Annotated in this window: 51 protein-coding genes (1 of these 51 cut by a window edge); 23 read left to right on the top strand and 28 right to left on the bottom strand. The window is 64.8% G+C overall.

The features are described from left to right. The 7 genes from sucB to WDB66_RS10345 all read right to left on the bottom strand — a co-directional run. Nucleotides 1-411 carry the 5' portion of a dihydrolipoyllysine-residue succinyltransferase gene (gene sucB, locus WDB66_RS10375; protein ID WP_339398505.1) on the bottom strand. 780 nt of this gene lie to the left of the window's left edge, so the window shows 411 of its 1191 coding nt (coding positions 1-411); its start codon is at nt 409-411; the stop codon falls past the left edge of the window. 60 nt (nt 412-471) lie between these two features. Next, nucleotides 472-3318, bottom strand: coding sequence for a 2-oxoglutarate dehydrogenase E1 component (locus WDB66_RS10370; RefSeq protein ID WP_339398504.1), 2847 nt, complete (start codon nt 3316-3318; stop codon nt 472-474). A gap of 491 nt (nt 3319-3809) precedes the next feature. Next, a complete protein-coding gene (locus WDB66_RS10365; protein WP_339398503.1) occupies nt 3810-5384 on the bottom strand; it encodes a hypothetical protein in 1575 nt (524 codons plus the stop codon). Nucleotides 5385-5490: 106 nt separating this feature from the next. Further along, a complete protein-coding gene (locus tag WDB66_RS10360; RefSeq protein ID WP_339398502.1) occupies nt 5491-6807 on the bottom strand; it encodes a lipoprotein N-acyltransferase Lnb domain-containing protein in 1317 nt (438 codons plus the stop codon). After that, nucleotides 6800-7651, bottom strand: coding sequence for a CorC family transporter (locus WDB66_RS10355; protein ID WP_339398501.1), 852 nt, complete (start codon nt 7649-7651; stop codon nt 6800-6802). The genes WDB66_RS10360 and WDB66_RS10355 overlap by 8 nt, the downstream gene beginning before the upstream one ends. A gap of 115 nt (nt 7652-7766) precedes the next feature. After that, nucleotides 7767-8240 (bottom strand): rRNA maturation RNase YbeY, encoded by a 474-nt coding sequence (gene ybeY, locus WDB66_RS10350; RefSeq protein ID WP_339398500.1) that lies wholly within the window; start codon nt 8238-8240, stop codon nt 7767-7769. Next, entirely contained in the window at nt 8237-9226 is a 990-nt protein-coding gene (locus WDB66_RS10345) for a PhoH family protein (protein WP_339398499.1), read from the bottom strand. Before WDB66_RS10345 ends, ybeY begins: the two co-directional genes overlap by 4 nt. A 161-nt stretch (nt 9227-9387) precedes the next feature. On the opposite strand from WDB66_RS10345, the gene WDB66_RS10340 reads away from it, so the two are divergent. The 4 genes from WDB66_RS10340 to WDB66_RS10325 all read left to right on the top strand — a co-directional run bounded on the left by WDB66_RS10340 (nt 9388) and on the right by WDB66_RS10325 (nt 13022). Further along, entirely contained in the window at nt 9388-9870 is a 483-nt protein-coding gene (locus WDB66_RS10340; RefSeq protein WP_339398498.1) for an ATP-dependent zinc protease family protein, read from the top strand. Beyond that, the gene (gene rimK / locus WDB66_RS10335; protein ID WP_339398497.1) at nt 9867-10751 is read left to right on the top strand and encodes a 30S ribosomal protein S6--L-glutamate ligase; all 885 of its coding nucleotides are present in this window, start codon (nt 9867-9869) and stop codon (nt 10749-10751) included. The genes WDB66_RS10340 and rimK overlap by 4 nt, the downstream gene beginning before the upstream one ends. A 261-nt stretch (nt 10752-11012) precedes the next feature. After that, nucleotides 11013-11696: a response regulator transcription factor gene (locus WDB66_RS10330; protein WP_339398496.1), complete on the top strand. Its 684-nt coding sequence runs from the start codon at nt 11013-11015 to the stop codon at nt 11694-11696. 18 nt (nt 11697-11714) lie between these two features. Then, nucleotides 11715-13022: a sensor histidine kinase gene (locus WDB66_RS10325; RefSeq protein ID WP_339398494.1), complete on the top strand. Its 1308-nt coding sequence runs from the start codon at nt 11715-11717 to the stop codon at nt 13020-13022. A 200-nt stretch (nt 13023-13222) separates the two neighbouring features. Here the strand turns inward: WDB66_RS10325 and WDB66_RS10320 are convergent, their stop codons facing one another. The 6 genes from WDB66_RS10320 to cysD form a co-directional block, all read right to left on the bottom strand. Continuing rightward, nucleotides 13223-13816, bottom strand: coding sequence for a hypothetical protein (locus tag WDB66_RS10320; RefSeq protein WP_339398493.1), 594 nt, complete (start codon nt 13814-13816; stop codon nt 13223-13225). A 31-nt stretch (nt 13817-13847) separates the two neighbouring features. After that, nucleotides 13848-14672, bottom strand: a complete 825-nt coding sequence (gene metF, locus WDB66_RS10315; RefSeq protein ID WP_339398492.1) for a methylenetetrahydrofolate reductase [NAD(P)H] — start codon at nt 14670-14672, stop codon at nt 13848-13850. Between the two features lie 262 nt (nt 14673-14934). Further along, nucleotides 14935-15879, bottom strand: a complete 945-nt coding sequence (locus tag WDB66_RS10310) for an electron transfer flavoprotein subunit alpha/FixB family protein (protein ID WP_339398491.1) — start codon at nt 15877-15879, stop codon at nt 14935-14937. A gap of 21 nt (nt 15880-15900) precedes the next feature. Further along, nucleotides 15901-16647, bottom strand: coding sequence for an electron transfer flavoprotein subunit beta/FixA family protein (locus WDB66_RS10305; RefSeq protein WP_339398490.1), 747 nt, complete (start codon nt 16645-16647; stop codon nt 15901-15903). A gap of 90 nt (nt 16648-16737) precedes the next feature. Next, nucleotides 16738-18609: an adenylyl-sulfate kinase gene (gene cysC / locus WDB66_RS10300; protein WP_339398489.1), complete on the bottom strand. Its 1872-nt coding sequence runs from the start codon at nt 18607-18609 to the stop codon at nt 16738-16740. Beyond that, nucleotides 18609-19520, bottom strand: a complete 912-nt coding sequence (gene cysD / locus WDB66_RS10295; RefSeq protein WP_339398488.1) for a sulfate adenylyltransferase subunit CysD — start codon at nt 19518-19520, stop codon at nt 18609-18611. The genes cysC and cysD overlap by 1 nt, the downstream gene beginning before the upstream one ends. On the opposite strand from cysD, the gene WDB66_RS10290 reads away from it, so the two are divergent. Beyond that, nucleotides 19468-21261 carry a choice-of-anchor J domain-containing protein gene (locus WDB66_RS10290; protein WP_339398487.1) on the top strand — a complete coding sequence of 598 codons (1794 nt, stop codon included), beginning with the start codon at nt 19468-19470 and terminating at the stop codon, nt 21259-21261. The two genes, cysD and WDB66_RS10290, sit on opposite strands and share 53 nt — an antisense overlap. Before the next feature lie 64 nt (nt 21262-21325). Here WDB66_RS10290 and WDB66_RS10285 read toward each other — a convergent pair whose 3' ends face one another. Beyond that, the gene (locus WDB66_RS10285; RefSeq protein WP_339398486.1) at nt 21326-22192 is read right to left on the bottom strand and encodes an ATP-grasp domain-containing protein; all 867 of its coding nucleotides are present in this window, start codon (nt 22190-22192) and stop codon (nt 21326-21328) included. A 136-nt stretch (nt 22193-22328) separates the two neighbouring features. Then, complete coding sequence (locus WDB66_RS10280; RefSeq protein WP_339398485.1) at nt 22329-23984, bottom strand: electron transfer flavoprotein-ubiquinone oxidoreductase; 1656 nt, start codon at nt 23982-23984, stop codon at nt 22329-22331. A gap of 111 nt (nt 23985-24095) precedes the next feature. Between WDB66_RS10280 and WDB66_RS10275 the strand changes: the two genes are divergently transcribed. Continuing rightward, the gene (locus WDB66_RS10275) at nt 24096-25454 is read left to right on the top strand and encodes an amidase (protein WP_339398484.1); all 1359 of its coding nucleotides are present in this window, start codon (nt 24096-24098) and stop codon (nt 25452-25454) included. A 6-nt stretch (nt 25455-25460) separates the two neighbouring features. Here WDB66_RS10275 and WDB66_RS10270 read toward each other — a convergent pair whose 3' ends face one another. Further along, entirely contained in the window at nt 25461-26423 is a 963-nt protein-coding gene (locus tag WDB66_RS10270; protein ID WP_339398483.1) for a DMT family transporter, read from the bottom strand. 99 nt (nt 26424-26522) lie between these two features. Here WDB66_RS10270 and WDB66_RS10265 point away from each other — a divergent pair, with 99 nt between their 5' ends. After that, nucleotides 26523-27755: a threonine/serine exporter family protein gene (locus WDB66_RS10265; RefSeq protein WP_339398482.1), complete on the top strand. Its 1233-nt coding sequence runs from the start codon at nt 26523-26525 to the stop codon at nt 27753-27755. A gap of 119 nt (nt 27756-27874) precedes the next feature. On the opposite strand, the gene WDB66_RS10260 is transcribed toward WDB66_RS10265, so the two are convergent. Beyond that, nucleotides 27875-28255 carry an H-NS histone family protein gene (locus WDB66_RS10260; protein ID WP_339398481.1) on the bottom strand — a complete coding sequence of 127 codons (381 nt, stop codon included), beginning with the start codon at nt 28253-28255 and terminating at the stop codon, nt 27875-27877. Between the two features lie 324 nt (nt 28256-28579). On the opposite strand from WDB66_RS10260, the gene WDB66_RS10255 reads away from it, so the two are divergent. Further along, nucleotides 28580-29425: a hypothetical protein gene (locus tag WDB66_RS10255; protein WP_339398480.1), complete on the top strand. Its 846-nt coding sequence runs from the start codon at nt 28580-28582 to the stop codon at nt 29423-29425. A 260-nt stretch (nt 29426-29685) separates the two neighbouring features. Here the strand turns inward: WDB66_RS10255 and WDB66_RS10250 are convergent, their stop codons facing one another. The 3 genes from WDB66_RS10250 to WDB66_RS10240 all read right to left on the bottom strand — a co-directional run bounded on the left by WDB66_RS10250 (nt 29686) and on the right by WDB66_RS10240 (nt 32313). Beyond that, a complete protein-coding gene (locus tag WDB66_RS10250) occupies nt 29686-31398 on the bottom strand; it encodes a proline--tRNA ligase (protein WP_339398479.1) in 1713 nt (570 codons plus the stop codon). Nucleotides 31399-31598: 200 nt separating this feature from the next. Continuing rightward, on the bottom strand, nt 31599-31883 hold the full coding sequence (locus WDB66_RS10245) for a hypothetical protein (RefSeq protein WP_339398478.1): 285 nt from the start codon (nt 31881-31883) through the stop codon (nt 31599-31601). 7 nt (nt 31884-31890) lie between these two features. Beyond that, nucleotides 31891-32313 carry a DUF4124 domain-containing protein gene (locus WDB66_RS10240; protein ID WP_339398477.1) on the bottom strand — a complete coding sequence of 141 codons (423 nt, stop codon included), beginning with the start codon at nt 32311-32313 and terminating at the stop codon, nt 31891-31893. Nucleotides 32314-32495: 182 nt separating this feature from the next. Here WDB66_RS10240 and pssA point away from each other — a divergent pair, with 182 nt between their 5' ends. From pssA to rimI, 10 genes are all read left to right on the top strand, one after another. Continuing rightward, on the top strand, nt 32496-33278 hold the full coding sequence (pssA, locus tag WDB66_RS10235) for a CDP-diacylglycerol--serine O-phosphatidyltransferase (RefSeq protein WP_339398475.1): 783 nt from the start codon (nt 32496-32498) through the stop codon (nt 33276-33278). After that, on the top strand, nt 33275-35011 hold the full coding sequence (locus tag WDB66_RS10230) for an ATP-binding SpoIIE family protein phosphatase (RefSeq protein WP_339398474.1): 1737 nt from the start codon (nt 33275-33277) through the stop codon (nt 35009-35011). Before pssA ends, WDB66_RS10230 begins: the two co-directional genes overlap by 4 nt. Next, entirely contained in the window at nt 35011-35331 is a 321-nt protein-coding gene (locus WDB66_RS10225) for an STAS domain-containing protein (protein WP_339398473.1), read from the top strand. The genes WDB66_RS10230 and WDB66_RS10225 overlap by 1 nt, the downstream gene beginning before the upstream one ends. Nucleotides 35332-35335: 4 nt before the next feature. Beyond that, entirely contained in the window at nt 35336-36133 is a 798-nt protein-coding gene (locus tag WDB66_RS10220) for an MlaE family ABC transporter permease (protein ID WP_339398472.1), read from the top strand. A gap of 112 nt (nt 36134-36245) precedes the next feature. After that, nucleotides 36246-37097 (top strand): ABC transporter ATP-binding protein, encoded by an 852-nt coding sequence (locus tag WDB66_RS10215; RefSeq protein ID WP_339398471.1) that lies wholly within the window; start codon nt 36246-36248, stop codon nt 37095-37097. Nucleotides 37098-37214: 117 nt separating this feature from the next. Continuing rightward, nucleotides 37215-40379, top strand: a complete 3165-nt coding sequence (locus WDB66_RS10210) for a M36 family metallopeptidase (protein WP_339398470.1) — start codon at nt 37215-37217, stop codon at nt 40377-40379. A 152-nt stretch (nt 40380-40531) separates the two neighbouring features. Continuing rightward, nucleotides 40532-41449 carry an MlaD family protein gene (locus WDB66_RS10205; RefSeq protein WP_339398469.1) on the top strand — a complete coding sequence of 306 codons (918 nt, stop codon included), beginning with the start codon at nt 40532-40534 and terminating at the stop codon, nt 41447-41449. Continuing rightward, complete coding sequence (locus WDB66_RS10200) at nt 41446-42111, top strand: ABC-type transport auxiliary lipoprotein family protein (RefSeq protein WP_339398468.1); 666 nt, start codon at nt 41446-41448, stop codon at nt 42109-42111. The genes WDB66_RS10205 and WDB66_RS10200 overlap by 4 nt, the downstream gene beginning before the upstream one ends. Then, nucleotides 42111-42824, top strand: coding sequence for a hypothetical protein (locus WDB66_RS10195; RefSeq protein ID WP_339398467.1), 714 nt, complete (start codon nt 42111-42113; stop codon nt 42822-42824). Before WDB66_RS10200 ends, WDB66_RS10195 begins: the two co-directional genes overlap by 1 nt. Then, on the top strand, nt 42824-43321 hold the full coding sequence (gene rimI / locus WDB66_RS10190) for a ribosomal protein S18-alanine N-acetyltransferase (RefSeq protein ID WP_339398466.1): 498 nt from the start codon (nt 42824-42826) through the stop codon (nt 43319-43321). Before WDB66_RS10195 ends, rimI begins: the two co-directional genes overlap by 1 nt. 143 nt (nt 43322-43464) lie before the next feature. Here the strand turns inward: rimI and WDB66_RS10185 are convergent, their stop codons facing one another. From WDB66_RS10185 to WDB66_RS10165, 5 genes are all read right to left on the bottom strand, one after another. Then, a complete protein-coding gene (locus WDB66_RS10185; RefSeq protein WP_339398568.1) occupies nt 43465-44364 on the bottom strand; it encodes a prepilin peptidase in 900 nt (299 codons plus the stop codon). Nucleotides 44365-44380: 16 nt separating this feature from the next. Further along, the gene (locus WDB66_RS10180) at nt 44381-45634 is read right to left on the bottom strand and encodes a type II secretion system F family protein (protein WP_339398465.1); all 1254 of its coding nucleotides are present in this window, start codon (nt 45632-45634) and stop codon (nt 44381-44383) included. Between the two features lie 1236 nt (nt 45635-46870). Beyond that, nucleotides 46871-48601, bottom strand: a complete 1731-nt coding sequence (gene pilB / locus WDB66_RS10175; RefSeq protein WP_339398464.1) for a type IV-A pilus assembly ATPase PilB — start codon at nt 48599-48601, stop codon at nt 46871-46873. Nucleotides 48602-49006: 405 nt separating this feature from the next. Continuing rightward, nucleotides 49007-49417, bottom strand: a complete 411-nt coding sequence (locus tag WDB66_RS10170) for a type II toxin-antitoxin system VapC family toxin (protein ID WP_339398463.1) — start codon at nt 49415-49417, stop codon at nt 49007-49009. Continuing rightward, on the bottom strand, nt 49414-49677 hold the full coding sequence (locus tag WDB66_RS10165) for an antitoxin (RefSeq protein ID WP_339398462.1): 264 nt from the start codon (nt 49675-49677) through the stop codon (nt 49414-49416). The genes WDB66_RS10170 and WDB66_RS10165 overlap by 4 nt, the downstream gene beginning before the upstream one ends. 479 nt (nt 49678-50156) lie before the next feature. Between WDB66_RS10165 and WDB66_RS10160 the strand changes: the two genes are divergently transcribed. Then, a complete protein-coding gene (locus tag WDB66_RS10160; RefSeq protein ID WP_339398461.1) occupies nt 50157-50432 on the top strand; it encodes a hypothetical protein in 276 nt (91 codons plus the stop codon). 156 nt (nt 50433-50588) lie between these two features. On the opposite strand, the gene WDB66_RS10150 is transcribed toward WDB66_RS10160, so the two are convergent. From WDB66_RS10150 to WDB66_RS10140, 3 genes are all read right to left on the bottom strand, one after another. Then, nucleotides 50589-51005, bottom strand: coding sequence for a type II toxin-antitoxin system RelE/ParE family toxin (locus WDB66_RS10150; RefSeq protein WP_489670854.1), 417 nt, complete (start codon nt 51003-51005; stop codon nt 50589-50591). Nucleotides 51006-51013: 8 nt separating this feature from the next. Further along, the gene (locus WDB66_RS10145; RefSeq protein WP_339398460.1) at nt 51014-51262 is read right to left on the bottom strand and encodes an antitoxin; all 249 of its coding nucleotides are present in this window, start codon (nt 51260-51262) and stop codon (nt 51014-51016) included. A gap of 164 nt (nt 51263-51426) precedes the next feature. After that, on the bottom strand, nt 51427-52389 hold the full coding sequence (locus WDB66_RS10140; protein WP_339398459.1) for an IS1595 family transposase: 963 nt from the start codon (nt 52387-52389) through the stop codon (nt 51427-51429). Between the two features lie 348 nt (nt 52390-52737). Here WDB66_RS10140 and WDB66_RS10135 point away from each other — a divergent pair, with 348 nt between their 5' ends. The 4 genes from WDB66_RS10135 to WDB66_RS10120 all read left to right on the top strand — a co-directional run bounded on the left by WDB66_RS10135 (nt 52738) and on the right by WDB66_RS10120 (nt 56707). Next, complete coding sequence (locus tag WDB66_RS10135; protein WP_339398458.1) at nt 52738-53058, top strand: helix-turn-helix domain-containing protein; 321 nt, start codon at nt 52738-52740, stop codon at nt 53056-53058. Nucleotides 53059-53701: 643 nt separating this feature from the next. Then, entirely contained in the window at nt 53702-54127 is a 426-nt protein-coding gene (locus WDB66_RS10130) for a pilin (protein WP_339398457.1), read from the top strand. A gap of 153 nt (nt 54128-54280) precedes the next feature. Continuing rightward, on the top strand, nt 54281-54685 hold the full coding sequence (locus WDB66_RS10125; protein WP_339398456.1) for a pilin: 405 nt from the start codon (nt 54281-54283) through the stop codon (nt 54683-54685). Nucleotides 54686-54751: 66 nt separating this feature from the next. Beyond that, nucleotides 54752-56707, top strand: a complete 1956-nt coding sequence (locus WDB66_RS10120; RefSeq protein WP_339398455.1) for a hypothetical protein — start codon at nt 54752-54754, stop codon at nt 56705-56707. Nucleotides 56708-56785: the final 78 nt, after the last annotated feature.

Raw genomic sequence — 56785 nt, 5'->3', positions numbered from 1 at the left:
CACCTCGGCCGGATCGACCTGATTCACGGCCGCAGTGAAGCGGGCGCCCGGCGGCAGCGAAGAAGCGCTGGCGGCGACTGCCGGGGCAGCGGCGCCAGCGGCGGCCGGAGCGGCAGGCTTGGCGGCTTCGCTGGCCTGCGGGGCATCGGTCTTTGCCGGTGCAGCGGCGGCCGCACCTTCCTCGATCACCGCCAGAACCTGCTCGGAGGTGACGGTGGCGCCGGAATCGAAACGGATTTCCTTCAGCACGCCATCAACCGGCGAGGGAACTTCCAGCACGACCTTGTCGGTTTCCAGATCGACGAGGTTCTCGTCGCGCGAGACCGCATCGCCGGGCTTCTTGTGCCAGCTGGCGATGGTGGCGTCGGAGACGGATTCCGGCAGCACCGGGACTTTGACTTCGATGGACATGGTGTGTCGTCCTTTGCGCGTGGCGTGGGTTGCGATATCAGTGGAAGGGCAAGGATACGGTCATTCGGCGACGTGGTCGCCAGTGAGCGGGGCGACCAGCGCATCTTCGACCAGACGCGCCTGTTCGGCGACGTGGGTGGCGAAATGGCCGGCAGCCGGCGCCGGCGAACGCGAGCGGCCGGTGTAGCTGAGTTTCTGCTTGCCCTGCAGGCAGAAGCGCAGATGGTGCTGGATCTGGTACCAGGCGCCCTGGTTCATCGGTTCTTCCTGACACCAGACCAGATCGGCTGCGTTCGGGAAGCGCTTGATTTCCTCGATCAGAGCCTCGCGCGGGAACGGGTAAAGCTGTTCCACACGCACCAGCGCGACATTGTCCACGCCGCGCTTCTGGGCTTCCTCCAGCAGGTCGTAATAGACCTTGCCGGAGCAGGCGATCACGCGCTGCACCTTGGTCGGATCCTGCGCGAAGCTGTCCGGAATCAGGCGCTGGAAGTGGCCGTTGGCCAGTTCGTCCAGCGTCGATACCGCGAGTTTGTGGCGCAGCAGCGACTTGGGCGTCATCACGATCAGCGGCTTGCGCGTGGCGCGCTTCATCTGGCGGCGGATCATGTGGAAGGCCTGCGCTGGTGTGGTCGGCACGCAGACCTGCATATTGTCCAGTGCGCACAACTGCAGGAAGCGCTCCAGGCGTGCCGAGCTGTGTTCCGGACCCTGGCCTTCGTAGCCGTGCGGCAGGAACAGGCCCAGACCGCACAGACGGCCCCACTTGGCCTCGCCGGAGCTGATGAACTGGTCGATCACGACCTGGGCACCGTTGGCGAAGTCGCCGAACTGGGCTTCCCAGATCGCCAGCGTATTCGGATCGGAGGTGGCGTAGCCGTATTCGAACGCCATCACCGCCTCCTCGCTGAGCAGCGAGTCGATCACGGTGACGTGTTCGGGGTTGTCGGCCAGCTGGCCCAGCGGCAGGAAGGTCTTGCCGCTGTTCTGGTCGTGCAGCACCGCGTGGCGGTGGAAGAAGGTGCCGCGGCCGGCGTCCTGGCCCACCAAGCGCAGGCGGTAGCCTTCCTTCAGCAAGGTGGCGTAGGCCAGGTTTTCGGCAAAGCCCCAGTCGCCGGGCAGTTCGCCGCTGGCCATCTTCTGGCGGTCTTCGTAGATCTTGGCCACACGCGAGTGCAGCTTCAGTTCGGTTGGCAGTGTAGTGATGGTGCGGGCCAGCTCTTCCAGCTCGCGGCGCAGCACGCCGGTCTTGCCGTCTTCGGTCAGCGTGCCCTTCAGGAACGGCGACCAGTCGATGGTTTCAACGCTTGCATCCGGAGCGGCCAGGCGCGCGGTGACTTCGCCCTTGTCGAGCTTGTCGCGGTAGCTGGCAACCATCGCGGCAGCCTCGTCGGCGCTGATCACGCCCTTGGCCTGAATGCTTTCGGCGTACAGCTCGCGCGTGGTCTTGCGGGCACGGATGTTCTGGTACATCAACGGCTGGGTCGCGGCCGGTTCGTCGGCCTCGTTGTGGCCGTGGCGGCGGTAGCAGACCAGGTCGATTACCACGTCGCGCTTGAATTCGCGGCGGTAGTCGAAGGCCAGCTGCGCGACGAAAGCAACCGCTTCCGGGTCGTCGCCGTTGACGTGGAACACCGGCGCGCCGACGAACTTGGCCACGTCGGTGCAATACAGCGTGGAGCGGGCGTCGTCCGGGCGGCTGGTGGTGAAGCCGACCTGGTTGTTGATCACCACGTGCAGCGTGCCGCCGACCGTGAAACCGCGCGCCTGCGACATCTGCAGCAGTTCCATCACCACGCCCTGGCCGGCGAAGGCGGCGTCGCCGTGGATCAGCAGCGAGATGGCCTGGTCGCGCGCGGTGTCCTCGCGCCGCACCTGGCGGGCGCGCACCGAGCCGGCGACGACAGGATCGACGATCTCTAGATGCGAAGGGTTGAACGCCAGCGCCAGATGCACTGCGCCACCGACGGTCTGCACGTCGGAGGAGAAGCCCATGTGGTACTTCACATCACCGGAGTGGTCCGGCAGGTCGGGCTGGTCGAACTTGCCCTGGAACTCGTCGAACAGCTTGTGCGGCGGCTTGCCCAGGGTGTTGACCAGCACATTGAGGCGGCCACGATGGGCCATGCCGATGGCGATTTCCTTGACCCCGGTTTCACCGGCACGTTCGATCATCGTGTCCAGCAGCGGAATCAGGCTGTCGCCGCCTTCCAGCGAGAAGCGCTTCTGGCCCACATACTTGGTGTGGAGGTAGCGTTCCAGTCCTTCGGCGGCGGTCAGGCGCTCGAGGATGCGCTTCTTCTGCGAGGCATCGAAGCCGAACTTGCCGCCGGCCGCTTCCAGGCGCTTGTAGATCCACTGGCGCTGGGTGGCATCGGAGATGTGCATGAACTCGGCGCCGATCGAGCTGCTGTAGGTGGCGCGCAGCGCCGACAGCAGGTTGCGCAGGGTCATGCGCTCGGGGCCGAAGAAGGCGCCGGTGGAGAACTCGACATCCAGGTCGGCATCGGACAGGCCATGGAACGGCAGGTCCAGATCCGGTGCGCCGGGCTTGGCGGTCATCGCCAGCGGATCGAGTGCCGCGCCCAGGTGGCCACGCGAGCGGTAGGCGGTGACCAGTTTGCGGACGCCGCCCTGGCTTTCCGAATAACCGTCGCTGACGACCGAGCTCGGGCCCAGGCGTGGCGCGAGTTGTGCGGCCACCGCGATGCGTTCCAGCACTACCGAGTGCGGTACGTCACCGGCCTCGCGGCCCTTGAAGGTTTCAAAATAGGTGCGCCATTCGGGCGACACCGACTCCGGGTCTGCGAGCCATGCTTCGTAGCGGTTCTCGACGTAATCGGCGTTGCCGCCGGCCAGAGGGGAAGACTGCTGGAATTGCTTTATCAGGCTGCTTGCGTTGGCCATGTCAGAGCCGGTGTTTGCCGGCACCTTTTCTTAGGGGATCGGGAGGGGGAAGGTCGCGCTCAGCACCCACGGGCGACAGCTGGCAATTATAGCCCGGAGCCGATCGGCGCGAGTATTCGACGGAAGGCTTAGTTCAGCTTGGCTGTGTGAGGGGATGCTGCGTGGTGCAGATGGCAACATTCACGCCGATCAGGCTGACGGGGCCGGTACGGCCGTGCCCGGATGTGCGGCGTCGGCAGTCGCCCTGTGCGTGCCGATGGCAGTGGGGCCGGCATTGGCGGGGGTGACCGGGCGACGTCGCCGCCGCGCAGGATGTGCGGGGCAGGTCCCGATCGCGGGCCGGGGCTGCGCGGGTCGCCTCTGCCGGTGGGCACAGTGGGCTTTGAACAGGTCTTGGCATGCCGCGTGGAGAACGGGGCTGCGCAAGGTCGCTCCCGCCAGGACCCCATCGGTGCTGGCGGGAGCGTGTGCAAGGCGGTCCGAAGCCGCGCTTACGGGCGCTGGCCGCCGTTCATCGTGGCTTCCAGCAGTTCCTGCGCGGAGGTCAGCTCGGTGGTGGTGTTGTATCCGAACGCATTGACGGTGTTGGTGCCCTGGAACTGCTGCCTGACCGGGCCGAACTCCGCATCATTCCAGATGTGGCCGCTGAGCAGGGTGCGCGTGCTGACACCGGCCACGCTGCTGCTTTCCTCGATCGTGACCTCGAACTTGCAGGCGTTGAAGCTGCCCGCGGGCACCGAGACCTGTTCGCGCCCCAGCAGCCGATAGGTGGTCTTGACCTCGGTGCGACCCGCTCCGGCGGCGCTGCTGGAATCCACGCCGTACTCCACCGACACCGTCTCACCCACCTGGAAGCGTCGTGGCGCTTCAACCCTGGAAGGATCGTTGCGGCTGGTGCTGACGATCTGTCCGCTGGACGGGTCGAGTGCTTCGGCACCAAACGACAGCAGGGTGCCGTCGCCATTGCCCAAGTAATTGCGGGCGTAAACGCCGTTGCCGCTGCTGGTCTGTCCGGAGAACTCCTGCACCAGCGCGGAGTGGCCATTGAAGATGGCGCTGCCGGTGATGGTTTCGGTGAAAGTGTGCGGGTCCTGGGGCGAGCCGTTGCTGGTGCCGGTGGCGCGCAGCTTCCGGCTGTCGCCGACATGGTACGGCGGATGGCACAGCTCGCCGTCGCTCTCGTCGTCGCCCTCGCTGTCGCCTTCGGAGTCATAGGGTTGCACGCTGCACTGTTCGATCACGTTGCCGAACTGGAAGCGCTGCAGCACGTGATGGCCCGTGTCTTCGCCGACCACATAGTCGAACTCGGCCTGCGCGCCATCCAGGAAGATCAGGGATGCGCTGCCCACTTCGCCGCTGCCGGGCTGTGAGGGCTGGTTGGAGATGGACGACTTGAATGAGCGCCCTCCGTCCTTCTGCCGCCAGACGGTGCCGGCGTAGCTGCCATCGCCCTGGCGGGTGAGATCGAGCGTCATGAACACCGGACGGTCGGGTGCCTCATAGGTGTACCACTGGCCGAAGATCTGCTCGTCCAGGTGCATCACGTTGATGCCCCAGCCGCTGGTTGCCGGCTCCCACCACATCCCGCTGTAGTTGGTGAGATCGGCGGGCGGCACCGACGTTGCCCTGCAGACCAGATCCTTTCCGCTGAAGTTGAATCGAGTGAGGTTACGCGCGACGGTTTCGCCGTCGATCCGCGTGGTGAAGCTCATCTTTCTGGGATCAGAATCGAATGCCAGGCTGATCGTGCCGACAATGCTGCCTGGCTGGTTGGCACGGGTGTCGCCGATCTGAGCGAACGGCGTCCCCGTGAAACGGTAAAGATCGCCGGCGTAGCTGCCGTCCGGTTGGGGCAGGCCTATTCCCATGAACCAGGCCGGCTTGCCTTCTTCGTCATAGGTGAACCAGTACGGCCCAAGCACATTGCCCTGGTCCAGCGTGGCCAGGCCCCAGCCACTGTCGGCCGGATCCCACCAGCTGGCGCTGTGGGTCTGCTCCGCTTGCGCCAGAGGTGTCAGTGCCAGTGCCAATGCAATGGCCAGGCTGTGGCGGGTCATGATGGACATGTTGGATTCCCCTGCGAGATAGGTTGCGTCAGGGGGAATGGTGCGCCTGGGCCGATGTCGATACAGCCCCCCATTCGTGGGGGGGCGGGCGCAGGTGAGCTGCCTGTTATTCGTTGCCGGCGTGCGTATCGTCGCGGCGCGTCAGGCGCCAGGCCAGCACCGCGTGGATCGGTCCGAGCAGCACGATGAAGTCGGCATTGTTCTGAATGCGGAACGGCAGGAAGCGCAGGAACAACGCCAGTGCAGCGGCCGCGACCACCAGCTGCGCGGTTGCCACCAGCCAGCGCGGCGGCTGGCGGCCGCGCGCCAATGACGGGATCGCCGCCAGCAGAGCCAGACACAGCGGGTTGAACAGCAACAGGTTCTCGTTGCCCCATGCGGCGACATGCGCGGTCAGCGTCCATAGGCCGACCAGTACCAGACCGCCCAGCCCGCAAGCCAGCCAGATGCCTGCCGCCAGTGCGGTGCCGGCAAGGCGTGCGGCGCGGCCGGCACGTGGGCGCAGCAGCAGGCCCAGCAGCAGTGCCAGCCCGCCGCCGGCAATGGCGAAGTGCGCACGCAGTGACGGTGCCGTATCGCGTTCCAGGGCGAGGCGGTCCGGCAGCAGCTCAAGCTGCTCGCGCACCAGTGGCCGGCCGTCTTCCAGTTCCACGCTCTGCAGCGCATCGGCCAGGCGTTGCGGCACGAAGGCCTCGTCCCACAGCGAAAGCGGTCGGTCGGCGAACGGGCCGAGCCCGGCATGCATGCCCAGCAGCATCCATGGCAGCCCGGCACCCAGGCGCAGCGCTTCGTTGCGGTAGGTCAGGCCGTGCGAGCGGGTGCGCAGTTGCCGGGCCAGTGCGCCGTCCAGTGCGCGATCCAGCGCATCGCGCACGCGGGTGGAACAGTTGTCGGTGAAATAGTCGTAGCGGTAGTCGGCGTTTTCCGGCAGTGCGTTCAACTTGAGGAAATCCGCCAGCGCGATCGCCTGCGCCGCTGGCAGGTCCAGCCATTGCAGCGTCGCGCCGCGGCCTTCGGCGGCATAGGTGTGGAGGTCCACTTCCAGCGGCAGCGCCACCAGCTGGTAAAGCATCTGGCCGCGCATGAAGCGGCGCATGAAGCCGGGCTGTTCGAAATCGAAATAGCCGTAGTTGTAGGAAATACGCTCGCCACTGGCCGCATCTTCGACCAGGATCGCGTTGTGGCCGAAGCGGGCCCAGTAGTCCTCGCCCGGTGTCATCGTGATCACGCCGATGCGCGGCGCCGGCGGCTGTTGCGCTGCCGGGTCGGCGATGCCCTGCACGTGGTCCTGCGTCTGCGCCAGTGCCGGCGTGAGCCAGCCGAGCATCAGCACCAGCAGGCCGGCAAGCAGATGCCGGCCGGCCGTGTGCACAGAGGAAATGCCGCGCCCGCGCATGGCGGACGTGTCCAGCCGCTCAGGCATCGCCACGCACGATCATGTGCAAGGCGTGCACCCGGCGCGCGTCGGCACGCGCGATGCGGAAGTCGAAACGGCCGATGCTGATTTCCTCGCCGGTTTCGGGCAGGTGGCCGATGGCCGCCGCCAGCATGCCGCCGAGGGTGTCGTATTCGCTGTCGTCGAAATCGGCGCCGAAGCGTTCGTTGAACTCGTCGATCGGGGTCAGCGCGTCGACCACGTAGCGGCCGTCGGCCTGGGCCTGGATCAGGCTTTCGCCGGGTGCGTCATCGTATTCGTCGTCAATCTCGCCGACGATTTCTTCCAGCACGTCCTCGATCGTGACCAGCCCGGCAACACCGCCGTACTCGTCCACGACGATCGCCATGTGGTTGCGCGAGAGGCGGAATTCCTTGAGCAGCACGTTCAGGCGCTTGGATTCGGGTATCAGCACCGCAGGACGCAGCAGTTCGCGGATCGAATCGGGCTGGCGGCCTTCGACCATCGGCCGCAGCAGGTCCTTGGCCAGCAGCACGCCAAGGATTTCGTCGCGGTCTTCGCCGTGTACCGGGAAACGCGAATGGCCCGATTCCACCGCGGTGCGGACCACGTCCAGATAGGGGGATTCCACGTCGATCGAAACCAGCTGCGCGCGCGGCACCATGACATCGCCCACGCTCTGTTCGGAAACGGTGATGGCGCCTTCCATCATCGCCAGCGTGTCGCTGGCAAGCAGGCCGTTGGCCTGAGCTGCGCGCAACCCGTCAAGCAGTTCTTCACGGTTGCGTGGCTCGCTCGACAGAGCCTGGCCGATACGTTCAAGCCAAGATCTGTGGGACGAGCCGGTGGTACTTCCAGGGTCGTCGGACATCGGTATGGGTCAGGTCTTTGCCGGAAACTTGGGGGCGAGCGAGTTTATCAGGCCGCCGGCAAATGCACATCATCGCGCCGGCCGCCGTGCGGCGGTGCCGGGCAGGGCGTGGCGCTCAGTCCAGATAGGGGTCGTCGATGCCCAATCCGGCCAGGATGTCGCGCTCCAGCTGCTCCATCGCCTCGGCTTCGAGCGGGTCCTCGTGATCGAAGCCGAGCAGGTGCAGTACGCCGTGCACGGTGAGGTGGGCGTAGTGGTGGCGCAGGATCTTGCCCTGTTCGGCGGCCTCGCGCGCCACCACCGGGGCGCACAGCACGATGTCGCCCAGGATCGGCAGTTGCACGCCTTCAGGCAGTTCGGCCGGGAAGCTCAGCACGTTGGTGGCGTAGTCCTTGCCACGGTAGTGCCGGTTGAGCGCGCAGCCTTCGCGCTCATCGACCAGGCGCAGCGCCAGGTCGGCGTGCTTGACCCGGTCCTGCAGTACTGCGGTGACCCAGGTGCGGAACGACACCGCCGAGGGCAATCCGGCGCGCGGCAAGGCGTAGCTGACGCCCAGCTCCAGTTCCAGTGGTCGGCTGCGGGGTTTCACGATGATGCTCCGGCGGCCTCGCGCGATTCATAGGCGCGCACGATGCGCGCCACCAGCGGATGGCGCACCACGTCGTTGGCGGTGAAGAAGGTGAAGCTGATGCCATCGACGGCGCGCAGCACCTCGATCGCATCGCGCAGCCCGGATTTCTGGTGCTTGGGCAGATCGGTCTGGGTCAGGTCGCCGGTCACCACGGCAGTGGAGCCGAAGCCGATGCGGGTCAGGAACATCTTCATCTGTTCGATCGTGGTGTTCTGCGCTTCGTCCAGGATCACATACGCATCGTTGAGCGTGCGCCCGCGCATGTAGGCCAGTGGCGCGACCTCGATCACGTTGCGCTCCATCAATCGCGCGACTTTTTCCACGCCGAGCATTTCATACAGCGCGTCGTACAGCGGGCGCAGGTAGGGATCGACCTTCTGGGTCAGGTCGCCGGGCAGGAAGCCGAGCTTCTCGCCGGCCTCGACCGCCGGGCGGACCAGGATCAGGCGCTGCACGCGCGACTGGTTCAGCGCTTCGACCGCGCTGGCCACGGCGAGGAAGGTCTTGCCGGTGCCGGCCGGGCCGATGCCGAAATTGATGTCGTGCGTGGTGATGGCGTGCAGGTAGCGGATCTGGTTCGGGCCGCGTCCGCGGATGCTGCCGCGCTTGACCCGGATGACGACTTCCTGCGCGCCTTCGGCGGCGGATTCGGCGCTGTCGCGGGCCAGCCGTTCAGCGCCGGACTCCTGCAAGGCCAGATGCACGGCATGCTGGTCCAAGGGGTTGTCCGCGGCGTGTTCGTAGAGTCGCCTGATCACGCGTTCCGCGGCGCGTGCAGCATCGGCATCGCCGATCACGCGGAACACGAAACCGCGGTTGCCGATCTCGACCCCCAGGCGCAGTTCGATCTGGCGCAGGTGCTGGTCGAACGGGCCGGTGGTGGCGGCGAGGCGTTCATTGTCCTCGGGGCTGAGCGAGAAATCGCGCTGGGCTGGAGTGCTCATGATCCTGCGAAGGGTAGCGCGGCGCGCGGGTGGCGGCCACTGGCTGCGTGTCGCGCTGCGGCATGGCATGGTCGATGGCCGGTGCTTGCCGCTGTCATGGGGCGCACTGATAATCGCGCCGCTTTTCCGCAGCGTGGCGGAAAACTTTCCGGACCTTCGCCTTGCCCACACCGATTGAAGCACGTTCCACCCCGGCGCCCACTGCGCCGCCTGCCGGCGTCCTGGGCTGGCGCGAATGGGCCTGTCTGCCTGATCTGGGCCTGGCTTGGGTGCTGGCCAAGATCGATACCGGCGCGCGCAGTTGCGCGCTGCACGTGGACAGCCAGCGCTGCTTTCACGAAAACGGTGTCGAGCGGGTCGAATTCAGCCTGCACCCGACCACCGGCAGCGAGGAAATCCGCGCCGTGGCCGATGTGCTGACCCGGCGTGCGGTGACCGATTCGGGCGGGCGCGTGGCCGAACGCGTCTTCATCCGCTCGCGCCTGCGCCTGGGCGGGTATGAGCATGAAGTCGAGATCAATCTGGTCGACCGGCGCCGGCTGCGTCATCCGATGCTGATCGGTCGCGCCGCGATCGCCGGGCACTGGTGGGTGGACCCGGCCACCAGCTTCCTGCATGGCCACGGCCCGGAGGACGGCGCATGAAGCTGGCGATCCTGTCGCGCAATGGCGCGCTGTATTCAACCCGGCGCCTGGTGGAGGCGGCGCGCATGCAGGGCCACACCGTGCGCGTGCTGGACCCGCTGCGCTGCTATCTGAAGATCGGCCCGGGCCAATTCGAGATGCACTACAAGGGGCGTGCGCTGGCCGCATTCGACGCGGTGATTCCCCGCATCGGCGCCTCGATCACGCGTTACGGGACGGCGGTGGTGCGCCAGCTCGAGCTGATGGGGGTGTATTCGCCGAACAGTTCGGACGCGATCGCCCGTTCGCGCGACAAGCTGCGCTGCCAGCAGCTGATCGCCGCGCGCGGCCTGGGCCTGCCGTTGACCGTCGTGGCAGACAACCCGGACGATACCCGCGATCTGCTGACGATGCTCGGTCCACCGCCGCATGTGGTGAAACTCAACGAGGGCACCCAGGGCAACGGCGTGGTGCTGGCCGAAAGCCTGCAGGCCTCGCGCAGCGTGGTCGAGGCGTTCCGCACCCTGCATGCCAACTTCCTGGTGCAGGAGTTCGTCGCCGAAGCCAAGGGTGCGGACCTGCGCTGCCTGGTGGTGGGCAAGCGCGTGGTCGCGGCGATGCAGCGTCAGGCGATGGTCGACGAGTTCCGCTCCAATCTGCACCGTGGAGGCCAAGCCTTCGCGGTGGAACTGGATGAGGCCGAACGCAACACCGCACTGCAGGCAGCCGCCGCGGTCGGACTGCGCGTGGCCGGGGTGGACCTGTTGCGCACCCGGCGCGGGCCGCTGGTGCTGGAGGTCAATTCATCGCCCGGCCTGGAAGGCATCGAGAAGCTGTCCGGGGTCAATGTGGCGGGGGAGATCATTTCCCATGTGGCACGTGCGGCGGCGCGGCGCGGCTGAACCGCTGTCGCGGCGGCGCCGGGTTAACGATACCGACAAGCGTATTTAACGCCGTCTTAATAGCGCAGCGCGTAGCCTGCATCGCACCAATGCTCTGCCGGACACTCCTCAAGGTCAGATCCTGTGACTTGCAGATATGGTAATCGGGGCAGCAACTTCGGCCCACGTGAACGATGCCCTCGCATCGCTTCCGTGGGCCATTTTATTTGCTAGCATCCCTGCTGGCCCCGCAGGCCGCCGAACCCGAGAGTAGCCTTGCGCATGCGCATCCTGGTCATCGAAGACAACACCGATATCGCCGCCAACCTGGGCGACTTCCTGGAAGACCGTGGCCACACGGTGGATTTTGCCGGCGACGGCGTCACCGGCCTGCACCGTGCCGTGGTCGATGATTTCGACGCCATCATCCTGGATCTGAACCTGCCGGGCATGGACGGCCTGGAGGTCTGCCGCAAGCTGCGCCAGGAGGCGCGCAAGCAGACCCCCGTGCTGATGCTGACCGCGCGCGATGCGCTGGAGCAGAAGCTGGCCGGTTTCGATTCCGGTGCCGACGACTATCTGGTCAAGCCCTTTGCGCTGCAGGAGCTGGAAGCCCGCCTCGCGGTGCTGCTGCGGCGCGGGCGTGGCAACACCGCGCGGGTGCTGAACGTGGCGGATCTGGAATTCAATCTGGACACGCTGGAGGTGTTCCGTGGCGGCACCCTGGTGACGCTGAACCCGACCGCGCTGAAGATCCTCCAGGTGCTGATGGAAGCCTCGCCGGCGGTGGTGACCCGGCAGGAGCTGGAAACTCGGGTCTGGGGTGAAGAACTGCCTGATTCGGACAGCCTGCGGGTGCATATCCATGGCCTGCGTGCGGCGGTGGACAAGCCCTTCGGCAAACCGCTGATCCAGACCCGGCACGGCATCGGCTATCGCCTGGCGGATGTCGAAGCGGCGGCGTGAGCCGGCTGTAATCCCGTCGTGCCTGTGCGCCCACGTCCGCGTCACCGTCAGCGCCTGCGGGCGCGCATCATCTTTTCCTTCCTGTTACTGGGCTTCGGCCTGACCACGCTGTTCGCGATTTCCACGCTGGCGCTGCGCGAGCGGATCGAAAACCAGCTCGTGGTCGATTGGCTCGGGGCTGAAGCGAACAGCTTCCTGGAATTCAAGCGTGAGCATCCGTCCGAGGATGCCGCCTACGAGTTGCAGGAACAGCAGATGGAAATGTTCGCCTACCGGCCGGAAAGCCCGCAGATTCCGTATGCCTGGCGCGAGCTGCCGGCCGGTGTGCATGATTGGCACGATCCGGACGGGCGCGGCCGCGATGCCGATTTCAAGCTCGCGGTGGCGCGCGCGCCGGACATGGTCACCTTCATCAAATACGGCTACGGGCGACAGGCGCTGGGTGCGCAGCAGCTGATGGTGTTGCTGGGCCTGAGCGTGGTGCTGTTCACGCTGCTGGCCTGGCTGATCGGGCTGTGGTCCTCGCGCCGGGTGATGCGGCCGGTGGCGGATCTGGCCAGGCTGGTGTCGTCCTTCGGGGATGCGGCGCGGCGTGAACGGCTGGCGCCGCATTTCGCGCAGGACGAGGTCGGGCAACTGGCCGAAGCGCTGGACGATTACGCCGACCAGCTGACCGAACGCGTCACCCGCGACCGCGAGTTCAATGCCGATGTCAGCCACGAACTGCGCACCCCGCTGGCGGTGATCAGCGGTGCCGCCGAACTGCTGCTGTCGGCGCCGGATCTGCCGGAAAAGACCCGCCAGCGCCTGCTGCGGATCGAGCGTGCCACCCAGCAGTGCACCGATCTGACCACCGCGTTGCTGATGCTGTCGCGCAACGAGCGCGGCAGCGGCGCGACCGATGTGCGCAGGCTGGTGGAAGCGCAGGCCGAGGCCAACCGCGTGCATCTGGCCAACAAACCGGTCGAAATCCGCGTCGATGGACAGCACGGGGTTCTGGTGGATGCGCCCGAAGCGGTGCTGGCGGTGGCGCTCAGCAATCTGATCGGCAACGCCTGCAAATACACTACCGAAGGCGAAGTCGTGGTGATGGTGCTGGCTGATCGCATCGAAATCGTCGATACCGGGCCGGGCATCAGTGAGGAGGATGCGCAGCGGCTGTTCGAACGCGGCTATCGCGGCAAGTCCTCGGAAGGCAGCAAGGGCGGCGGCATCGGTCTGGCGATCGTGCAGCGGTTGTGTGCGCTGTACGGTTGGCGTGTCTCGGTCCGGCCACGGCGTGATCGTGAAGGCGCCATCGCTGCGCTGGAGTTCGAGCCGCGATGAAAATCTCGTGACGTGGGTGGGGTGGATATCTGGCAGGTCCGCGCAGGTCGATCAAGCCGCAAAGCGGCGGGTCCGACGTCCGAATGCCGGATGACCAAGCTTCGGTTGTTGAAAACCATCTCGCGTCTACGGTGCTTGATCCGACCCGCGGTGCTTGATCCAGCCAGCGTGGGTTTGCCCGCGATCTGTGCGCGCGGCCGCTAGAAATGCAGCCACCAGCAGCCAGCATGCCGCACCAGCCCCAGCATGCGCGATTCTTCCGGCTGGCTGTAATCCAGATCAGCTTGAGGTGCGACCAGACGCACGCCGATCGGGTCTTCGGGTGGCAGGTCTGGCCAGTCCTGTGGCGCGTGCACCACGAAAGCGGCATCCGGATAGACCAGATCGACCGAGCCGCTGGACCATTGCAGCAGCGATTCCAGGTGCTGCATCACCGCGGTGGCGTTGTGCCGGCCCATGCCGGACCAGTGGTACAGGCCGGCCAGCGCGTTGATATCGCGGTGTTCGAAAATGCGGCGCAGTGTGAACAACAGGGCGTCGGGGGTACGCGCGCAGTCCGCCCATGCCGGGCCGTAGGCGTGGAGCGGACGTTCGGCGTCGCCTCCGGGCATGGCCGAGGGTGCCGGGCCCGCGTCTGCCGGAGCATCGGCATCGCGCGCCTGGAACTGTTCGCAGGGGCGGTCGGTGTAGATCGTGCCGCCGTCCGGGCCGATGCAGCGGCGCACCACGGCATCGGCGCTGCCGGGGTCCAGCGCAAGGATCAACGCGGCAAACAGAAGGGTCGAGGCTTTCATCGCGGCAGATTAACCCAGCACGCTGCGCGGCTCAGCCGAGGCGATCCAGCACCGCCAGCGTCGGGCGCGCCAGATTCAGGGTGTAGAAGTGCAGCGCCGGCGCGCCGCCTTCAAGCAGACGCTGGCACAGCGCCGCGACCACATCGGCACCGAAGGCGCGAATGCTGTCCACGTCATCGCCCCAGGCCTGCATCCGGCGCTGCATCCAGCGCGGGATTTCCGCGCCGCACAGTTCGGAAAAACGCCGCAGCTGGCTGAAGTTGGAAATCGGCATGATGCCCGGCACGATCGGGATCTCCACGCCCAGCGCGCGCACGTCTTCAACGAAGCGGAAGTAGGCGTCGGCATTGTAGAAATACTGCGTGATCGCCACGTCCGCGCCGGCCTCGACCTTGCGCTTGAAATGCACCAGATCGGCGAATGCGTCCTCGGCCTGGGGATGGGTTTCCGGATAGGCGCCGACCGCGATGCGGAACCAGTCGCCATGCTGTTCGCGCACGAATTCGACCAGATCGCTGGCGTAACGGAAATCGCCGGTGCTGGCCATGCCCGAAGGCAGGTCGCCGCGCAGCGCGACGATCTTGCGGCAGCCCGACTCCCGGTACGCGGCCAGCAGTTCGCCCAGCTCCGCGCGGGTGCCGCCGACGCAGGAAATATGCGGTACCGCCTCCAGTCCGTGTCCGGCTTTCAGTTCGGCCACGGTTTCCGGGGTGTAGCTCAGGGTGGAACCGCCGGCACCGAAGGTGACCGACACGTATTCGGGTGAAAACGGCACGAACTTGCGCGCCGCGCGATGCAGCTGGCGACGCTGGTCATCGGTCTTGGGCGGATAGAACTCGAAACTCAGGGCAGGCATTGCAGATCCGGTGGCGGCGGGAAGTACAGGAGTCTATCTCTTCATCGCGATGAAGGGAATTGTGTTGGGCCGGTTGCATGGTTATGCAGTGGGCAGGCTTGTCCGTGATGGGGTTTTCGTGGAGATGCCATCGGCCTTCGACTCCGCTCAGACAGCCCCGCCTCGCGGGCAAGTTCGTCCACGCAGGCACACAAAAGGCAGCCGAAGCTGCCTTTTGTGCGATGCAAGGTTGTAGCGCCCGGCCCGAATCGGGGCCGGGAGATCAGCCCAGCGCCTTTTCCAGTTCCGGCAGGATCGTGAACAGGTCACCGACCAGGCCGATGTCGGCGATTTCGAAGATCGGCGCGTCGCCGTCCTTGTTGATCGCCACGATGGTGCCGGCGTCCTTGATGCCGGTCAGATGCTGGATGGCGCCGGAAATACCGACCGCCACGTACAGTTCCGGCGCGATGATCTTGCCGGTCTGGCCGACCTGCAGTTCGTTGGGCACGTAGCCGGCATCGACCGCCGCACGCGAGGCGCCGACCGCGGCACCGAGCTTGTCGGCGAAGTCGTAGATGATGCGGAAATTCTCTTCCGAACCCACGCCACGGCCACCGGACACCACGCGCGCCGCGCTCTGCAGGTCCGGGCGGTCGGATTTGCCCGCCGCAAGACCAACGAAACGGGTATGCGTGGGCAGCGCGACATCGACGTTGACGGCGCGCACGCTGGCATTGCCGCCCTCACCGGCCGCCGGCCAGGACGCGACCCGCACCGTGGCGACCACGGCCTGGTCGGCCGGTGCGGTCACTTCGATGATGGCGTTGCCGGCGTAGATTGGGCGCTTGAAGCTGTGCGGGCCGTCGACCGCCATCACATCGCTGACCTGGGCCACGCCCAGCAGCGCGGCAACGCAGGGCATCAGGTCCTTGCCGAAGGTGGTGGAGGGGCCGAAGACGTGGCTGTAGCCGGTGGCCACCTGCGCGATCTGCGGTGCCAGCACCTGCGCGATCGGATGCGCGTTGGCCGGATTGGCCACGCTCAGCACTTCGTTGACGCCGTCGATCTTCGCGGCGGCGGCGGCGATGGCGTCGGGCGCATCGGCCAGCACGATCACGTCGATCTTCTGCGGTGACAGCGCGCGTGCGGCCGAAACCGTCTTGGCGGTGGCCGGGACATTGAGTTGGCCGTTGAGGTGTTCTGCAACGATCAGGACGTTGGACATGGTGTTATCTCCTTGGCGTTGTCAGAGCAGGCCTTTGGCCTTCAGGGCCGCGACCAGTTCGGCCGCGTCGTTGACCATCACGCCACGGCTGCGCTTGGCCGGGGCTTCGTACTTGCCGGTGGTCAGGAAGTCGGCGGGTTCGGCGCCCAGATCGGCCATCGGGATGGTTTCCAGTGGCTTGCTCTTGGCTTTCATGATGTCCGGCAGCTTGATGAAGCGCGGTTCGTTCAGACGCAGGTCGGTGGTGATCACCGCCGGCAGGTCCACTTCGAGGGTTTCAAGGCCGGCGTCGACTTCGCGCACCACGGTGGCCTTGCCGTCAGCCACATCGACCTTGCTGGCGAAGGTGGCCTGCGGGCGGCCCCACAGCGTGGCCAGGATCTGGCCGGTCTGGTTGGCATCGTCATCGATCGCCTGCTTGCCGAGCAGCACGATATCCGGCTGTTCCTTTTCGATCAGCTTTTGCAGCACGCGGGCCGCGGTCAGCGGCTGCACTGGGCTGTCGGAGACCACGTGGATGGCGCGGTTGGCGCCCATTGCCAGGCCGTTGCGCAGGTGCGGCTGGGCATCGGCCGGAGCGATCGTGGCGACCACGACTTCGCTCGCGACGCCTTTTTCGCGCAGCCGCAGCGCTTCTTCCAGCGCGATATCGTCAAAGGGATTGGCGGAAAGTTTCACGCCATCGGTCACCACGCCAGAGCCGTCGGGCTTGACTTGGATGCGCACGTTGGAATCAACGGCGCGCTTGTAGCCGACCAGGATCTTCATCGGTCTTGGATTCCTGAAGGTTGCGGGAGGGGGCCGCTGTGCATTTGCGGGCGGACTGCCGATTGTAACGTGCGGTCCTGGAGTAGACATTCAATCCTGCAGACAGGCGAGGATCCTTTCGACTGCGGCGGGCAGCGGCGTGGCCGGCAGGTGCAGATGCACTTCGGGTGTTTCCGGGCGCTCGTAGGGCGCGCCGATGCCGGTGAAATTGGGGATTTCGCCGGCGCGGGCGCGGCGGTACAGGCCTTTGGGATCGCGCGCTTCACAGATGTCCAATGGCGTGTCGACGAACACTTCGATGAACTGGCCCGGCCCGAACAGCTCGCGCGCCATGCGGCGTTCGCTGCGGTAGGGGCTGATGAAGCTGGCCAGCACGATCAGGCCGGCGTCCACCATCAGCCGCGCCACCTCGGCCGCGCGCCGGATGTTTTCCACCCGGTCTTCCTCGGTGAAACCCAGATCGCGGTTGAGGCCGTGGCGGATGTTGTCGCCGTCCAGCAGATAGGTGTGCAGACCCTGCGCGTGCAGATGCCGTTCGAGCCGGTTGGCCAGGGTCGATTTGCCCGAGCCGGACAGCCCGGTGAACCAGATGCAGACCGGCTGCTGGCCCTTGATCCGCGCGCGCGCCGCGGCATCCACGTCCAGCGGCTGCCACTGGATATTGGACGCGCGCCGCAACGCATGGTCGAGACAGCCGGCCGCGACGGTGGCGCGGGTCTGGCGGTCGATCAGGATGAAGCTGCCCAGTTCCCGGTTGCGCGTGAATGGCTCGAACGCGATGTTGCGGTCCAGGCCCAGATGGCAGGATGCCACTTCGTTCAGCAGCAGGCGCCGCGCTGCCAGCGGCCGCTGCGAGTGGATGTCGATGCGGTGCCGGATCTGCACCTGCGCCACGGCACTGCTGCTGCCCAGCTGGAAATCGTAGGGCCGGCCCGGCAACAGCGGCTGGTCGCCCATCCACAGCAGTCGCGCCGCGAACAGGTCGGAAATCTCCGGCGCCGCATCCGGGCTGGCCAGCACGTCGCCACGGCTGATATCCAGTTCGTCCTGCAGCGCCAGCGTCAGCGCCTGGCCGGGAACGGCCCGCGCCACCGCGCCATTGCCATCGAATACACCGGCGATACGGCTGCGCTGGCCCGAAGGCAGCACCACGACCGGGTCACCGGTTGCGAGCGGCGCCGCCAGCAGGGTGCCGGCATAGCCACGCCCGCCCGCCGGCATCGCACGGTTGACCCACTGCACCGGCAGACGGAATCCGGCATCGGGCGCGGCAGCGGTATTGATTCGTACCGTTTCCAGATGCTCCAGCAGCGTCGGCCCCTGGTACCACGCGGTACGCGACGAGCGCGAAGCAAGGTTGTCGCCGTGCAGTCCGGACAGCGGAATCGCCTGCACCTGTTCGATGCCGAGGTTTTCAGCCAGTTGCTGGTACTGGCCGCAGATCGCTTCAAAGCGGTCGCGATCGAAATCGACCAGATCCATCTTGTTGACCGCCAGCACCACCTGCCGGATGCCGAACATTGCCACGATGCCGCTGTGGCGCCGGGTCTGGTCGAGCAGGCCCTTGGAAGCGTCCACCAGCACGATGGCCAGCTGCGCGGTCGAAGCGCCGGTGGCCATGTTGCGGGTGTACTGCGCGTGGCCGGGGCAGTCGGCGACGATGAAACTGCGCCGGGCCGTGGCGAAGTAGCGGTAGGCGACATCGATGGTGATGCCCTGTTCGCGCTCGGCTTCCAGCCCGTCCAGCAGCAGCGCGTAATCGATTGCGCCATCGGCATGGCCGTGGCGCTGGCTGTCGCGTGCCAATGCATCGAGCTGGTCGTCGCGCAGGCTGCCGGTATCGTGCAGCAGGCGTCCGATCAGCGTGCTCTTGCCGTCATCGACGCTGCCGCAGGTGATCAGCCGCAACGAACCGGTTTCGCCCGCAGCCGCCGGTGCGGCCGTGTCTGGAAGCGTGGCCATCAGAAATACCCTTCCTGTTTCTTGCGCTCCATCGAAGCGCCGGCGTCGCGGTCGATGATGCGGCCCTGGCGTTCGGAGCAGGCCGAACTGCACATCTCCTCGATGATCGCGTCCAGATCCGTGGCCGTGGATGCGATCGCGCCGGTCAGCGGGTAGCAGCCCAGGGTGCGGAAGCGGACCTGGCGCAGCTGCGGGGTTTCACCCGGCGCCAGCGGCAGGCGCGCATCGTCCACCATGATCAGCGCACCATCGCGTTCCACCACCGGGCGCGGTGCGGCGAAGTACAGCGGCACCACGGCGATGGATTCGCGCCGGATGTAGTGCCAGATGTCCAGCTCGGTCCAGTTGGACAGCGGGAACACGCGCAGGCTTTCGCCCGGCCCCAGGCGGGTGTTGTAGAGGTTCCACAGCTCGGGTCGCTGCGCTTTCGGATCCCAGCGCTGCTGCGCGTTGCGGAACGAGAAAACGCGCTCCTTGGCGCGCGATTTCTCCTCGTCGCGCCGGGCCCCGCCAATCGCGGCATCGAACCCGAACTTCGCCAGCGCCTGCTTCAGCCCCTGGGTCTTCATCACATCGGTATGCACCGCCGAGCCGTGACTGAACGGGCCGATGCCGTCGCGCAGGCCATCCGGGTTGATGTGCACATGCAGTTCCAGCCCGGTTTCCAGCATGCGCCGGTCGCGGAAGGCGATCATCTCGCGGAACTTCCAGCCGGTATCCACATGCAGCAGCGGGAGCGGAGGGCGTGCCGGGGCGAAGGCCTTCAGCAACAGATGCAGCAGCACCGAACTGTCCTTGCCGATGGAGTACAGCAGCACCGGCCGCGCACAGGTGGCGGCCACCTCGCGCAGGATGTGGATGCTTTCCGCTTCCAGCTGGTCCAGATGTGTCAGGGGAGAAGATGCGGTCATGGCGGTTGCTCGGGTTCAGCCCGGCAGTATTGGCATTGGTGTGGCAGCGGGCAAATCCGGGTGGGTAGTCATTTCCGTTCGTCGATTGATTGATTCCGCCGGTCTGTTTTGTGAGGGGAGTCCCCACGCTTGTCCGCTTGTTCCCCGGACGGGGTTTGCCGAGCGACACGCGCGCGTGCGGACACGTGGCCGGATCCGTAACAGGAGGGGGAAGCATGGTCGGCCGGCAGGCCAGCCAGAAAGCGGGTGCACAGGTTTGAACGCCGGCAACGGCACGGACATCCAAACATACACAGAGGTTATGCGCTTCATGGATAGAAACACGATTTGGGCAACGGGTCTGATCGCACTGCTGGCGGCATCGCCGGTGATGGCGGTGAATGGGTCAAGAGTGCAGGCACGCGATGGGGGCACACCGGCGGTGGCCTCGAGTGCCGGAGCGAGCACTACGGAAGCAGTCATGGCACCGGCCGTGGCGTCGTTGATCGAAGGTTTCGATAACATCACGCTGCTGGCGGGGCAGGGCTGGGTCCAGCAGAACCTCAGTGCCCCAGCAGGGATCAACCCTGTCTGGTTCCAGGGCAATCCGCCGACAGGCGGTGGGCCATTCACATCACACCAAGGGGCTGAGAATTCCTACATCGCAGCCAACTTCAACAGCACGGCTGGCGGTGTGGGAACCATCAGCAACTGGCTGATGACGCCCGAACTGCATTTCGGCAAGGACGCGACGCTCACGTTCTGGACCCGCAAATACGATGTCGGACAGGACTATCCGGATCGTCTGGAAGTGCGTCTGAGCACCAATGGCGCCAGCACCAACGCGGGTTCGAGTGCCACTTCCACCGGTGATTTCAACACCCTGCTGCTGTCGATCAATCCGTCCCTGATCGTGGGTGGATATCCGCGCCAATGGGCGCAGTACACCATCACCAATGCCGACGGCTTGCCGAGAAATGGCAGCGGGCGCGTCGCGTTCCGCTATTTCGTCACCAATGCAGGCCCGACGGGTACCAATTCGGACTACATCGGCGTGGATACCTTCAGCTACTCGGCAGGTACGCCGCAATATCAGGTTGCAGCGAACGTGACGGGGCTGGTAGGTGATGGTGTGGGTCTGAGCCTCAACGGTGGCCCCGAGCAGTTCATCACTGCGGACGGCAGCTACGTGTTCCCGGAGTTCATTGATGATGGCAGTGCCTTTACCGTAGCGGTGACATCCCAACCCGGCCATCCGAAGCAGACCTGTGAGCCCACGCCGGCCAGCGGAACCATCGCGTCGGGCAATGCCAGCGTTGTGGTCAGCTGCAGCACCGATCCTTTCGTGTTGAACGTGCTGGGCGGGGACGGGCAGGAAGTTCCGATCCACGAATCCTTCCCGCAGGCACTGGAAGTCGAGCTGCTGGATGCGGCGGGTGACCCGGTCGCTGGTGTGCCGGTCACCTTCGATGCGCCGACCGCAGGTGCGAGCGCGTGGCTGCACGATCTTGTTGCAGGCCCGGCCACGACCCTGGTCACGACCACGTCCGCTGCGGGTATCGCCACGGTTCATGCCATCGCCAACGGTGAAGGCGGCTGCTACGGCGTCACGGCGAGCCACCCCAATGCTTCGTCGGTGGGCTGGCAACTGGGCAACATCTGGTACGCCTCGGTCTTCTCGGACGGCTTTGAAACGCCGCCGGCGTTGCGGCACGGCATCAGCGTGTGCGAACCGGAAGCGTTGCGTCCGCCGCTGCGCTGACGGGAAGCCGCTTCCTGCAATCGAAGAAAAGGCCGGGCAGTGATGTCCGGCCTTTCTTGTGGGCTCAGTCGCTCATTAGTCGCGCAGCCAGCACGGTGGCGAGGCGTTGCGCGCTGCCGGGCGTGGTGTCGAGGAACAGCGAGGGCTCGGTCAGTTCCAGTTCCAGCAGTTGCGGGCCATCGCGCGATGGCAGCAGATCGACGCGGGCATACGTCAGCGGGCCGAACGGCAGCGCGGCGATCACCTGTTGCGCCAGCGCCAGTTCGGCAGGATCCGGCTCGCGTGCGCTGATCTGCTCGGGCGCGAACAGCTGCTGCGTGGGGCCTTCATCACGGCGCAGCAGCGCGCCCTTGCGGATCGCGTGTGAGTAGACGCCGTCGAAGAACAGCAGCGCGGTTTCCCCATGGGTATCGACTTCCCTCAGATACGGCTGGATCAGGGCCGAACGCTGGTCGGCGATCAACCTTTGCACATGGGCGATGGCATCGGCGCGTTGCGCCCGCAGGTAGCGCTGCGCATCACGCGAGCCGGCCCCGACCGCCGGTTTCACGACGAATTCGCCGAAGTCCGGGAACGCATCGGGCGCGTCGCCCGGTTCGATGAAGTGGCTTTCAACCGTCGGAATGCCGCGCGCGGCCAGGTCGCCGAGATAGTGCTTGTCGGTGTTCCAGCACACTACTTCGAGCGGATTCAGCAAGGTGCTGGTGGCGGCCACATGGGCGCACCAGTCCAGGAACCTGGGCAGATCGTCGAAGTAGTTCCAGGTGGAACGCAGCAGCACCGCGTCGAAGGCGGACCAGTCGACGGTTGCATCGTCCCAGTCGGCGCGATGCACATCGAAGCCGACATCGCGCAGAGCGGCCTCCAGCGACGGATGGTCGTCGTCCAGCGCACGGGCGGCCGCGACAGTGGCAAGGCAAAGGCTGGTCATAGTCCGGTCCGCTGTGGTGGAGGTTGAGAAGATGCTGGCGCGACCGGCAGCCGCCGCCAGAATGTGGCTGAGGGTACCCGCGCCTATCTGCGTGGACGCACGGCAACCCGGGTTCGAGCCACCGTGCGTACGCACGTCACATACCCGCGTAGTTTGGCCCGCCGCCGCCCTGCGGTGCGACCCACACGATGTTCTGGGTCGGGTCCTTGATGTCGCAGGTCTTGCAGTGGACGCAGTTGGCGAAGTTGATCTGCAGGCGTTCGCTGCCGCTTTCCCCCACGAACTCGTAGACCGCGGCCGGGCAGTAGCGCGCTTCCGGCCCGGCGTATTGCGCCAGATTCACGCTGACCGGAATCTCCGCATTCTTCAGCGTCAAATGCGAGGGCTGGTCTTCGTCGTGATGAGTGCTGCTGAGGAAGACCGAGCTGAGGCGATCGAAGGTCAGCACGCCGTCGGGCTTGGGGTAGACGATCTTCTCGTGCTTGGAGGCCGGTTCCAGGCTGGCGTGGTCGGGCGTGCGGCGGCGGATCGTCCATGGCGGGGTCTTGATGCCGAGTCTGGGCAGCAGCCACTGCTCGATGCCGTTCATGAAGGTCGCGATCCACAGCCCCTTCTTGAACCACTGCTTGAAGTTCTTCGAGGCCGACAGTTCCTCGTGCAGCCAGCTTTGCTCGAACGCGGCCGGGTAGGCGGAAAGCTCGTCATGGGCGCGGCCTTCGGCGATCGCGGCGAAAGCGGCGTCGGCCGCCAGCATGCCGGTCTTGAGCGCGGCATGGCTGCCCTTGATGCGGCTGGCGTTGAGGAAACCGGCCTCGCAGCCGATCAGCGCGCCGCCGGGGAACACGGTTTTCGGCAGCGACAGCAGGCCGCCGGCGGTGATCGCACGCGCGCCGTAGCCCACGCGCTTGCCACCTTCCAGATGCTGGCGGATCGCCGGGTGGGTCTTGAAGCGCTGGAATTCCTCGAACGGGCTGAGCCAGGGGTTCTTGTAATCCAGCCCGAGCACGAAACCGACCGCGACCTTGCCGTCCTCCATGTGATACAGGAACGAGCCGCCGTAGGTGTCGCTGGCCAGCGGCCAGCCGGCGGTGTGCACCACCAGGCCCGGCTGCGCCTTTTCCGCCGGCACCTGCCACAGCTCCTTGATGCCGATGCCGTAGCTCTGCGGATCGCGGCCTTCGTCCAGCTTGAAGCGTTCGATCAGCTGGCGACCGAGCTGGCCGCGCGAGCCTTCCGCGAAGATCGTGTACTTGGCCAGCAGTTCCATGCCGCGCTGGAACTGGTCGGTCGGGTTGCCATGCTTGTCCAGGCCCATGTCGCCGGTAGCCACGCCGCGCACCACGCCGTTGTCGTCGTACAGCACTTCGGCAGCGGCGAAGCCGGGGAAGATTTCCACGCCCAGCGCCTCGGCCTGCTGCGCCAGCCAGCGCACCACATTGCCGAGGCTGACGATGTAGTTGCCCTGGTTGTGCAGGCTGTCGGGGATGAAGAACTGCGGTGTCGCGGTGGCGCTTTTTTCGCTGAGGAACAGGATCTGGTCGCGTGTGACCGGCTGGTTCAGCGGCGCGCCCTTTTCCTTCCAGTCCGGGATCAGTTCGGTCAGCGCGCGCGGGTCCATGATGGCGCCGGACAGGATGTGGGCGCCGGGCTCGGAGCCTTTTTCCAGCACGCAGACGGAAAGTTCGCGGTTCTGCTCGGTAGCCAGCTGCTTGAGCCGGATCGCGGCTGCCAGGCCACCGGGGCCGGCTCCGACGATGACCACGTCGTATTCCATGAACTCGCGCTCGCTCATTGGCTGGCTCCTTCGACACGCATGCGTATTGATGCAACGCGAGATTGTGGCGATTTGCGGCGGGTCGGGCAATCGCGCACCATCACCGGCTCACTGCATACGAGCTCCACGATGACGATCACCGCCGAATCCCTGCGTCACCGCCCGCTGATTTTCGTGCTGCGCGCCCTGGCCACCGGTGAAGTATCGAGTCAGGCGCTGACCACGGCGTTTCTCGAAGCGATCGCGCGCGATGCGGCGCTGAATGCCTGGACCTGGGTGGATCAGGAAGGTGCGCTGGAAGCGGCGCGGCAATCCGATGCGAGGCGCGCGTCCGGCGCCCCGCTCGGGCGGCTGGACGGGGTGCCGTTGGCGATCAAGGACAATATCGATGTGGCTGGCATGCCGACCACCGTCGGATTGCCCGGGCGTCGCGGGCGGCGCGCAGAAAACGATGCGCATATCGTGTCACGCCTGCGTGGTGCCGGTGCGGTGCTGCTGGGCAAGACCAATCTGGACGAGGCCACGCTCGGCACGGTCGGGCGCAATGCGCATTACGGCGATGTCGGCAATCCGTTCCTGCCGGGCCGGGTCAGTGGCGGTTCTTCGGCCGGTTCGGCAGCGGCGGTTGCGGCCGGGCATGCGGTGGCGGCGCTGGGTTCGGACACCCTGGGTTCGGTGCGGATTCCGGCGGCGTTCTGCGGCGTGATCGGTTTCAAGCCGGGCTTCGGAGAGCTTTCCTGTCGCGGCATGGCGCCCTCGCTGCGGCGGCTGGATTGCCCCGGCATCCTCGCGCGCCAGGTGCAGGACATCGCGCCGTTGCTGCAGACCATGGCCGGCTACGATGCCGCCGATCCGCGTTCGCGCCGCCGTCGCGTGGCGCTGGCCTTGCCGGACTGGGATCCGTCCTGCCTGCGTGTCGGCGTGCTGGCCGATGCGGCTGCGGCCGGTGCCGAGCCGGCGGTGGCCAGCGCGTTCCAGAGCGCGGTGCAGCGAGCTTCGGGCCTGTTCGGCCAGGCCGGTGCGATCCACTTTGATCTGAATGAGCTGGAAGTCGTCGCGACCCGGCGCGCGGCATTGCTGATGATGGAAGCCGAGCTGCTGGCCGCGCACGAGCCGGATCTGGGCGGCGCGTCGGAGCAGGTGCTGACGATGCTCGCATTCGCGCAGAAGAAATCGGCCAGCGATTACGCGCGTGCGGATCTGCGGCTGGATCAGCATGTGGTGCGGGTGCGGCAGATGTTCGAACGGTTCGATGTGCTGATCCTGCCGGTGGCGCCGTTGCTGCCGCCGGCAACCGATGCGCCCGAACCTTCGACCTTGGCCGATTTCACCGCGCTGGCCTCGCTCGCCGGTTGCCCGGCGTTGTCATTGCCGCTGGAGCAGGGCACCGGCCTGCAGCTGGTCGGCCTGCCGGGCAGCGACCTGCGGCTGCTGGAACTGGGCACGGTGTTGGCGGCGGTGATCGAGGCCGAAGGCCAGCCCGGCTGAGGCGCCTCAGACCGCCAGCATCAGCACCACGCCGCCCAGCGTCAGCGACACGCCGAGCGCGCCGCGCAGGCCGAGCGGTTCGCGCAGCCACAGCCAGGCCATCAGCACGATGAAGATCGATGCGGTTTCGTTGAGGATCGCCGCGATCGAGGCCAGGGTGTATTTGTAGCCGCCCAGCCATAACAGCATCGACAGGAATTGCCCGATGAAGGCGGCGGCCAGCAGCATCTTCCAGTTCACCCGGCGCCCGGCCGGCGACAGCTGGCGCAGCTGGCCGCGCAGCGCCGCGATCACCACCAGCCCGGCGATCGCGCCGATCAGGCGCAGCAGGGTCACCCAGCCCAGCGGTTGGGCTTCGAGCACCGGCTTGATCATCACGATCGCCACCGCCATCAGCGCGATCGACGCCAGCCCGAGCAGGACGGCGGTCAGGTGGGAGATATGGGTCGGCGCAGCTGCGGTCTCGGCCGGCAACATCGGGCGCGGTGCCAGCGGCAGATCGAGATGGCCGTTGTTTGCGGCACGTGAGGCAGGGCGCCGCGCGATCACCATGACCCCGGCCATCACCAGCACGAAGCCGGCCAGCTGCCACGGCCCCAGCCGTTCGTCCAGAAACAAGACCGACAACAGGATCACCAGCGGGCTGTAGCTGTTGCCGATCACGCCCATGCGGCCGGCGCCCAGACGCGCCAGCGCGGTGAAATACAGGGTGTCGGCCAGCGCGATGCCGAGCAGCCCGCTGCCCAGCGCCAATGCGGCTTCAGGCAGCGACATCGTCGGCAGGCCGCCACCGTGCAGCATTGGCACCAGCGGCAACACCGCCAGCAGCATCAGCAGCACCAGCGAATTCTTCAGCAGGCCCAGCGTCATCGGTGGCAGGTCGCGCACCAGTTGCCGGTACAGGATCACGCCCACGGCCCAGGCCGCCGCGCTCAGGATGGAGAGGGTTTCGCCCAGGCCGATGTGCATGGCTGCATTATCATTGAAGATTCACGAATCGTTGCGATCCACTGCGCATACTGCGCAGCCCGCCGCAGATGGTGCTGCGGGCCATCTGCCGGCTTTCCGATGACCCACTACCCCTACGCCGCCCGCGTCGAGTTCGTTGTCGAACTGGCCCGGCGCCTGCACACCTACGGCACCACCGCGCAACGTCTGGAAGGGGCGATCATGGCCGTGGCCACGCGTCTTGGATTGCGCTGCGAGCCGTGGCTGAGCCCGACCGGGCTGATCCTGTCGTTCTCCGATGCGGCGCGGCCGGAAACCACGGCCAACACCACGCAGGTGGTGCGGCTGGCGCCGGGCGATGTCGATCTGCGCAAGATGTGCGAAGCCGACGACATCGCCGAGCGCGCATTGCGCGGCGAGCTGGAAGTGAATCAGGCGCTGGCGGAGTTGCAGGCGCTGGACCGGCCGCTGCGGCTGCGCGACAAGCTGATGTCGATTTTCGGTTTCGGTCTGGTGTCCAGCTCGATCACGGTGCTGCTGCACAGCACCTGGACCGATGTGGTGGTGGCCGGAGGCATCGGCCTGCTGATCGGTGCGCTGGCGGTGCTGGGCGCAAGCCACGCGCGTCTGGCCGAATCGCTGGAACTGATCGCAGCCTTATTGGCCACGCTGATTGCGGCTGCGATAGCCGCGTTTGTCGTGCCGCTGTCGCTCAATACCGTGATCGTGGCTTCGGTCATCGTGCTGATGCCCGGCATGATGCTGACCAATGCGGTATCGGAATTGACCAGCCAGCATCTGGTTTCGGGCACGGCGCGTTTTTCCGGCGCCATGGCGGTACTGCTGAAACTGGCCTTCGGCAGCCTGATGGCGTCGCAACTGGCGCAGTTGCTGGGCTGGGTGCCGCTGGAGCACGGCACCGTGGTGGCACTGCCGGACTGGATGGAATGGGTCGCCTTGCTGGGCGCGGCCTTGGCGTTCGCGGTGTTGTTCAAGGCCGCGTGGCGCGATTATCCGCTGGTGATGGCCGCTGCGATCCTGGGTTACGTGGTCACGCGCGTGGCCGGGTTGTGGGTGCCAAGCCCGGCGGCGGTGTTCGCGGCCAGCGTTGTGATCACTCTGGCCAGCAACATATACGCGCGTTGCGCCAATCGCCCAGGCGCGCTGATCCGTGTGGCTGGCATCATCCTGATGGTACCCGGCAGCGTCGGCTTCCGGGGCGTCAGTTCGCTGATCGAACGCAATACCACGCTGGGGCTGGATATCGCACTGGACCTGACGATAATCCTGGTGGCGCTGGTCGGCGGCATGCTGATCGGCAATGTGCTGGTGCCGGCGCGGCGCAATCTCTGACCAGCGGATCGCCTACCTTCCGACTGCCGGCTCGCTGGTTCCCATGCCGGATGCAACGACGACACAAATGAATAATCCCCGCGAGCGGGGATTATTCAAGGGTGTTTTGCGAAGCCGGATCAGGCCGAAGGCGGTGGCGTGATCAGCAGATCCTCGCGCGTCTTGCCCGAATCGATCAGCGCCACGAACCACAGCGGCGCCTTGCCGCGACCGGTCCAGGTCTGCTCGTGGTTCTCGGGATTGCGGTACTTCGGCGGCACCTTGCGCACGGTGCCGGTGCGGCGCTTGGCCGGTGCCCGGGTGGTCGTGGTGGCGGCGGCGCCGGCGGCGGCGGGGAAGAGCTCGGCCAGCGTATAGCCTTCGGCACGGATCAGGCGGTTGACCTTGGCCCGCACCTGGGTAATCGAGCCGCGCTTCTTCTTGCGCTTGTGTTCGCGTGTCGCCTCGCTGATCAGTTTCTGCAGGGCCTTTGGCGTCATGGACGACAGGTCGATGCTCATGCGTATTGCTCTCCGGTCTGTGCACTATGCACGGGTAATCTCTTGTGGTGTTTCCCGATCAGGATTATTGCCAACCTGTGGGATAAGCGCGAGGATAATGCGCACCCAGTTTGGCTGCAAGTGCCCGAAAGTCCGGGCCAGGATGTGGCGCAGGTCACGGATAAATCCCTCCAGCCTGGCGCGGCGGTGGTGCGCATCTGCTTCGGCACGGTGTGCAATATGCGGAATCTACCAACCCGGTGCTTGTCGCGGAGCGGCCGCAGGGGTAGCTTTCCCTTTCGTCACGTGCATTTGCGTGGTTGCCATGGTTGGAGGACAGGGGACATGGGACTGTTGGATGAGCTGGAACAGGAAGCCTCGCGCCGGCGCAATGCCGAAAGTGGTGAGGAGGCCGGACGTCAGGCGCGTGAGGTGTACTGGCGCGAGCAGTTGCAACCGGCCGCGATCCGTCTGGGTGAGTACCTGGGCAAGTTCGCCGCCACGCTGACCGCCGCCGAACGCCGCATCCGGCTGGTGTATCCGGTGCCCGGCTATGGCGATGTGGTGGCATTCGGCGAGGCGCCGTTCGAATGCCGGGTGACACCGGGCCAGGTTCAGCATGAAATCGAGTTTTCCTTCGCCGCGCAGGCGTCGCCGGAGGAAAGCACGCTGGTCGTGGCCGAAACCCCGGGCAAGGTGCGGCTGGTCAACAGCCTGCTGCAGCAGCATCACCTTTCCGGGCTGCATGATGTCAACAAGAATGCCAATGGCGAGGTGGTGTCCGGGCGCTTCCAGGCGCGCGGGCGGATTCCGGTGAAAGTGCAGGTGCTGGCCTCGGCCGAGACCGGCAACCTGCGGATGAATTTCACCAATGTCGAAGCGTTCGGCAATGCGCAGCGCCTGTTCACCGCCGATGCGTTGACTGACGAGTTGTTCGACAACCTTGGCCGATATCTGCTGCGCCAGAATGCCGGTTTTTCCCGCGAGAAGGTGGGCGCCGATGTGCGCCGCCAGCTCCAGACCCAGGTGCAGCGCGACCAGGTGCGGCGTGAATGGGAAGCCAAACTGGCGTTGCAATTGCGCGAGGACGAGGCGCGGGTGAAATCGCTGATGGCGGCCAGTGCCTCGCCATCGGCCTTCATCGGACGGGTTGGCGGCAGTTTGCGAAGGTTGTTCCAGAAGGGCGGCTGAGCGCTGGTCCTTTCAATCCGGTGGTTTGCGGCCATGCAGCCGGGCGCATGAAAAATCACGTAGCCCAGGTAAGGCGAAGCCGCACACGGGGTCGGGATCGTGGGAAAAGCCGCATCCGGATCGGGATCAAAAGCCAACCCGGGTGCGGCTTCGGCTTACCCGAGCCACGGGGGCGGGAGATTTGATCAGATCGCCTCTTGAGCAAAAACGAAGGCCGCAGTCTGCGGCCTTCGTTGTTTTTCACCCTGTGCGGAACCGGATCAGCCGTGGCTGCCCAGCCCCAGGCGCTGGTCCAGCGTGGCGCGGTCCACGGCTTCGCTGTCGCTGGCACGGCGGTGGCGGTATTCGAAGGTACCGGCCGCCAGGCCGCGTTCGGATACCACCACGCGGTGCGGGATGCCGATCAATTCGATGTCGGCGAACATCGCGCCGGGGCGCAGGCCGCGATCATCCAGCACCACGTCCAGACCGGCGGCGGTCAACTCGGCCAACAGGGTTTCGGCGGCGGCGGTCACGGCCTGGTCGCGCTTGGGATTGATCATGCAGATCGCGACCTGCCACGGCGCCATCGGATCCGGCCAGATGATGCCGGCCTCGTCGTGGTTCTGTTCGATCGCCGCCGCCACGATGCGCGAAACACCGATGCCGTAGCAGCCCATGTGCATCACCTGCGGCTTGCCGGCCTCGTCGGTGACGGTGGCTTCCAGTGCCCTGGCGTATGTCTGGCCGAGCTGGAATACATGCCCGACCTCGATGCCGCGCGCGATGCCGATGCGACCCTGGCCATCGGGCGAGGGGTCGCCGGCAACCACGTTGCGGATGTCCACCACGTGCTCGGGTTCGGGCAGGTCGCGGCCGAAGTTGACGCCGGCCAGGTGGTAGCCGCGGCGGTTCGCGCCGACAACAAAATCACCCATCGCCGCGACCGTGCGGTCCACGATCAGATGGATCGGCTTTTTAGTGTTCAGCGGGCCGAGGAAGCCGGGTTCGCTGCCCAGGTGTTCGAGGATTTCCGCCTCGGTCGCCATGCGGTAATCGGCCAGACCCGGCACCTTGGCCAGCTTGATCTCGTTGGCGTCGTGGTCGCCGCGCAGCAGCGCCAGGGTGAAACCGTTTTCACCGAACAGCGCCAGTGATTTGACCGTGCGCGACAGCGCGATGCCCATCAGTTCGGCGACCGCTTCGCAGGTGGTCTGGGTTGGGGTCTCGATCTCGCGCAATTCTTCGGACGGAGCCGGGCGCGGCTCGGCCGGCGCCAGCGCTTCGGCCGCTTCCAGGTTGGCGGCGTAGTCGGAGGCGTCGGAAAACGCGATCGCGTCTTCGCCCGAATCGGCCAGCACATGGAATTCCTGCGAGGCATCGCCGCCGATCGCGCCCGAATCGGCCCGCACCGCGCGGAACTTCAGCCCAAGACGGGTGAAGATGCGGGTGTAGGCGGCGTGCATGTTGTCGTATTCGCGCGCCAGACATTCGGGCGAAAGATGGAAGGAATAGGCGTCCTTCATCAGGAATTCGCGCGCCCGCATGACGCCGAAACGTGGCCGGATTTCATCCCGGAACTTCATCTGGATCTGGTAGAAATTGATCGGCAGCTGCTTGTAGGAATGCAGCTCGTTGCGCGCGTAATCGGTGACGACTTCCTCGTGCGTGGGGCCGTAGCAGTAATCGGCGTCCTTGCGGTCGCGGATTTTCAGCAGCTGGCCGCCGAACTTCTCCCAGCGTCCGGTTTCCTCCCACAGCTCGCGCGGCTGGATCGAAGGCATCAGCATTTCGATGGCGCCGGCGCGGTTCATCTCTTCGCGCACGATGGCTTCCACCCGGCGCAGCACGCGCAGACCCAGCGGGCTCCAGGTATAGATGCCGGCGGCGAGCTTGCGGATCATGCCGGTGCGCAGCATCAGCTGGTGGCTGACGATTTCCGCATCGGCCGGGGTTTCGCGGGTGGTGGCAAGGTGGAAGTGCGACAGACGCATGGCAGATTCGCGTGACGGGGAAAGCCGGCGATTGTAGCCGGTTGGCCGGGGCGTGTCGGGCGCAGGTCGCAGCAGGCAGGTGGTGTACTGGCTGATCGGGCCGACGGCCGGATGCATTCCGGTCCGGCATTACATCCGGGGGCAGGATCGCTTCCGGCGGCTGCGTGCCGGGTGCGCCGGTGTGGGCCGGGCGACCGGGATTATTGCCGTGTTTCCGAACCCAGCGGCAGCGTGGTGGGCACGATGTTCTGGTTCGGGTCGATGCGCAGCACCTCGTACGGGCGCCCGTCGGGTGGGCGGTCGGTGATCTGCAATTCGCCCCGGGCGTTGTGCCAGCGGTACAGCACCGGTGCGTAATCGCGCGAGTGCGGATTCTGCCGGCGCCACTCCTCCGGCAGGCGTTCGGGCTGGTAGCGCCAGACCCAGGCTGCGGCGGCGGCCAGCAGCAACAGCACTGCCAGCGCGCCGAGCAGAGCGGACTTCATGGTGGGCTCAGGGGGTGTCGCAGTAGCGATCAACCAGACGCTGATTCCGGTCGATCTGGTCCTGACGTTCTTCCGCCGTCAGCAGGCGGCTTTCGCCCTCGAATTCGCCGGTGACATCCAGCGATGAGTTCAGTGCGATCAGATTGCGTCGGGCCGTATCGCAGTGGCGGGCACGGGTTGCTGCATCTTCAGCGGAAACCTGGGCGATGGAAGCGGTGGTTTCGGCGGTAACTTCGGGTTCGGGTTCCGGGTCGCTCCGTGTTGCACCCGTGCGTACATTCACCCGTTCGAACTTGCTGCTGTCCGGCGGTGTGTCCGAGTAGTGCACCACGCCGCGCTCGTCGGTCCAGCGGTAAACCTCGCTGGCCAGCGCTACGGAGCCGGAAGCCAGCAACATCAGGGCCAGGGGAAGGATGGGAAGGTATCGCATGCGTTGTTCTCCAGCGCGGGTGTAGGGATTCCCCGGCGCAAGTGTGCATCAAAAACGCGATCGAGCGAACGCATGGCCGGCGCGGATGCGGTAATTGCGTTGCCGGCGGCGGGCTGGCGTTCATCCGCATCGCGCGCGATGCATCCGGGCTAAACTGGCCGCAGAACCCGTCAGGATTGCCCATGGACAACCCGGAAATCCCATCCACACCACGCCGTCGCGGTATCTATCTGCTGCCGAACCTGTTCACCTCCGGCGGCCTGTTTGCCGGTTTCTACGCGATCATCGCGGCCTCGCAGGGACGTTTCTCCGAAGCCAGCATCGCGGTGTTCGTGGCCGCCGTGCTGGACGGACTGGACGGGCGCATTGCACGTCTGACCGGCACCCAGAGCGAATTCGGCGTGCAGTACGACTCGCTCGCGGATCTGGTCAGTTTCGGCATGGCGCCGGCGCTGGTGATGTACCACTGGTCGCTGTCGAGCCTGCAGTTCTCCGGGCCTGTGGCCGGCAAGATCGGTTGGGCCGCGGCCTTCCTTTACGCCGCCTGCGCCGCGTTGCGGCTGGCGCGCTTCAATACCCAGGTAGGCGTGGTCGACAAGCGCTGGTTCATCGGTCTGGCCAGTCCAGCCGCTGCGGCGGTGATGATGTCCTTCATCTGGACCCTGGACAGCCGCCTCAATATGAGCGGTGCGCAAGTGCCGTGGCTGGCGCTCGGGGTGACGGTGGTGGCCGGTCTGCTGATGGTCAGCCGGGTGCGCTACACCAGCTTCAAGAGCCTGCCGTTCGGTGGTCGGGTGCCGTTCGTCACGGTGTTGCTGGCACTGGGCCTGCTGTTGCTGCTGGCGATCGACACCGCGCGCGTGCTGCTGGCCGGTTCCACGCTGTACCTGTTGTCCGGTCCGGTGGGCTGGATCTGGGGCCGGATCAAGCGCGGGCGCGCCACGCCGCCTGCAAGCGGTGGATGAACGCGCAGGCCGGCAGCGCGGTGCAGGATCCAGCTGCGGCGCCGCTGCCGCCGGCCGAATTGCTGGCCTTTTTGGCCGAAGTCAGCCAGCAGCTGGCGGTCTCGGTTGATCTTGAGCGCACCCTGCGCGAATCCAGCGCCTATGTCGCGCGCTATCTGGATGCCGAAGCGGTCAGCGTGTTCCTGGTCGATGCCGAACAAGGCGTGCTCGAATGCCGCGCCTGTCAGGGGCCGGTCGATATCCTCGGCCTGCGCGTGCCGATGGGGCAGGGCATCGTCGGGCGCACCGTGGCCGACAATGCCTGCCAGATGGTGCGCGACGCCTATGCCGATCCGGATTTCGCCGGCAAGGTCGATGCCCAGACCGGCTTCGTCACGCGCAGCGTGCTGTGCGCGCCGCTGAATACCGCGCAGGGTGTGATCGGCGCGATCGAGGTCATCAACAAGCGCGGCGGCCAGCTGTTCGGTGATGAAGACCGCACCGCGCTGCTGCTGCTGGCCGCGCCGATGGCGCTGGCGCTCAATATCGCGCGCATGGCCGGCGAGCTGGTCGAACAGAACCGCATCAAGCGAGAACTCGGCATGGCGCGCCGGCTGCAACGCTCGCTGCTGCCACGTCGCCGCCGTGGCAACTATCCATTGCGCGCGCTGAATCTGGCAGCGCAGGAAATCTCCGGCGACTTCTACGACTTCTTCGACCTGCCCGATGGCCGTATCGCCTTCACCGTCGGCGATGTCGCCGGCAAGGGGCTGGACGCCGCGTTCCTGATGGTGCGCTGCGCCAGTCTGCTGCGCTGGGCCGGCAAGGAGGGCCTGCGGCCGTCGGATTGGCTGGCCAGCGTCAACGACGAGCTGGGTGAGGCCATCGCGCCGGGCATGTTCGTCTGCGCCGTGGCCGGGCATTACGACCCGGCCACGCGCCGTGTGGTCTGGGCCAGCGCCGGATTCCCGCCGCTGCTGCGGGTCGATGCCGAAGGCGGGATCGAACAGTTCCCGGCTGAAGGCCCGCCGCTGGGCATCCTGCGCCGCATGGTGTTTCCCGAACAGGAAACCTGCCTGCACCACGCCAGCCTGCTGTTGTTCTCCGACGGCGTCACCGATGTGCGCGATGCCGGCGGCCAGCCGCTGGGCGTGGACGGGGTTGAACAGCTGATCGGCGAACTGGGCGACGGCGTGCCCGAAGCGCGGCTGCGCGCGATGGTGCGGCGCCTGCGCGCGATGGGTGTCACCGACGACATCACCCTGATGCTGATTTCCGGCGATCTGCCGCAGGATGCCGATGGCGAACACCTGCTGCACCGCATCTTCCCGGCGCAACCGGGCGAACTGGCCGCGATGCGCCGCGCGCTGGTGTCGGCGCTGGCACGCGCGGGCGTTGATGCCGAACTGCGATCAGCGCTGGTGCTGGCGGTGGACGAGGCCTGCACCAACATCATCCGCCACGGCTACGATGGCGATCAGGACGGCCACATCGAACTGCTCCTGCGGCGCGACGGCGAGACGCTGGAGTTCGAGCTGCTGGACCAGGCCCCACCCTGCGACCCGGCCGGCATCGGCCCGCGTGATCTGGCCGATTGCCGCCCCGGCGGGCTGGGCATGAATTTCATCGACAGCCTGATGGATGATTGGCAGCTGCGCCCGCGCGAGGACAGCGCCGGCAACCGCTTCCTCATGCGCAAGCGGCTGGCGCATGATCCGGCCGGCTACGACGCACAGACACACGGGGATACGTGATGAGCCAATGCAGTACACGCATCGAAGGGGATACCGCCGTGGTGGCGCTGGGCGGTGAAGTCGATCTGTCCTGGTCGGCGCAGGTGCGGCGCGAAGTGCTCGACGCGCTGACCCGCGCGCCGCGCGTGGCGGTGGATCTTTCCGCCGTCAGCTATATCGATTCCTCCGGTATCGCGGCGCTGGTCGAAGGCTTCCAGAACGCACGCGGCAAAGGCCAGCCGTTCGAACTGGTGTCGGTCAGCGCACCGGTGCTGGCGGTGCTGAAACTGGCGCGGCTGGACCAGGTCTTCCAGATCCGTGATGCGCAGGAGGCGGGCTGAAGCCATGGATCTGGTGCTGGCGCCGCTGGAACGCATCGGGCGACGCGTCAGCGCCGCCATCGCGGGCCTGGGCCACGGCGCGATGCTGCTGCTGGAATCGCTGTGGTTCATGGGCTGGGGCTGGCGCCGCGGCCAGCCGGTACGGCTGAAGATGGTGTTCGAACAGATGCGACAGGTCGGCGTGGACGCGATCCCCATCGTCTGCCTGCTGGCGCTGACCATTGGCGTGATGCTGGGCATCCAGTTCATCGCCGCGCTGTCGGAGTTTGGTGCGCAAAGCCAGGTGATCGTGGCTTCGGCCAAATCGATCACGCGCGAATTCGGCGCGCTGATCACCGGCATCGTCGTGGCCGGGCGCAGCGGCTCCGCGCTGGCGGCCCGTTTGGGTTCGATGGTGGTGTCGCAGGAAGTGGATGCCTTGTCGGCGATCGGCATCGAGCCGGTGCGCTACCTCGTGGCGCCGGCGCTGGTCGCGATGCTGGTGATGCTGCCGGTGCTCACGGTGATGGCCGATGTGGTCGCAATCCTGGGCGCCGGGCTGTATTCGATGGGACCGCTCGACATCAGCCTTTATGGCTATCTGGCACAAACCCTGGACCTGCTGGAACCGCGCGACATCTGGGAAGGCGTGTCCAAGAGCGTGGTGTTCGGCATGCTGATCACGCTGATCGGCTGCAGCGTTGGATTCTCCGTCAGCGGCGGCGCCGAAGGCGTCGGCCGCGCCACCACCCGCGCCGTGGTGCTGTCGATCAGCGCGCTGGTGATCGCGGACATGTTGTTTTCGTTTTTCCTGAATAGGTAGGGCCGGGAATGGGGAGTGGGGAATGGGGAATCGTTGAGGCGGCGGCGATGGCTGATACGGTTTGTGTCGGATGGTTTGCACCGCACCTGTACGACGGAGTGGAAGCCTGAAAATGCCTGATAACGTCCCTCCGACTCCCGATTCCCCACTCCCCATTCCCGCCCCCGCGAACGCGGAGGCCCTGATCGAAGTCTCCGGCCTGGAAGCCTGGTACGGCCGCCGCCGCATCCTGCACGGCATCGACTTCCGCCTGGAGCCTGGCGAGATCCGCGTCATCATGGGCGGCTCCGGTTCCGGCAAGAGCACGTTGCTGCGGCACCTGATCGGCCTGCAGAGGCCGCGGGCCGGCACGGTCAAGCTGCTCGGTGTGGATCTGGCTCGCGCCAGCGCGCAGCAACTGCTGGCCTTGCGCCGCAAGATCGGCGTCAGCTTCCAGGGCGGCGCGCTGTTCACCTCGATGAGCGTGGGCGACAACGTCGCGCTGCCGCTGCGCGAACACACCAATCTGGACGAAAACACCATCCGCATCATGAGCCGGCTCAAGCTGGAAGTGGTCAACCTCGGCGGCTTCCAGGACCTGATGCCGAGCCAGCTTTCCGGCGGCATGGTCAAACGCGCGGCGCTGGCCCGTGCGATTGTCATGGACCCGAAGCTGATGTTCTTCGACGAACCCTCCGCCGGGCTGGATCCGGTGGTCTCGGCTGAACTGGACGAACTGATCCTGCAACTGCGCGACGCCATGCGCATGAGCATCGTCGTGGTCACGCACGAACTGGAATCGGCCTTCAAGATCGCCGACACCATCACCGTGCTCGATCAGGGCCAGGTATTGATGACCGGCACCGCCGCCGCCGTGCGCGCCTCCGACAACGAACGCATCCAGGACCTGCTCAACCGCCGCCCGCGCGAAGTCGAAATCAACGTCGACGACTACCTGCGTCGCTTGACCGAAGAGGAAGCCTGAGCCTGAGCACTCAGTTTGATGATCCGCGTGGCATGGAGCGGGTGATGTTGCCCTGCGTATTGCGTGATGCGGCCACTGTGACAGAATCGACCGATTGCCCATCGTTCAGGAAGCTCCATGTCCGTCTTGTCTCGTCCGCTGCAACGTAGCGCTCTTGCCTTCTGCATTCTCACCCTGCTGGCAACGCCGGCGCTGGCATTCACCGAGCGGGACGACACCAAGCACGCACGCCATTTCGATGCGCGTCCGATGTCTTCCGACGCAGTTCCCCGGGCTGCGGCTGGTGTGCAGGCGGCTGCCATAAGCGAACTGCGCCTCTCGGTGCCGGAGCTGGCGGTGGAGATCGATCCGGTGACCGGTGCCACGCGCTCGCTGTCCAGCCGCGTGGGCTATTTGACTGGTCCGGCGCCGGGCGGTGATGTGAAGGACACCGCGTTGGCCTTCGTGCGGGACAATATCGACGCACTCGGTCTGGGCCTTGCCGACATGACCGAATTCGAGATCACCGACGATGTTCCGAGCGCGGCCAGCGGCATCCGCCATCTGTATCTGCGGCAGATGCATCAGGGCCTGCCGGTCTACAACGGCCAACTGCATATCAACATCGATCGCGACGGCAGCATCCTGTCACTCAACAATCAGTTCGTGCCCGGCCTCGCATTGGCAGTGAACCACACCCGGCCGGCGCTGGATGCGCAGCAGGCCGTGGTGTCCGCAGCCCTGCAACTGCAACGCGTGGTCGGCCCGATCAGCCACACCAGCCGCACCGCCTCGGTCCGACAGATCACCACACTGCACGCGCCGCAGCTGTCGGAAAAGCCGATCGAAGCCGGTTTGATGCTGTTGCCGGTAGCACCCGGCGAGGTCCGCCTGGTATGGAATTTCCCGCTGTGGCTGGCCGATGGCAGTGATGTGGCCGACTTCAACGTCGATGCGCATACCGGCGAGGTCTGGACCCGCATCAGCTGGGCCGCCGATGCCGATTACGACGTGTTCGGGGTGCCGGTTGAAAGTCCGTCGCATGCCAACCCGCCGGCGCCAGCCGATGGCCGCGTGCGGCTCAGCGATCCGCATCTGACCCTGGCCTCGCCCTTCGGTTGGCATGACACCAACGCAGCCGCCGGTGCCGAATACACGATCACGCGCGGCAACAACGTCTACGCCTATACCGATACCAGCGCCAGCGACCAACCCGACCCCAACGGCTCTCCGGACTGTGGCGTTGCACTGAATTGCACGTTTGTGCTGGATCTGACGGCGCAGCCCGGCAGCTACAAAGCGGCGGCGGTGGCCAACCTGTTCTACATGAACAACGTCATCCACGATGTCACCTATGCCTTCGGTTTCGATGAAGTCAGCGGCAACTTCCAGGTCAACAACTATGGTCGCGGTGGCCTGGGTGGCGATGCGGTGAATGCCGAAGCGCAGGACGGGGAGCGCATGAACAACGCCAACTTCTGGACGCCACCGGATGGGCAGCAGCCGCGCATGCAGATGTTCCTGTGGGACCAGACCAGTCCGCAGCGCGATGGTGATTTCGAGAACGGCATCATTACGCATGAATACGGTCACGGCATTTCCAATCGCCTGGTCGGTGGGCCGTCCAATACCAGTTGCCTGGGCAATGATCAGCAGCCCGGTGAAGGTCTTTCGGACTGGTGGGCGCTGTATTTCACCCATCCGCATGACACCAGCGCTGCGGCGCGCGTGCGTGGCATCGGCACCTATGTGCTGGGCCAGCCGCCCAGCGGTCCCGGGATCCGCGCTGAGCGCTACGACGGCAATCCCGAGCCCAATTCCAACAGCTGGACCTACGCCTCGATCGGCGGCGCGGCGGTTCCGCACGGGGTCGGATCGCGCTGGGCGCAGGCGTACTGGTACGCCACCTGGGCGCTGATCGATGCGCACGGCTACGATCCGGGCCTGGCCAGTTTCACCGGCACTGCGGCGGATGCGGGCAACATCCGGGCGATGTACTACTCAATCGAAGGGCTGAAGAACACCGCATGCAGCCCCAGCTTCATCAACGTGCGAGACGGCATCCTGCAGGCGGCGGCCGCCGCCGAACCCTACAACGGTGAGGATGTGTGCCGGCTGTGGCAGGCGTTCGCGGATTTCGGGTTGGGTGTGGATGCATCGACTTCCGGCCCGCACAGTCGGACCGCCACCAACGGCTTCGCGATTCCAGCCTCGTGCAGCCTCCTCGGCACACCGGCGCCGTCGCAGGCGATCTGTGCCGGCGATGTCGCGCAGTACCAGATCAGCCTGGGTGCCGCGTTCGAAGCTCCAGTGTCGCTGAGCGTCGCGGATGCGCCGGCGGGCACCAGCGCCAGCTTCGATCCGAATCCTGTCACCGTGGTGCCCGGAGGCAGCACGCTGAGCCTTGGCGATACCGCCGGTCTTGCAGCGGGAAGCTACGGGTTCGCTGTCAATGCCGCCGGCGCCGAAGCACTGCCATTGACGTTGCAGGTCAGCACGGCGTTGCCCGGGGTGCCGGTGCTGCTGGCGCCGGCTGTCGGTGAACAGGATGTGTCGCTGATGCCCAACCTGAGTTGGATGGACGCCGCCCAGGCCGAGTCTTACAACGTGGAGATCGCCACCGATGAAGTGTTTTCCAACATCGTCTACAGCCGGGTTGTGGAAGGCAACAGCCATACCGTGTCCACGTCATTGGCCAGCAGCACCCGGTATTACTGGCGGGTGCGGCCGCTCAATGCCTGTGGTGCGGGTGATTACGCGGAGGTGGCGCAGTTCACCACGCAGGAGCTGATCTGTCTGTCACCCAACGTGGCCATTCCGGACAACAGCGCCGTCGGCGTCGCTTCCTCGGTCACGCTCGCTGGCGGCCATGTGCTCAGCGATCTGGATGTGGCGTTCCGTTCCAACCACACCTGGACCGGCGATCTTGTCGTGACGTTGACGCATGAGGAGTCGGATACCGCCGTCACCCTGCTGAGCCGGCCCGGTCGTGGTTCCAGCGGTTACGGATGCAGCGGTGACAATCCGGACCTGGTGTTCGATGACGGCGAGCCAGTGCGCAGTGCCCAGAACGATTGTGCGACCGGCAATTCAGCCTATATCCCCGGTGCCAGCTATCAGCCTTTCGAGGCATTGGCCGGCTTCGAGGGTCTGGGTCTGGCCGGCACCTGGACATTGAAGGTTTCGGACAATGCCAGCGGCGATACCGGTCGCCTGTTGGAGTGGTGCCTGCGGCCGACGCGGGTGCCGTTGGAACCGGAAATCTTCAAGAACGGGTTTGAAAGCGCCGACAGCCGTGACTGAACGCGGCGCGGCGGCGGAGAGGATGTCTGGAAGCGGCTCCACATCACGGCGGTTGCGGGCACGGTGGGTGCTTCCGGCGTGACCCGGCATGACAGAACCAGCCCGGGCACGCCACACTACGTGCCCAGGCTCATTGCCGCCATGGAGCGTCCATGAAGCGCGACAACGTCAACTATGTGCTCGTCGGTCTGGCCGTGGTGGTGGGGTTCGGGCTGCTGTTCCTGACCCTGCTGACGATCACCGGCCGCAGCGGCGGCACGGTGCGCTACCACAGCTATTTCGACAACGTCACCGGCGTGCGGCTCGGCGCGCCGGTGCTGTATCAGGGGTTCCGTATCGGGCAGGTGGCCGATGTCGTGCCCGAGCGCGAGGGTGAAACACGCTACCGGGTGGAACTGGCGGTGCGCCACGACTGGCCGATTCCGGCCGACAGCGTGGCGCAGTTGCAGGCCAGCGGCTTGCTGGCCGACGTGCGGGTCGCGATCAGTGGCGGGAACAGTGGCGTGATGCTGCCCGAAGGCGCGGAGCTGCCGGCCGAACCGGGCGGCGACGTATTCGCCGCGATGAATGATCTGGCTGACGAACTCACCGTGCTGACCCGTGACCGCATCCGTCCGCTGGTCGAAACCCTGGCCACGCGGCTGGATTCGATCACCGGTTCAATCGACTCCGGCTTGCCGAGTCTGGTCAGCGAAAGCAACGCGCTGCTGGCGCGCCTGAACCAGGCCGCCGACAACGTCAATCAGTTGCTCGGCGAGGACAACCGGCGCGCGGTCGGCGGCACCCTGGCTGATCTGCGCGAGGTCACCGCCGAACTCAAGCAGACCCAGGCCCAGACCCGCAGCCTGATCCTGACCATGCACGAAACCCTGGGCGAAAACCGCCCGGAAATCCGCCAGATCGTGGTCGATCTGGAACATGCGGTCAGCACCATCGCGCAGCGCATGGATGCGGTTGCGCACCATCTGGATTCCTCCAGTCGCAATCTGGACGAATTCAGCCGCGAGATCCGCCGCAATCCCAACCGCCTGCTGTTCAGCCCCAAGGCCGACGACGTGGAGGAACGATGATCCGCCTGCCTGCACGTTTTCCGAACCTGGCGCCGTGGCTTGCCGCCTTCGCGCTGCTCCTGCTGCTGGGCGCCTGCGCCAGCGCGCCCGGCCTGCCGGAAACCACCTATTACCGCCTGCCCGACGCCGCGCCGGTGCAGCGCCTGCCCGCGCCGCTGATCGAACTGCCGATCACGGTGGAACCGTTCAGCGCCGACGGCCTGTATTCGGACCGCGCGTTGATTTATTCGCCCGATGCCGATGGCGGCCGGCTGCGCACCTATCACTACCAGCTCTGGATCGATCCTCCGGTGCGTCTGCTGCAGCGCCGTCTGCTCGGCAGCCTGCGCGAACTGGGCATCACCCGCGTGGTGGCTGATCGCCTGCCGGCGCAGATGGACGCGTTGCAGATCAGTGGCCGCATCGCGCAGCTGGAGCGCGTGGATACCGGCGAGGGCTGGCAGGTTGCGGTGGCGCTGGTGCTGCGCGCCGATCCTTCCGGTGGTGGTCGTCCCTGGGTGATCGGCCGCTACCAGCGCCAGTTGCCGGCAGAGGGCAACAGCGTGGCCGATTCGGTGCGGGCCATCGGGCTGGCACTGGACCAGATCCAGACCGAATTCTTCCAGGACCTGGTCGAACGCGTCTCGCAGCCGGCCACCGATACCGAACCGAAAATCCGCTGATGTCCGTCCAACACCTGCCCACACCCGACCGTCTCCGCCACCTGCGCGCCATGGGTTTGCAGCCGCTGCGATTGCGCGGCGTCGAGCAGGAGCAACCGCCCGTGCCGGTTCCTGCCCCTGCCCCTGCAACTTCGGCTGCATCTGCGCAGACCATTCCGAAGGCCACGGCCGGGCAGGGCGGTGGCGAGGCCTGGACATCCCCTGTGCAACACGCCGCCGCGCAGGCTTCCTCAACTCATGCGGCGGACGTGCGCGATACGGCTATCGAAGGCCCGCGCCTGCGCCTGTGGTTCGCCGATGCGCAAGCGGACGCATTGAGCGGCCCGCATCACAGACTGCTGCAGGATGTGCTGCGCAGTGTCGGCGCGATGCCGGAGCAGGCGCTGGTGATGGCATCGGATGGTTCAACATCAGCGCCAGCTGCCCGCCTCACCCCAGCAGCATCACCCAGCAGCCCGCTCGAAGCCGCTTCCGCACCCTCTCCCCCGCGCGCGGGGGAGAGGGTTGGGGTGAGGGGGCAAACTTCCAGCGCAGGCGATCCCACCACCCACGCATCCAGCCCCAACAATCTCCCCATCCTGGCCTTCGGCACCGGCGCACCGGCAGGTTCCACCCGCGTGGCGGCACTGGCACGCCTGCGCGATCCGCTGGAAAAACGCATCGCCTGGCCGATGTTGCGCGCGCTGCGACGCCGATTGCAGGGCGGCTCGTGATGAACGCCGTCACGCGCGACGAGGCCCGGACCGGCAATACCTCGATGCGCGCCATGCGCAGCACCGATCTGGAAGCGGTGATGCAGATTGAAACCGCCGCCTATCCCTACCCGTGGACGGCCGGCATCTTCCGCGATTGCCTGCTGGCCGGTCACGGCTGCTGGGTGCTGGAGCGCAGCAACGGCGACATCATCGGTTACGGCGTGCTCTCGGCCGGCGCCGGTGAAGCGCATGTGCTCAACATCTGCGTCGCGCCCTGGCAGCAGGGCCACGGTCATGGCCGGCATCTGATGCAGCGGCTGATCGATCTGGCGCGCTGGCACCGTGCCGAGCGTGTCTTCCTGGAAGTGCGCCCGTCCAACCCCGTTGCGCAGCGGCTCTACGAATCCCTGGGCTTCAACGAAATCGGCCGCCGCCCGAACTACTACCCGGACCACAACGGCCGCCGCGAAGACGCCATCGTCATGGCGATGGAACTGCTGCCGCCGGAAGGCTGATGGCAGCGCATCCCGCTGTCGGGCATCGCTTTGCTCAGCCCGACCTATGTGGTGGCTGCGTCGATCAAGGGGTGCGCGCTCTTGGTTTTATAGGTTGGTGGTGAGCGTAGCGAACCCCAACGTCTTGACGCCGATTGCCGCAGTCAACCACCCATGAAACGCAGATACGCCGCCAGCAGATCCTTGCCGTAGAACATCTGCACCCAGCCGGCGGCGGCCAGATACGGGCCGAACGGGATCGGCGTGGCGCGGTCGCGGCCCTGGATGGTGATCAGCAGCACGCCGACAATCGCGCCGATGATCGAGGACATCAGCACCACCGGCAGGATCGCCTTCCAGCCGCAGAACGCGCCGATCGCGGCCAGCAGCTTGAAATCGCCATAGCCCATGCCTTCCTTGCCGGTCAGCAACTTGAAGGCCCAGTACACGCTCCACAGCGACAGATACCCGACCGCCGCACCCAGGATCGCATCGCCGGGCGAAACGAACACCGGCCCCAGACTCAGCAGCAGGCCGAACCACAGCAGCGGCAGCGTCAGCACATCCGGCAGCAGCGTAGTGCGCGCATCGATGCCGGACATAGCGATCAGATAACCCGTCGCCACCAGCAACGCGCCGGCCTGCCAGGTAACGCCATAACGCCACACGATCAGCGCGAACAGCAGCCCGGTGAGCGCCTCCACCGCCGGGTACTGCCAGGAAATCTTCGCTTTGCAGCCACGGCACTTGCCGCCCAGCATCAGATAGCTGATCAGCGGAATGTTTTCCCACGCGGAAAGCTGGTGGCCGCATTTGGGGCAATGCGAACGCTCCACCACGATGCCCGGCGGCGGCGATGTCTCCATCTCCACAGCTTGTGGGGGAGATGGTTCGGGTGAGGAGGGAGACTCTGCCTCAACCTCCAATCCCAACACATCGCGGCTGTCGCGCTCCCACTGCCACTGCATCCGCAGCGGCAGACGCAGGATCACCACATTCAGGAAACTGCCAACCAGCAGCCCCAAAACAGCGGCGCTGGCAATTGCCAGCGCCGGGTATTCCATTAGAAGTGCAAACACGTCAGCCCAAGGTCGATGCGAGCTTGAAGATGGGGAGGTACATGCCGATCACCATGCCGCCCACGAGCGTGCCGATGAATACCATTACCATCGGCTCAATCAAGCTGGAGAGGGCATCCACCGCATTGTTGACCTCCTGCTCGTAGAACTCGGCCACCTTGATCAGCATATCGTCAAGTGCACCGGCCTCTTCACCAATGGCGGCCATCTGGATCACCATGTGCGGGAACACATCCACCTGTTTCATCGCTGTGTTGAGCTGATAGCCCACTGAAACGTCGTCGCGGATGCGCAGTGTTGCCTGTTCGTAGACGATGTTGCCGGTGGCGCCAGCAACGATATCCAGCGCCTCCACCAACGGCACGCCAGCCTTGAACGTCACTGCCAAAGTGCGCGCGAAGCGTGCAATGGCAGAGTTCTTCATGAGTTCGCCGAAAACAGGCACCTTCAAAATTGCACGGTCAAGGAAATGTGCGAATTTTCTGGAGCGTTTTTTGGCTTGGATAAAAGAAAAAATAGATCCTATAAGGATGAGCAACAGTAGCCACCAATAGCTGGTCATGAATCTGGACATATCGACCAGCATCTGTGTGAATGCTGGAAGGTCCGCACCAAAGCCCTTGAATACATCCTCAAACTGAGGAACAACGAACAAAAGCAGGATTGCGCTGACTAGAATTGCTACCGCAAAAACGACAATGGGGTAGAACATTGCCTTCTTGATCTTGCCCTTCAGCGCTTCGATGTTTTCCTTGTAGTTGGCGATGGTGTCCAGCACGGTATCCAGCACACCGGCGCTCTCACCGGCCTTCACCAGGTTCTGGTAAAGCGCATCGAACTGCATGGGGTGTTTGCCGATGGCCTCGTACAGTGTGCTGCCGCCTTCGATGCTGGCGCGGATATCGTCCAGCATTGCTTTCATGCGCGGATTTTGCTGTCCCCCCGAGATGATCTCGAACGACATCACCAGTGGCACGCCGGACTGCATCATCGTCGCGAGCTGGCGGCTGAAGACGGCGATATCACGTGCGGAAATGGTCTTGCCGGCCTGGCCGAACAGCGGCTTGGGCTTGGCCCTGACCATGTTCGGCGTGATGCCCTGCTTGCGCAGTTCCGCCTTGATCAGGCTGGCGTTCTTGCCGAGCGATTCGCCCTTCATCTTGGTGCCGCGCTTGTCGACACCGGTCCAGATGAAGGGCTGCAACGGATTCGGGTTGCGTGGTGCGGCCTTGGCGGCAGCGCGTGTGGCAGACATGGCGGGAATCCCCTCCGACCTCTAGTGTGGTGAGCAACCGAAGCGTTCGCCCTGCCCCTGATAGGGCGGCGGCACCTGCCGCCAGCTTCGCCTATGGCAACATTACCACGCCGTTCAGGAGTTTGGCGCACATGCGTGACAATTGCCTGCAAAACTGCGATGTGCGGCACTGGCCGCCTGAGTGAGCAACACTACATAGGTCGGACATCGCTGTGCTCGGCCCGGCCTATGAAGGTTGGCTGGATCAGGAAATCGCGCCCATCTACGATGTGCGCTCCTACCGAAGATGGGGTGGCGTCTGGTGCGCGTATGTCGGATCCGCTGCGCTTGATCCGACCTACGGGGTGCTGCATAGGTTGGTGGTGAGCGCATGCGAACCCCAACATCGGGAGGCCGAATACCGGGATAGCTACTGCCCGGTGTTGTAGCCCACCGTAGGTCGGATCAAGCCGCGAAGCGTTGGAGCCGACGATTCATTCCGGCAAGCCACTGTCGGCTCCACGCCTGCGGCACTTGAGCCGACCTGCGACCTACGACCTACGACCTGCGACCTACGACCTACGACCTACGACCTACGACCTACGACCTACGACCTACGACCTACGACCTACGACCTACGACCTACGACCTGCGTCTGTCGGACATCGCTGCGCTCAGCCCGACCTATGAAGGTTGGCTGGATCAGGAAATCGCGCCCATCTGCGATGTGCGCTCCTACCGAAGGTGGGGTGGCGTCTGGTGCGCGTATGTCGGATCCGCTGCGTTTGATCCGACATGCGGGGTGCTGCATAGGTTGGTGGTGAGCGTATGCGAACCCCAACATCTGGAAGCCGGGTGCCGGGATAGCTACTGCCCGGTGTTGTAGTCCACCATGGGGCGGCTCAAGCCGCGAAGCGGTGGAGCCGACGATTCATTCCGGCAAGCCACTGTCGGCTCCACGCCTGCGGCGCTTGAGCCGACCTACGACCTACGACCTACGTCTGTCGGGCATCGCTGTGCTCAGCCCGACCTATGGAACAGGTGCTCTGCGCTCAGCCCGACCTATGCGGGCTATGCATGTCGGCCCGTATCGACCACGGAAAATCCTGTAGGAGCGCACATCGCAGATGGGCGCGATTGCCTGCCAGGCACTCAGCCCGACCTATGGGGCTGGTGCTCAAATGTCGGATCCGCTGCGCTGGATCCGACCTGCGGGGTTCTGCATAGGTTCGTGGGGAGCGCGCAGCCGCGCGCCCATCAATCCTTGGTAACGCGGTTCGCTTCCACCAGGCTGATGATGCCGGCGGCGCATTTGCGCATCGCGGATTGGCGCAGGTCGTTGACGCCGGAGCGTTGCGCGGCTTCGCCGATCTGCATCGAGTTGCCGCCTTCCAGGATGATCGCCTGGATCTCCTCGGTCAGCGGCATCACCTGGTAGATGCCGGTGCGGCCCTTGTAGCCCTCGTTGCACTGGTCGCAGCCCACGGCTTCGAAGATCGTCACGCCCGCATCAATCTGGGCCTGGGTGAAGCCCTCGGCCAGCAACGCGTTGTCCGGCAGCGTCATCGGCTTCTTGCAGTGCTGGCACAGGCGCCGCGCCAGGCGCTGGGCGATCACCAGCGTCACCGAGGAGATGATGTTGAACGGCGCGATGCCCATGTTCATCAGGCGCGAAATGGTCTGCGGCGCGTCGTTGGTATGCAGTGTGGACAACACCATGTGGCCGGTCTGCGCCGCCTTCACCGCGATCTCGGCGGTTTCCAGGTCGCGGATCTCGCCCAGCATGATCACGTCCGGGTCCTGCCGCAGGAAGCTCTTCAACGCGGCGGCAAAGGTCATGCCGCGCTTGTTGTTCTGCTGCACCTGGTTGATGCCCGGCACGCGGATTTCCACCGGGTCTTCCACCGTGGAGATGTTGCGCTCATCGGTGTTGAGGATGTTCAGCGCGGTGTACAGCGACACCGTCTTGCCCGAGCCGGTGGGGCCGGTCACCAGCACCATGCCATAGGGCTTGACGATGGCATCCATGAACAGTTTTTTCTGATCGTCCTCATAGCCCAGCATGTCGATGCCCAGCTTGGCTGCGCTGCCGTCCAGGATACGCAGCACGATCTTCTCGCCGAACAGCGTCGGGCAGGAGCTGACGCGGAAGTCCATCGACTTGGTCTTGGACAGGTTCAACTTGATGCGCCCGTCCTGCGGCACGCGACGCTCGGCGATGTCCAGGCCGCTCATCACCTTCAGGCGCGAGGAAATGCGCGGATTGAGCTTGACCGGCGGCTTGGCCACGGTGCGCAGGATGCCGTCCATGCGGAAGCGCACCCGATATTCGTTTTCGTACGGCTCGAAGTGGATGTCCGAAGCGCCGCGCTTGATCGCATCCACCAGCATCTTGTTGACGAACTTGACCACCGGCGTGTCATCGCCCTTGGCATCCACGCCGCCAGCGGCATCGTCGTCGTCCTCGCCGGTGCTGGAGTCCAGATTCTCCAAACCATCATCGTCTTCACCACCGGGATCGTATTCCTCGGTGGCCATCAGCGCCTGTTCGATGCCGCGACGCAACTGGTCCGCATCCACCAGGATGGCCTCGGTGGACAAGTTGGTCTGGAACTTGATCTCGTCCAGCCCGCGCGTGTTGGTCGGGTCCGCGATGCCCACGTACAGCCGGTTGCCGCGCTTGAACAGCGGCATCGCCTGATGCGTGGTCATGGTCTGCTCGGAGACCAGCTTGGTCGGCGCCTGCTTCAGATCCAGCGAGGTCAGATCGAACAGCGGCATGCCGAACTCGACCGCATTGGCGGCCGCGATCTGCGCGGCAGTGACGAGCTTTTTCTCCGCCAGCCACAGCGGCAGCGCCTTCTTGGCCTTGGTGGCCTCGTCCTGCGCCTTGCGCGCATCGGCCTCGCCCAGGGCACCATCCATCACCAGACGGCGCGTGATGCCGGTGATACCGACAAGATTGGGGGCAGGGTTGGGCGTACTCATCGCACAGTCTCGCAAAGGCTGGATGGCGGAACTCTACTGCGAAGCGATGACAGGCTCCACAGCTGGATCATCGCTGGCTGCCAACCCTTGGCCTTGTGTGAAGAGCCACATAGACCGGGCTGAGCGCAACGATGCCCGACAGCAAGCCACTAACCGCCACCAGACCAGCCAACCGCCGCGCATCGTCTACCGGGCTCCACGTGTTGGAGTTCGCATGCGCTCACCACCAACCAACGCAGCACCCCGTAGGTCAGATCAAGCGCAGCAGATCCGACATATAAGCACCAGACGCCACCGCATCCAGCCACCCATCACACCTATCAGTTTTTTCTGGGAGCGGGCTCGCCCGCGATGGGGCTTTCCCTTCACGCCACAAATCACACCGAAAACGCAATCAACTTCCCGTCACGGTACCGCCCAATCCTCTACCCGCAACCCCGTGATGCGCTGAAATTCGCGGGTGTTGTGGGTCACCAGCGTGGCGTCTTCGGCCAAGGCATGGCTGGCTATCCAAAGATCGTTGCCGCCAATCGGTGTGCCGGCAGTCTTCAACCGTGCCGCCTGCGTCGCATAGTGGCGGCAGATCGCCGGCCCTGACGGATACCGCACCGGCACTTGTCGCGCCAATGCATCCAATCGATGCAACACATCTTCCCGTCGAACACTGCGCTCGGCACCCTGCAGCAACTCCGCCCAGGTGACAAATGACATGCCCAGGGCGCTTTCCTGCGGCAACGCATCAATGCGTTGTGCCACCGATGGCGGGTGATTCTTGATCAGATAGATCAGGATGTTGGTATCCAGCAGATAGATCACAGCGGCTCGCGCTCCTGAGCGGGTGCAGAGGCCTGGCGGTCCTCTTCCAGCGCGGCGATGAATCCTTCATCCGCTTCCGCCACAGCTCGCAACGCCTGCAACAGCGCCTCACCGCGCTGTGGATGCAGCGGATGCAGCACCAGATCCCCCTGCGCATTGCGGGATATGGCAACGCGATCAGTATCCAGCCGGAACGCGGCGGGGATGCGAACCGCCTGGCTGTTGCCATTGTTGAACACTCTTGTAGTCATCGTGCTCATGACTGGCTCCATGTAAACACATTGATGTGTGTATGTTCGGCCGATTCCGTAAAAACCGCAAGCCGCAGTGTCCCGGAAATCAGCCGGATTCCACGTGTTGGGGCCCCCCCCAGATCAAGCCCGTGCTCATCACCAGCCTATGCAGCACCATAGGTCGGGCTGAGCGCAGCGATGCCCGACAGCACAACAACACATGCCACCATGTCCAGCCCATCGTCACGCACAACTTGCCGGCTTCCCGATGTTGGGGTTCGCTCCGCTCACCACCAACCTATGCAGGGCGTAGGCCGGATCAAGCGCAGCGGATCCGACATATGAAGTCATCACCAACCTATGCACCGATTGCGGCAGCGCCATCCTGCGCTATCCTTGCCGGCATGACTTGTCCCACTCCGCCTTCAAGCAGTCACGTCCAAGCCCGGCGCGAGGCCATCAGGCAATCGGAAGCGCGGTACAAAGGGTTGCGGGAAGTTCACCGCATGCTCGCCCGGGACATCGAACAGTTGGACGAGCCAGCACACGCCCAGTTGATCGAGCGCGCGCTGGCGCGCATCCAGACCTGGGAAGACAGCGGTATTGCCAGTCCTTACTACATACGCACCTGGCGGCGAATCCTTGCGCACCCCGCTACACACATCCCTAGCATGTTGAGCGGGGATCAAGCTAATGCGCTCGTGCAAAACTCCCCGTTCGGGTTTGCTTTCAGCCAGCCCAAGTACCGCGAGGTACTGAATCTTGCCCAGCAACAAGACTGACGGCGGCAGCACTCATCTTGCCAAGGTTGGGGAACTGCTCGTCGAAGCGAGCAGGATCTCCGCTCACAAGGAATTCGTCGTCATTGGCAGCCTGTCCGTACTGGCGTCCACGCTGGCGCCCCCGGCACGCATGGTGATGTCCATCGACGTGGACTTCTATCCACGCCTTGATCCTGGGCGAGCTTCGGAAATCGCACGTGAACTTGGCCCGGAATCAGCCTTTGCCGAACGATTTGGCCTGTACGCCGATGCGGTATCACCGCAACTGGCGGCACTGCCGGACGGCTGGGAGGGTACCCGCGCCAGCAGGTCCATGCGCTCATGCAGAATCGCCACCACCCATGCAGGTGCACCCTTGCGTGGAAGGCAGAAAACATAGTGATGCCCGCAGCGCGCCATGCGCAGTCCCGGATACAGCGAACTCATATCGCTGAAGCCGCCTTCACCGTTGGCGATCCGTGCCATTGACAGTTCCAGCGCAGCCACATAGCGCCGCACCTGATCCACACCCCAGGTCTTGCGCGTGTAGCGGATGATCGAGCGCAGATCCGCTTCTGCGTCATCCGTCAACACATAGGCGCTCACTCGCTGCGGTCCAGCTCTTCATCGAGAACCTGCGCCACGCTCTTGCTGGACACCTTGCCTGCTTGGCCCGCCTGGATACGGGCAGCAAGCAATGACTTCAATTCCTGCCAGGCCGCATCATCGCCGGTATCGGCAGGAAACAGCCGCTCCAACGCGAATTGCCGGATGGTCTTGCCTTGCAGCGCGGCCATTATCTTCAGGCTCTGATGCTGCTCATCGCTGATATCAATGGTCAAACGGCTCATGCAGTGCTCCTCGGGTTGCAGAAACCCACATTACCAGATACCCACATTCCGACGTGGTCGGCCCGGTCTTCTGGTGTTGGGGTTCGCATGTACTCACCGCCAACCTATGCAAGCCGGCCTGTACCGCCCACCGCATCTTCGGTAGGCCTGATTAGCCCCATCCCTCAGCCATGAAAGTTGTTCGCCAAGCGCAGAACCCGCTCCGGACAAGGCTTGCAGCGCGTCAGCGCCGTCGCCAGCCGTGGCAGCATGTCGCGCAGGCGGAATCTGCGGTTGAAGCGATACGCAGCTTCGGCCAGGTAGCGACGCGCGTACTTGGCCTGACGCACCGCGTGGTACACGCCGCTGATGGCACGCTTGGCGTTGGCCAGCACCACATTCGCCCAACACGCGCCTTTGGCCTGCGTCGCGGCGCGACCACCGCCGGTGACCAACGTGGTGTGCGCGTGCCCGGCCTCTTCCAGTTGCCGGAAGCAGGCCAGGCCATCGGTATAGACCTCGCATTCCGGTTCCAGCCGGCGCTCGATCCAGTCCCGGAGCGACGCGTTGTCGAACGCCTTCACAGGCTCGATCACGGCGAAGACGGGGTATTCCAGGTTCTCGTCCGTCTGTACGGCGATGAGGAAGGGCTGCTTGTTCTCCGATCCGCGCCCGGGCTTGCCACCGTTGCGCTCACCGCCCAGGTAGGCGTCGTCGATCTGTACGAAACCCTTGAGTTTCCTGGGTTCTTCCCGCTCCAACATGGCCTGCATGATCTTGTGCTTGAGCCGCCAGGCGGCCTTGTAGTTCACCCCCAGGTGGCGCATGAGCTCCAGCGCCGCCATGTTGGTCTTGGTCGCAGTGAGCAGGTAGATCGCCTGGAACCACGTGGTCAGCGGCAATCGGGTGGAGGCGAGCAAAGTGCCGCTGGTCAGCGTGGTCTGATGGCGACAGGCGCGGCATTGGTAGTACACCGTCGTTCCACGCCGGAAGCGCGAGCGGGCTCGGCCCTCGCACTTCGGGCAACGAAACCCCTGCGGCCAACGCCACTGATACAAGGCCCGGTAGCACTTGGCCTCGGTGCCATAGCGTTGGATGAACTCGTTCATCGACAACCCGTGTTGGAACTGCACGACATTGATGCCCATGTCCCTCCTCCTGCGTGTTCGGCGGGGGCATCGTCTCGCAGCGGCGTCTCATATCCTGAGACGGCTGGCTGAGGGATGGGGCTAATCAGGTCGGTAGGAGCGCACATCGAAGATGGGCGCGATTTCCTGATCCAGCCAAACCGCATAGGTCGGGCTGAGCGCCGAGATGCCCGACAGCACAACAACACTGCCACCATATCCAGCCCATCGTCACGCACAACTTGCCGGCTTCCCGATGTTGGGGTTCGCTCCGCTCACCACCAACCTATGCAGGGCGTAGGCCGGATCAAGCGCAGCGGATCCGACATACTGAACTGGAGTCAGGTGCGACGACAGACAGATATGGCCATGGCAAAAAAACTCGATGACATCATGGCCGCAATGCCGAAAGAACGCCGCCAGCGGGTGGAAGATCGCGCCATGGAACTGGCCACGCTGAAAGACCTGCGCCGGGCTGCGCAGCAGACCCAGGAGCAATTGGCAGCCACCCTTGGCGTCCGTCAGGACACCATCTCACGCTTGGAAAAGCGCAGTGACATGCTGCTCTCAACCCTGCGTCACTACGTGGAAGGCATGGGTGGCAGGCTCGATCTCGTAGCGCAGTTCCCCAACCGGCCGCCGGTGGTGATACAGCACCTGGGCATCAACGAAACCACACCTGACACTTGATGCTTGATGGGCATGCAGTGCCCCACATTCGACAACCACCCACCCACGCAACACCCCGGTAGGTCGGATCAAGCGCAGCGGATCCGACATATGAACCAGACGCCACCCCATCTCCGGTAGGAGCACACATCGAAGATGGGCGCGACTTCCTGATCCAGCCAAACCGCATAGGTCGGGCTGAGCGCAGCGATGCCCGACAGCAAAGCAGCACCGCCACCGTACCCAATCCACCGCCGCGCATCGCCTGCCGGGTTCCACGCGTTGGGGTTCGCATGCGCTCACCGCCAACCTATGCTGTGGTCGCGGCAACACTCCATGCAAAACGGCACCACCCCACCATCCGCCCATCCACGTCACAATGTGACACATCACGACACGCACCTGTCTGGACCCCAAACGTCACTGTGTGACCCCCATCACCCACGGCTTCTCCATACGCGTCCTGCGGTCTGTCACAACTGTGAACTGCCACATGCTTCCCCGGTATCAGCACATGCAAAACCACCGTTGGCACGCTTCCTGCTACATTGATCCCGCCGGTGCAACGTCTGGCCTCCCGGCCAAGGACAAGGCGCAAGAGCCCAGTCCGAGCACCTAGGCAGTTAGCTAACCTATCCATATGTTTTCCAAGAGGAAATTTCCCATGAAGACGATTCAGAAGGGCTTCACCTTGATCGAACTGATGATCGTGGTTGCGATCATCGCCATCCTGGCCGCTATTGCGCTGCCGGCTTATCAGGACTACATCGCCAAGTCGCAGTCCACTGCTGGTCTGGCTGACATTCGTGGTGGCGTGACCGCGTTTGAAGAGGGTATCCAGTCTGGTGTCAATGGTTCCGGTACTCCTGCTGTGGGTGATATCGGTCTTGCTGCGTCCACGCCGCGTTGCAGCACTATTGCTGCGGCCGGTGCTTGGAACGCCGCCAACGGCCAAACGATTACCTGCACCCTGCGCGGCAACCCGCGTGTCCACGGTTCTACCGTTACGCTGACGCGCAGTGGCAGCGGCCAGTGGCCGTGCACCTCGAATATCGCAGCTAACAAGCACAAGCCAAACGGTTGCGGCTAATGATGTGCGGGCTTGGGCAAGCACGCTGGACAGTTGAGTGACAGGTGCTTGCCTGCCTTGCCTGAACCTGAAAACCCCGCCCATCGGCGGGGTTTTCTCTTTGCAGCAGGTTTCGAGGGTTTTGGTGAGTCGATTCTTTTTGGGGGATAAAAGATGAAGAACCAGGGCTTTACATTGATCGAACTGATGATCGTGGTGGCGATCATCGCCATCCTGGTGGCTATCGCGTTGCCGGCCTACCAGAACTACACCATCAAGGCGCAGCTCACCAGCGCTCTGGCCGAAATTGCCGCTGGGAAAACCATGTTCGAATCCCGCCTCCTGGCCGATAGCGTCGCCAGTGCCACCCCTGCCGATGTCGGTCTTCCAGCCAGCACGCCGCGCTGTAGTACGATAGCGCTGACGCCGGGGGATACGGGCGAGATCACCTGTACGGTGCGCGGTGCGCCGCCCATCCACGGCTCAATCTTGCGTCTGGTTCGGACCAGCTCTGGCCAATGGCAATGCCAGGTGGCGGCAGGCACCCCGGACAAATACAAACCCAATCACTGCCTGTGATGCGGCGGGAGGGGACACTACCCCGCCGGTATTGACGGCAGCGACACCTGGCCTGAGTGAAGCTGGATGAAAAAGTCTCTGCTGTTCGATGCGCGCGCGTGGTGCGCTCTTCTTTTGTTGGTTGTGGGCCTTGCTTTCTGGCCGGGCCTGAGCGGCGGTTTCATTTTCGACGACTGGTCTGCATTGGTCGAGAATCCTCGTCTTCATATAGAAACCGTGGATGCCGAATCGCTCAAGCGAGCCGCAACCTCGTTTGAACCTGGCGGAACCTTTGGTGCCCGCCCCCTGGTAATGCTCAGCTTTGGCCTGAACCATGCGATCCACGGCATGGATCCTTGGGGTTACAAGCTGGTCGGGTGGCTAGTCCATTTGATCAACAGCCTCCTGGTGTTTGCCTTCGTCCGCCGTGTGGTGCAGCAGGCGGCGCCTCAGACCCCTGTGCGGCTGTCTGGGGCAAGCACCACAACTGCGATGTTGCCCAGCCCCGTCGTTGTTGCAGGTGTGGTCGCATTGCTGTGGGCCATTCATCCACTCCAGGTGTCTTCCGTGCTGTACGTGGTGCAACGCATGGAGACGCTTTCGATCACGTTTGTGCTGGCCGCGCTGCTGACGTATCTGCGCGGCCGGATCAACCAGATTGAAGGCAGACCGGGCTGGCCTTGGCTGTTGGCCTGTATTCCGCTGGTTTTGCTGGGTTGGGCCTCGAAGGAATCGGCGGTGCTATTCCCAGCATTTGCTTTGGCATTGGAGCTGAGCGTGCTGGGGTTCGCTGCTCGGAAGGCCTCCATTGCCCGTTTGTGGCGATGGGGGTTTGGAATATCGACCTCCATCGCCATTCTGGTGTTCTTCCTTGTGGTGCTGCCGCACTACTGGAGCCCGGAAACAATCACTGGCCGTAACTTTAACACCGCCGAGCGCCTGTTCACCCAGCTCCGGGTGTTGTGCACGTATCTATGGCAAATCGTTCTGCCTTTGCCGTCTTCGATGCCGTTTTATTACGATAATTACACCGTATCCACAAGCCTGTTCAGCCCGGCCACCACGCTGCTCAGTGCGCTGTTCCTTGCGGGCCTGTTGACATCTGCATTTGCGCTGCGCCAGCGCGCTCCACTTTATTCGTTTGGCGTCCTGTTGTTCTTTGCCGCTCATGCGATCACCAGCAATGTGGTTGCTCTGGAACTGGTCTTCGAGCATCGCAATTACTTCGCCCTGCTGGGTGTGTTACTGGCACTGACTGCCTTGTTCCTGAAACTGCCTGTACGGGACAAATTCGCCGCACAGTGGGGGGGCGCGGTGCTGTTGTGCGTGATGGCGTTGTTCTTGACCGTGATTCGTGCAGCCACCTGGGGCGATCAGCTTCATCTTGCCAGTGACCTGGCCGACAAGAACCCGCATTCCGCCCGAGCCAGCGCTGACCTTGCCACCTACTATTCCGGGATGGCAGATGGTTATTCCAATTCGCCGTTCAATGACTTCGCCATGCGCGAATTCGAGCGTGGCTCACTCTTGCCCGGCAGCTCCATCGTCAGCGACCAGGGTTTGCTCCTGGTGGCCACCCGTGCGGGACGGCCGGTGTATCCGGTATGGTGGGATCGACTGATAGCAAAGCTCAACACCCAGCCGATCACCCCCGATACCACCCATGCCATGTTCGGATTGCTGCGCAACCGACTCAATGATGTTCCGCTGGATGATGACAAACTGGTGGATGCATTCTTGGCCATGTTCAACCGGGTAGGGTTTCCCGCATACAGCTATGCCCAATTCGGTGAGTACGTGATTGTGCATGTGGGAGACCAGGTCTTGGCAGACCAGATCTACGCACTTGCTACCCGAGCCAGTAAAGATGACCCGGATTACATGAGAAGGATGGTGGAAGTGCTTCTTGAGGACGGGCATGTGCGTCAGGCCAGGGTGGTTGCATCCACCGCTGCTGAAATGGGAGTGGTTTTGGATATTGAATTGCCACCGGATCCTAATTCAGACCGGGATGAAGGCTTGACTGCCCCGGGTTCTGATTAGCGGCGGATTCAACCGCGAAGTGCAACGCGTGAGTGGTGAAAGAATACCTCGAAAGGGGTGAGGAAGCGGTGGCGTTTC

Source organism: Denitratimonas organivorans (assembly GCF_037478135.1).
Taxonomy (GTDB): domain Bacteria; phylum Pseudomonadota; class Gammaproteobacteria; order Xanthomonadales; family Xanthomonadaceae; genus Denitratimonas.
The sequence above is the reverse complement of the archived record's forward strand: the minus strand, read 5'-3'. Positions and strand labels throughout refer to the sequence as shown.

What these genes read in the sequence shown, in the direction of transcription:
- WDB66_RS10370 (WP_339398504.1), bottom strand. Translation starts at nt 3,318, where the DNA reads ATGGCCAACGCAAGCAGCCTGATAAAGCAATTCCAGCAGTCTTCCCCT.
- WDB66_RS10365 (WP_339398503.1), bottom strand. Translation starts at nt 5,384, where the DNA reads ATGTCCATCATGACCCGCCACAGCCTGGCCATTGCATTGGCACTGGCA.
- WDB66_RS10360 (WP_339398502.1), bottom strand. Translation starts at nt 6,807, where the DNA reads ATGCCTGAGCGGCTGGACACGTCCGCCATGCGCGGGCGCGGCATTTCC.
- WDB66_RS10355 (WP_339398501.1), bottom strand. Translation starts at nt 7,651, where the DNA reads ATGTCCGACGACCCTGGAAGTACCACCGGCTCGTCCCACAGATCTTGG.
- WDB66_RS10345 (WP_339398499.1), bottom strand. Translation starts at nt 9,226, where the DNA reads ATGAGCACTCCAGCCCAGCGCGATTTCTCGCTCAGCCCCGAGGACAAT.
- rimK (WP_339398497.1), top strand. Translation starts at nt 9,867, where the DNA reads ATGAAGCTGGCGATCCTGTCGCGCAATGGCGCGCTGTATTCAACCCGG.
- WDB66_RS10330 (WP_339398496.1), top strand. Translation starts at nt 11,013, where the DNA reads ATGCGCATCCTGGTCATCGAAGACAACACCGATATCGCCGCCAACCTG.
- WDB66_RS10320 (WP_339398493.1), bottom strand. Translation starts at nt 13,816, where the DNA reads ATGAAAGCCTCGACCCTTCTGTTTGCCGCGTTGATCCTTGCGCTGGAC.
- metF (WP_339398492.1), bottom strand. Translation starts at nt 14,672, where the DNA reads ATGCCTGCCCTGAGTTTCGAGTTCTATCCGCCCAAGACCGATGACCAG.
- WDB66_RS10310 (WP_339398491.1), bottom strand. Translation starts at nt 15,879, where the DNA reads ATGTCCAACGTCCTGATCGTTGCAGAACACCTCAACGGCCAACTCAAT.
- WDB66_RS10305 (WP_339398490.1), bottom strand. Translation starts at nt 16,647, where the DNA reads ATGAAGATCCTGGTCGGCTACAAGCGCGCCGTTGATTCCAACGTGCGC.
- cysC (WP_339398489.1), bottom strand. Translation starts at nt 18,609, where the DNA reads ATGGCCACGCTTCCAGACACGGCCGCACCGGCGGCTGCGGGCGAAACC.
- WDB66_RS10290 (WP_339398487.1), top strand. Translation starts at nt 19,468, where the DNA reads ATGCTTTCCGCTTCCAGCTGGTCCAGATGTGTCAGGGGAGAAGATGCG.
- cysD (WP_339398488.1), bottom strand. Translation starts at nt 19,520, where the DNA reads ATGACCGCATCTTCTCCCCTGACACATCTGGACCAGCTGGAAGCGGAA.
- WDB66_RS10285 (WP_339398486.1), bottom strand. Translation starts at nt 22,192, where the DNA reads ATGACCAGCCTTTGCCTTGCCACTGTCGCGGCCGCCCGTGCGCTGGAC.
- WDB66_RS10280 (WP_339398485.1), bottom strand. Translation starts at nt 23,984, where the DNA reads ATGAGCGAGCGCGAGTTCATGGAATACGACGTGGTCATCGTCGGAGCC.
- WDB66_RS10275 (WP_339398484.1), top strand. Translation starts at nt 24,096, where the DNA reads ATGACGATCACCGCCGAATCCCTGCGTCACCGCCCGCTGATTTTCGTG.
- WDB66_RS10270 (WP_339398483.1), bottom strand. Translation starts at nt 26,423, where the DNA reads ATGCACATCGGCCTGGGCGAAACCCTCTCCATCCTGAGCGCGGCGGCC.
- WDB66_RS10265 (WP_339398482.1), top strand. Translation starts at nt 26,523, where the DNA reads ATGACCCACTACCCCTACGCCGCCCGCGTCGAGTTCGTTGTCGAACTG.
- WDB66_RS10260 (WP_339398481.1), bottom strand. Translation starts at nt 28,255, where the DNA reads ATGAGCATCGACCTGTCGTCCATGACGCCAAAGGCCCTGCAGAAACTG.
- WDB66_RS10255 (WP_339398480.1), top strand. Translation starts at nt 28,580, where the DNA reads ATGGGACTGTTGGATGAGCTGGAACAGGAAGCCTCGCGCCGGCGCAAT.
- WDB66_RS10250 (WP_339398479.1), bottom strand. Translation starts at nt 31,398, where the DNA reads ATGCGTCTGTCGCACTTCCACCTTGCCACCACCCGCGAAACCCCGGCC.
- WDB66_RS10245 (WP_339398478.1), bottom strand. Translation starts at nt 31,883, where the DNA reads ATGAAGTCCGCTCTGCTCGGCGCGCTGGCAGTGCTGTTGCTGCTGGCC.
- WDB66_RS10240 (WP_339398477.1), bottom strand. Translation starts at nt 32,313, where the DNA reads ATGCGATACCTTCCCATCCTTCCCCTGGCCCTGATGTTGCTGGCTTCC.
- pssA (WP_339398475.1), top strand. Translation starts at nt 32,496, where the DNA reads ATGGACAACCCGGAAATCCCATCCACACCACGCCGTCGCGGTATCTAT.
- WDB66_RS10230 (WP_339398474.1), top strand. Translation starts at nt 33,275, where the DNA reads ATGAACGCGCAGGCCGGCAGCGCGGTGCAGGATCCAGCTGCGGCGCCG.
- WDB66_RS10225 (WP_339398473.1), top strand. Translation starts at nt 35,011, where the DNA reads ATGAGCCAATGCAGTACACGCATCGAAGGGGATACCGCCGTGGTGGCG.
- WDB66_RS10220 (WP_339398472.1), top strand. Translation starts at nt 35,336, where the DNA reads ATGGATCTGGTGCTGGCGCCGCTGGAACGCATCGGGCGACGCGTCAGC.
- WDB66_RS10215 (WP_339398471.1), top strand. Translation starts at nt 36,246, where the DNA reads ATGCCTGATAACGTCCCTCCGACTCCCGATTCCCCACTCCCCATTCCC.
- WDB66_RS10210 (WP_339398470.1), top strand. Translation starts at nt 37,215, where the DNA reads ATGTCCGTCTTGTCTCGTCCGCTGCAACGTAGCGCTCTTGCCTTCTGC.
- WDB66_RS10205 (WP_339398469.1), top strand. Translation starts at nt 40,532, where the DNA reads ATGAAGCGCGACAACGTCAACTATGTGCTCGTCGGTCTGGCCGTGGTG.
- WDB66_RS10200 (WP_339398468.1), top strand. Translation starts at nt 41,446, where the DNA reads ATGATCCGCCTGCCTGCACGTTTTCCGAACCTGGCGCCGTGGCTTGCC.
- WDB66_RS10195 (WP_339398467.1), top strand. Translation starts at nt 42,111, where the DNA reads ATGTCCGTCCAACACCTGCCCACACCCGACCGTCTCCGCCACCTGCGC.
- rimI (WP_339398466.1), top strand. Translation starts at nt 42,824, where the DNA reads ATGAACGCCGTCACGCGCGACGAGGCCCGGACCGGCAATACCTCGATG.
- WDB66_RS10185 (WP_339398568.1), bottom strand. Translation starts at nt 44,364, where the DNA reads ATGGAATACCCGGCGCTGGCAATTGCCAGCGCCGCTGTTTTGGGGCTG.
- WDB66_RS10180 (WP_339398465.1), bottom strand. Translation starts at nt 45,634, where the DNA reads ATGTCTGCCACACGCGCTGCCGCCAAGGCCGCACCACGCAACCCGAAT.
- pilB (WP_339398464.1), bottom strand. Translation starts at nt 48,601, where the DNA reads ATGAGTACGCCCAACCCTGCCCCCAATCTTGTCGGTATCACCGGCATC.
- WDB66_RS10165 (WP_339398462.1), bottom strand. Translation starts at nt 49,677, where the DNA reads ATGAGCACGATGACTACAAGAGTGTTCAACAATGGCAACAGCCAGGCG.
- WDB66_RS10160 (WP_339398461.1), top strand. Translation starts at nt 50,157, where the DNA reads ATGCTCGCCCGGGACATCGAACAGTTGGACGAGCCAGCACACGCCCAG.
- WDB66_RS10145 (WP_339398460.1), bottom strand. Translation starts at nt 51,262, where the DNA reads ATGAGCCGTTTGACCATTGATATCAGCGATGAGCAGCATCAGAGCCTG.
- WDB66_RS10140 (WP_339398459.1), bottom strand. Translation starts at nt 52,389, where the DNA reads ATGGGCATCAATGTCGTGCAGTTCCAACACGGGTTGTCGATGAACGAG.
- WDB66_RS10135 (WP_339398458.1), top strand. Translation starts at nt 52,738, where the DNA reads ATGGCAAAAAAACTCGATGACATCATGGCCGCAATGCCGAAAGAACGC.
- WDB66_RS10130 (WP_339398457.1), top strand. Translation starts at nt 53,702, where the DNA reads ATGAAGACGATTCAGAAGGGCTTCACCTTGATCGAACTGATGATCGTG.
- WDB66_RS10125 (WP_339398456.1), top strand. Translation starts at nt 54,281, where the DNA reads ATGAAGAACCAGGGCTTTACATTGATCGAACTGATGATCGTGGTGGCG.
- WDB66_RS10120 (WP_339398455.1), top strand. Translation starts at nt 54,752, where the DNA reads ATGAAAAAGTCTCTGCTGTTCGATGCGCGCGCGTGGTGCGCTCTTCTT.